Raw genomic sequence first — 57,671 nt, 5'->3', positions numbered from 1 at the left:
GAAAAAGAGATAGAAAAATCATATTCCTTTCCAGTTTTATCTGAAAAAGAACTTAAAGAAAATACTTATTTATCAATGAATTTTGTTACTGGAAATACAAAGAATTCTATAGATTTTTTAGGGTTAAATATTTTAGAATATATTTTAATGGAAACTGAAGCTTCCCCATTAAAAAAAGCTCTAATTGATGCTGAAATTGGAAAAGATGTTCTGGGACACTATGAAATTTTTATTCGACAACCATTTTTAAGTATTATAGTTAAAAAATCTGAAATAGACAAAAAAGAAAAATTTAAAAGCCTAATTTTTAAAACTTTAACTGATCTTGTAGAAAATAGAATAGAGGAAAAACTTATAAAATCTTCTATAAATCATTTTGAATTTCAATTACGTGAAGCTGATTATTCAGGTTTTCCAGCAGGTTTATATTACAATGTCTTAACTCTTTCGACATGGCTTTATGATGATGAACCATGGAAACCATTAGAATATGAAAAAGTTTTAAATTACATCAAAAACAATTATAAAAAAGGTTATTTCGAAAATTTAATTTCAAAATATCTTATAAACAATACACATAGATCGTTAATTATACTAAAACCAGAAACAGGCTTGCTTGAAAAGAAAAATAAAGAGGTTGAACAAAAAATAAATAATATAATTTCTAAACTTTCAAAAGATGAAATTGATAAAATTTTAGAAGAAAACAAGAAATTAAAATTAAGGCAAACAACACCTGATAAACTTGAAAACCTTGAAAAATTACCTTTATTAAATATAAAAGATATAAAAAAAGAACCTGAATTGATTCCACTTGAAATAGAAGAAAAAGAAAATATTAAATTGTTATATAATAACATTGAAACTAAGGGGATATCATATTTCACACTTTTATTTAATCTTAATTCTATTCCAGAAGATTTACTACAATATGTAAAATTATTTTCTTCTATTCTTGGGAAAATTGATACAAAAAAATATAATTACATGGATCTTTCTAATGAGATAAATATTATAACTGGAGATATTAACTTTCACATAAATAACTTTATAGATAAAAATAGTTTAGATAATTTTACTCCTGTTTTTGGAATAAAATCAAAAGTTTTAAAAGAGAACATCGAAAAATCAATTGATCTTGTAAACGAAATTTTAACAAATTCTATTTTTGAAGATGAAAAAAGGATTAAAACAATTATTTCAGAATTAAAATCAAGGATGGAAGTTTCAATTATGAATGCTGGACATTCATTTGCAAATACTAAAGTTTTATCTTATATATCTTCTGCTGGTAAATTTAATGAACTTGTTAATGGAATAGAATATTATAAATTTCTTAAACATTTAGATACTAATTTTGATTCCTTAAAAGATGAAATTATTGAAAAACTAAAAACTATAAAAAAGATTTTAATAAATAAAAACAATTTAAATATTGGATTTGCTGGAAGTATAGAAGATTTTAATTCATTTAAAGATAATTTAACTCATTTTACTTTTGATACTTCATCTTATCAAAAAGGTGAGTGGAATTTCTTAAAAAATGAAGAAAATGAAGGATTTATTATTCCTGGACAGGTTCAATATGTAGCAAAAGGATTTGATTTTGTTAAAGAGGGATATAAATACAATGGCCAACTATTGGTTTTAAAATTAATTATGGATATGGATTATTTATGGAATAAAGTAAGGGTAATTGGTGGAGCCTATGGTGCTTTTTCTATTTTGAAAAGATCAGGTGTCCTTATAATGTCTTCATACAGGGACCCTAATTTGAAAAAAACTTTAGATGCATACAATGAAGCATACAACTATTTAAAAGAATTAAATCTAAATGAAAGAGAATTTAGAAAATATGTTATAGGAACAATTGGTAAAATTGAGGGTGTTTTAACTCCATCAATGAAACAAGATGTTAGTATATCAAGATATTTTTCAAATATAAAAGATGAAGACCTTATAAAAGAAAAAGCAGAAATTTTAAATACTTCTTTTAACACTATAAAAAAAGAAATTGAATTCATTAAATCAATTAAAAATAAAGGGAAATATTGTACAGTTGGAACTAAAAAGAAAATAGAAGAAAATAAACTTTTGTTTAAAAATATTGAACAAATAATATAAAATAAATTTATACTTTAATTTTTAAAATAAATTTTTCTGAATTTCCTCATCTTATTTCTAAAATCTTATTTATAAATTTTATAATTTATGAATGAAATAATTATTTGTTGTTTTTCATCTAAAAGATTTATTTTTATCTGTTCTGGTACAATATAAATATTAATTTTTTTAAATAAAAAAAAGAGATTAATGTATTTTTGTCCATTGAAGTAAATATCTATTCCTTTTAATGTCTTATTTCCCTTATCTGTAAAAAATATTAATTCCTTGTTTTCTTCATCTTTAGATACTTTAAAAATATTACTGTTTTTAGAGGTAGTGTATTTAATTTCATAATTATTAAGTAATTCTTTAATTTTCGATTCGCTTAAAACAAAAAAAACAAGTGAATCATTTAAAAAACTAAAATAATTTTTTATAAAAGCTTTATAATCATCATAGACATTTTCTATAGTATAAAGAGGAGTTTTTCCCTTTTCATAATATAAAACAATTTTTGCTGGTTTATGTTTCCTATCTAAAAAAGCTTCATCAGGTAATTGATTTATGTAGTCATCAAATAATTTTGATTTTAATTCACAATTAAATCTTTGAGGTATTTTTTTTTCAAAGGAATTAACAAAATTTTTAAATTTATCTTTTCCATTAATATCAATAGAAAATAAATTAATTGTAAATAAAGCAGTTAATAGAATTAATAAAAATGGAAAATGAAAATAAAAAATTACTTTATTTTTTTTATTATTTTTCAACATTTTCGTTCTCCTTTAAAAGAGTTCTTGCATGAATAAGAGCTTCTTTTGATTCAGGATTTCCTGATAACATTCTTGCAATTTCTTTTATCTTATTTTCACCATCAACTATTGTAGCTTTAATATTTGTTTTATCCTTTACAAATTCTTTTTCAATATAAATATGGTGATCCGATAATGAAGCTATTTGTGGCAAATGGGTAATACATATTATTTGTTTTGTATATGATAGTTTTTTTATCATTTTACCTACTAAGTTAGCTGTATTTCCACCAATACCTGTGTCAATTTCATCAAAAATAAAAGTTTCTAATGAATCATATTTTGATAAAGCTAATTTTAAAGATAGCATTAACCTTGAAATTTCCCCACCTGAAGCTATTTTCCTTAATGGTTTTATAGTTTCACCTATATTGGGAGCAATACCAAATTCAACATAATCAATACCGTATTGGTAAAGTTTAAACTTTTTTCCATTTACTTCAAAAAAGGAATTTTCATCTTCCTGGTGAGAAATTTTGATTATAAATCTTGTCTTTTCCATCCCAATTTTTTTTAAATTTTCATGAAGCATATTTTCAAGTATTTTGGCATTTTTTGCTCTCTCTTTTGAAATCTCGATTGCAAGTTTAACCATATCTTTTTTTAAAGCATCAATCTTTTTCTCACTATCTTCAATCTTTTGATCATAATTTTCTAAGGTTTCAAGTTCAAATTGGGCATTTTTTTTAAATTCTAATATTTCATTTATTGTTTCACCATATTTTCTTTTTAGGTTTTCAATTAGCTCAATCCTCTGGTCAAGGTAATTAACTCTTTCTTCTGAATAATCAACATTTTCTACATAGTTAACACAAAAATCTGAAACTTCCTGTAGTTTTACATCAACCTCTTCAAGAATTTTTATTACTGGTAAAATTTTTTTATCAAATTCTTTTATAGATTCCAATCCATTAATAAAAGAATATATTGATTGTGATATACTATATTCATCTTCTGATATTCCATTATGAATGGATTGAAAAACCTGGACAATTTTTTCTAAATTTGAAATTAGTCTTCTTTCTTCAAATAAATTCTCATCTTCTTCATTAAGATTTGCATTTTCAATTTCCTCAATAGAATATTTTAAATAATCTTTTCTTCTATTTCTTTCCTGTTTCAATTCTTTAAGTTCTTTTAACTCTTTTTCAAGTTCTTTAAGTTTGTAAAATTTTTCCTTATATTCATTTACTTTATTCTCAATTTTAGAAAATTTATCCAGATATTTTATATGATTTTTTAAATCTAATAAACTTTGATGTTCATGTTGACCAATCAGGTCTATAAGACTGGAAAAAATGTTTTCTATAACTTTTTTTGAAACAATTGTATCATTTATATAAAATTTATTTTTTTGTGCTTTTGGTATATAAATTCTTCTTACAAAAAGCTCATTGTTTTCAATTTCAATTCCCAATTCATTTAAATATAAAATTATATCTTTATTTTCAATTAATACTACACCTTCAACCAAAACATTTTGATTAATATCTTTAATAAAAGTTTTATCAATATTATCACCTAAAAGAAGGGATACAGCATTAATTATAATTGATTTACCTGCTCCAGTTTCACCTGTTAATATATTTAACCCCATTTTAAATTCAATTGATAAATCATCTATTAAAGCATAATTTTTTATATGAATTTGCTCAAGCATAATCTACTGTCCCCATTTGAGTTTTTTTGAAATTATATTGAAAAAATCAAAATCTGGTTTTCTTACAAGGTAAGTTTTATATTTACTTTTTGTAATATTTAACTCATTTCCTGATTTCAAGTATTCTCCTCTTTGCCCATCCATTGTAATAATAGCCTTTTTTTTACTTAATAGCTTTATTCCTATTGTATGAGTATCTTTAATTATTATTGGTTTCATGGTAAATGAATGAGGACATATTGGAGTAACTATAATACCATTTATTAAAGGAGAAATTATTGGACCACCTGCTGATAAAGAATATCCTGTAGAACCTGTAGGAGTAGAAATAATTACTCCATCCCCTTTGATTCTGGAAAGAAGTTTTCCATCAATAAATAAACCTATATCAATAGGAGTTGATAAAACATATTTAGTAACTGCAATTTCATTAAAAGCACTCATATTTATTATTCTTCCATTTTTGTTTATATGCCCATCAAGCATCATTCTTGGCTCTGTAATATAATTGCCTTTAAAATACTCATCAAGGAATGAACATACATTATCACAATCAAACCATGTTAAAAAACCCAATTTACCCTTGTTTATACCTATTATTGGTATATCATGTTTTTTTATCTCATTTGCAACAAATAAAAATGTTCCATCTCCTCCCATACTTAATACTAAAGTGTATTCACTAAAATGTAAATGCTTATCCTCACTATTTAGATAATAAAACCCTTTATTATTTCTTTTTAACCCGATAGTATAAAAATCGATTTTTTTTGCTTTTAAATAATCTATAATAACTTTAACATGGGAAAAATTTGAATTATTTTGATAATAATAAATAAGAACTTTATTTTCTTTCATTTATATATTCTATTGCTTCTTGATCAGAATTTGTATAAATAAACTTATCATCTAAACCCACAAGTTTCAATACATTTAATACCTGTTCAGAAATCTCTGATAGAATAAGAATTCCGTCGTTTTCCTGTACATTTTTTAAATTAGCAACAAGTAACCTTATTCCTGAAGAAGATATATACTCTACTTCTCTGAGATTAAATATTATGTATTTAATATTGTTATGAAATCTTTCTTTTAGTTCGTTTTCAAATTCTATTGAATTTTCAATATTTAATCTTCCTGAACATTTAATATAGATTATATCATACTTTACATCAATATTATACCCCATCTTTACCCTCATCTTTTTTATATTTTACTATTGTTGTAATATTAATATTTCCTGCTCTTTCATATGTAAACTTATCACTAAATTTATTAATTAAATAAAGTCCAAGCCCACCTAATCTTGAATTCAAATCTTTCAAAGAATTAGGAAGTTTAAAATCTTTAAATTCAACCCCTTCATCAATGAATGTAATTTTACACATTTCAAAAGTAACTTCTATTTTTACATCAATCACTTTGTGAGAATTTTTTTGATATGCATGATTAATTATATTTGCAAAAGTTTCTTCAGCACATATAACAGTTTGATTAATAAAGTCTGAAGAATAAAATCTATTTCCAAGTTCAAAATATATAATTTCTCTTAATTTTGAAAAATGTGATCTAATACTTCTTAATTTGATTTCTTTTTTCATATTTTGTTTATAAACCTTTTATCAAAATTTTCTACAAGAATACTTATTTAAAAAGCTAATTTCAAATTTTTTTTTATATTTTATATGGAACAAATTTTTTTATTTTTTAAAATTAAATTTATATCTATTTTTAATATATTCTTATTTTAATAGTATAACAATATTTACTTAAAAATATTCTACTAGAATAATATAATTATAATAATATAACAATATTTTAACTTAAAATCTATAATAAGTCAATTTTATTAATTGTTTGTAGCTTTATTAATTATATTTGTAATAAGTTTTAATTGTTCCTCTTTTAATGTTGGATAAACCGGTATATTTAAACCATATTTAGCTATTTTATTAGAATTAATAAGATTATTATTGTTTTTTTCTAGAAACATAGAAATTGGTTTATTAATTATAGGTTTTACATCAATATGACTAGTTTCAAAAAGTTCTTTCAAATAATTTAAATTATTTTCAAAGATGATATAAAAATTATTAAAATTGGGTTTATTTCTTTTTAACTCGTCAAAATCAAGATCTCTATAATAAACAATTTCAATACTATCATCTATATTATCAAGATAATATTTAATAATTTCTTTTCTTGAATTAATTATTTTATTAATTTTTCTTAACTGAGATAATCCTAAAGCACAATTAAAATCACTTAATTTTAAATTATATTCATTAACCAGGTTTTCAAGTTCTTTATATATCTTATTATCCTTTATATATAAAATAGCACCATCACCAGTTGTAATTATATCATCATCTTTTAATGAAAAAAGTGTAAAGTCAAACCCTTTCCCAATATGTTTATTATTAAAAAAAGTATGAAACGACCCCGAAAAATCAGCGATCTGTAATGTATCTATAGAATTGGTATCAGAAAAATCAGCAGAAAATCCAGCTTGGTAACTCACAAATAATAGATCATCTAAACCTGGTTTTAAATAAATAATACTATCAAAATCTGGTAAAAAACCTTTGTTGATGTCTACAGGGAAAATATTTAGATCATAATTTTTAAAAAATTCATAATAAAAAGGATCACTATTATTTGTTATAATTATATTTTCAATGCTTTCATGTTGTTTATAAATATAATCAAAGATTAATTTTATTGCTACCCACTTTGATGGTAAAAGTAATATGTTATTTAAATTGGTGATTTTTTTAATTTCATCTCTAAAAATATCATAAATAATACCAGGATAAATTCGTTCATCAATCATTGCATCCAGAACTGAAATAAAATCATCCCTTTTTAAAGAAGGTCTTTTAAACAGTATTTTTTCACTTTTCAAGAGTTCCCCCATCAATTAGAATATTCATTTTTTTAAGATCAACATACTGAACATCACCTCGTATTACACAATTTTTACCTACTTTAAACCCTGATGGAATTATAACATCATTTCCAATAAGTGTAAAACCTTCTGGTAAAATTTTTTTATACTTTATATTCTTTAAAATTTTACCAAGTTGAAAGCCGATCTCACAATTATTTCCAATTGTTAAATTTTTTTCCACCCCTGTATTTAATCCAAGTAAAATATTTTTTATCTTACTTTTTTTTCCTATAACATTATTAGGTAATATTATAGAATTAATGATTTCACTATTTTCTTTTATACTAACATTTTTAAATATAATTGAATCATAAATCTGGCTAGCAATTTCAGAATCTTTACCTAAAATAGAATTTTTCACATATCCTTTCTTTGTAATCATAATTGGCTTTTCAAAAACTAAAAAAGAATTAAAAAGATTAATTAGTCTCTTTACAGAACTGTTTTTTTCAAGAAGTTTGAAATGAAGCATTATAAAATCTTTTATATTTTTAAATCCATAATATAAAGTTTTAATTTCTATTTCTTTTGAAGGGATATTTTTTAATATCTCTTCTATTTCAGTTACTGAATCTGTTAAACTTGATAAAGATTTTATTACATTTTTGTATAAAAATTTTTTACTTACCAGAAATAAAGTTTCATCATTTTCAATAGGTATTCTATATAAATTTTCAGTTAACTTAATATTTGCCAAAGATTCCTCTAAAAACATCAATGATGTTAGACTTGAGGGAACAAACAAAAAGTAATCATTTTTACCTAATTCATTATTAGTTTCTATATTTGAAAAAATATTAATAATATTTTTTTGATTACTTCCTTTAATGAAAAGTTTTTTTTCTACATTTCCAGTAAATCTAATTTCATTAAAATATTTGATATATTTTTTTTCTTCCTCTTCATAAATAAAACTAAAATTAAAATATTTATTAAAAAATAAATTTATTATTGTAAGCTGAAAAATATTAAAATCAACAAATATAGGTAATTCACTGTAATCAATATGATCTAATATACCAGGTAATTCAGTAGATCTATTTTTCAAATATAATATTGGATAGATGCTCTTAAAATTCATATCTAGGACAATTTTAATTTTTTTCTCTTATTTGTCAATTCTTTTAACTTAAGAGGATTATTTATTAAAAATATCTTAAAAATTATATAGATTTTTATTTTAATTATATTAAAATAATTGGGTAATAAGAAAGGCAGAGGTTATTTAATAGTCTATTTTATAAAAAAAAATATAGGAAAAATATTATGGAAAATTTAGAAAAATTGCTTGATCAAAATATCAGGAAAATACCTGACTTTCCTAAAAAAGGGATCCTTTTTTATGATATAACATCCCTTCTAATGAAACCAGAAGTTTTTAATACAATTATTGAAAAAATGTTTGAATATTATAAAGACAGAGAAATCGATGGAATTATCGCTGCAGAATCTAGAGGTTTTATATTTGCAAGTCCTTTATGTTTAAAATTAAATGTTCCACTTTTATTGGCCAGAAAAAAAGGGAAACTTCCTGGTAAAACAATTTCTGCTGAATACTCTTTAGAATATGGAACAGCTACTATTGAGATTCATGAACAGGATTTAAAGAAAGTTAAGAATGTTTTAATTGTTGATGACCTTATTGCTACTGGTGGTACATTAGAAGCAATTGCTAATATTGTTGAAAAAGCTGGATGTACTGTTAAAGGAGTATTTGGAGTTATCGGATTACCATTTTTAAATTACGAAGAAAGATTAAAAAAATATAATATAAAAACTTTTATAAATTATCATGGTGAATAATATTGACTTTTTTAATAAAAAATTAATATTTCATATAAATCGGACCGTAGCGCAGGTGGCTAGCGCACTACCTTGGGGTGGTAGGGGTCGCTGGTTCAAATCCAGTCGGTCCGATTTTTACTATAACAATTTAAAACAATTTGCAAAAATTTATTTTTAATATATATTTTTTTTGCATTTGAAACAATGGAAGGGTGTCCGAGTGGCTGAAGGAGCACGCTTGGAAAGCGTGTATACGGCTAATCCCCGTATCACGGGTTCAAATCCCGTCCCTTCCGATGCCACAGAGTAGCGAACCAATAGTAAGGGAACTTCAAATCCTGCCAGGTCCTGACGGAAGCAACAGTAGAAGTTTCCCTTATTGATTGGATCTCGTTATTCTGTGGCTTTTTTAATATAATTTACATATATTTTTTTTCAAAATATATTGCAAAATTATGAATTAGTTCTATCATTTAACCAATATATGATAATACATATAATGATTTTTAATTTGGAATAACTTCAAGTTAAAATTAATGGAGTTTTTAATGGAAATTAAAGAATTTTTAACACCAAATAATATAATACTAAAACAAAATTTACAAAATAAAGAAGAAGTTTTAAAAAAATTAGCAGATATTTTTAGTAACAATTTAAATCTGGACAAAAACCTATTATATAATCTTTTTAAAACTAGAGAAAACTATCTATCTACTGGCATTGGTGAAGGAATTGGTTTACCACATATTTTTGATGATAGGATAAAAGGGTTAAATATTATAATTCTTACATTATCTAAAGGTATAGATTTTAACTCATATGATAAAAAACCCACCAATATAATTATTTCGATAGCTGCAAATCATTCTTATAATGTTATCTATCTGGAAGTTGTTGCCCATTTTATGAAAATTTTACAATTTGATAATATAAGAAAATTTATTGCTACTACTGATAAACCTGAAGAGGTTTATAATATTATTACTCAAGGGAATAATAATCATTTAATTTAGTATTATTAAGTAATAAGAGACCACATAAAGAAGCCTTCTTTTTTTCCCCTACTTTGACAATTTATAAAGTTTTTTATTAACTTCAAAAATTCAAAAGTATTAATAAATAAAGGACTTAGAAATTTTATTCTTATATTTTGTATTTTTGTTAGGTTGGAAATAAAATAAGGAATGTTTTCTGTTTCTTAAAAGAAATAGATGTGGTTTTAAAAATCACCCCTTTTATTATATTCAACTTGCTATATCATATAGAGAAAAAACTTTCAAAAGTTAAACAAAAAATTATTTATCCTTTTTGTAAATAAGATTGGATAGTTAACAAAGATTACCTACAAACTCTTGCAATAAAGATAGTAATTAAGATACCATCTTTTATACTTTAAGCAAAATGTAGTGGAGTAATTTTTTTTATATACTTCAATGCCTTATTAAATAAGTATTTTAAAAATTTAATTGTCAAAGTCTGGAAGCAACTAAAAAACAGACATAAAAGATATTTGCTTTTTATCTTTTAGATTCCTATTTTTATTCTCTCTCTTTTTCAATCAAATTTAATGTGGATTCTAAAATAGTATCTTTTTCTTTTAATAAATCATCAATATTTTGATGAACTTCAATATCTGGTAATACTCCATGAAATATATTTTCCCTCTGAATTATAGAAAGAGCTAAATTATAAATTAACTTTGTTTCTGGAAGGATAAAATATGCAAAATTGCCTGTCCCCCTGATAATATCAGCTGACTCTTCCCCTATAATTTTTCCAAAATTATATTTTTTAAATAGACAACTGAAATATTTTGTAGAAGAAGCTATATTTGAATTTTGAATTAAATATACTTTTAAATCTTTATCTTGATCAACATTTTTAATTATATTTTTAAAAAACCACTCTTTTATATTATCACAAATTTTGTAATAAAATTTAGCTTTTATAAAATTTAATAAGTAGTTTATAAATGTATAACCCAAATTTTCATGAGCAAGTATTAAAACATTTTTATTAACATTTTTATTTATTTTAATTTCTTTTTTATTTTTATCTTTATTCTTGTTTATAATATGAAAGTTTTTATTATCTATATTTTTTATTTTAAACAAAATATCTATTAAAAAGTCAGAGCAAAAACTATTTCCTCCTGGATTATTTTTTATATCAATAAGAAGATATTTTATTTCTTTTTCTTTTATAGTCTTAAAAAAATCATTAAAATGTTTCATAATTCTATATGTTATAAATGGTTCTTCATTTAAATAACTATATTTTTCAAAATAATCTTTATTAAATCTATTTAAAATATATCTTTTTAATGTTTTATAATTTAATAAGAAATCAAAATTAAAAAAATCAAAATAATTTATTTTCAAATAAGCAATTTTTTTATCATAATTTATACTCATTAATAAATTTTCATTCTCATAATAAGATTCAAAACCTTTACTTTTTAAAAATAAATTAATTTTATAAAAATTATTGGATAATATAGAGCTTATCTTTTTATCTCTTTTTAAATTTTTTGATTTTATTTTTAGATTAAAAGATAAATCAAGATCTTCTACATATACTTTTGTATTGTAAATATCTATATCTCCAAAAAGATAATATAGTTTATTTATAAATTCAAAATAACTAAATAAATAATAATTTAATTTTTTTATTCTCATCTGTTTTTTATATAAATTTTCATAATCTGAAAGATAATCTAAAATATCACTAATTTTTATTTCATTTATTGAAACAATTTTTATTTTATAATTTTTTAAATTTACTTTATCTTTTTTTATATTTTGTTTTAATGCAATTTTTTCAATTAATATTTTTTTTTGCTCATCATCCACAAAATCTAATAAATAAACATTGTTATCATTATCAATAAATACTTTTGCTGGAAACAATTTTTTATAATTATAAAGATATTTAAAAAATATATTTTCCATTATAAATTGTGAAGAATGGACATCTCTTAAGGAACATATTGTTTTATTAACTATTTTGAAAAATGAAATGCTATCAATTTTTTCTGCCTTTTCTATCTCTTTTTCAGCTTGTTTAAAAATATTATCAAATTGTTCTTTTGAAATAAAAAAATAAGGATCTGGATGTATTTTTAATATTATTTTTTTTAAAAACCTAATATCATAAAGTGCATCATTTTTTGAAATATTTCTATTATTCAAAAAATATTCATAATAATTATCTTGTTTTATTTTTTTATTAAGTTCTTTGAAAAATATTATATTATATTTTTTAATAATATAAATATTGTGAAAATATATATAAGAGACAAAAATAATATAAATAATTATTAGAGATATTAAAGCTATAAATATTTCCATCTATATCACTTCTTATAAATAATTTATGATTCTACTTAAAAAAAGGTATAATTAAAACTTTAAAAATCAATAAAATGTTATTTTTTCCTGAAATAAATTAAATTATTGAGGTGAAAAAATATGTTCAAGGAAAATAAAACACTTAAAAAAAACTTTCAAAAGTTAAACAAAAAAATATTTTACATCAAAAAAAATATTCAATAGCAACTCCATAATATGGTTCATTTATACAATAATTGTGCCATCCATAAGGATATCTGTACCTTGCATGAAATTTTAAATTAAAATGATTTGAAATTTTAATCCCTATAGAAAGAAAAAATTCGTATACAAAGAAAAATTCTGATACATTAAAATTATAATCATCAGGAAGATTAATATAAAGATATAAAATACCTAGACTAATTCCAGTTTGTAAATTAAATATTCCATTGAATATTTTCATTGATTCAAATCCAAAAAGAAAACTTAGCTGGGGTTCATATAAATTGTTAGAATCCTTTAAAGGTAAATGAAAAGGTAAACTAAACTGAAATCCATAAATAAAAATTTTATTGTGTAATAAAAAGTATGTAGAAAAACTCTGATAATTTCCTATTTCATGAACACTCATATAATTATCATCTATAATTTGAAAGGTATAATGCTTTTGTATTTGAAATTGATCCCATGAAAACATAATTGAATAATTATTTTGTGCAAAAGCATAAGATGAAAACAAGAACATCATTAATAATACAAAAAATATATTTCTAATCATATAACCATCCTTATCTTAGTTTTAATATTTGAATCAAAACTTTTTAAAATTTTATAAATTAAAACTTAAAAATTTTATTAAATAGACTAAAATTATTAAAGCTAAACCTACAAATAATAACAAAACATTAAATAATACTGGATAGAATTAAAATTTGATAGATTTTTAGAGAAAAAATATATAAATTTTGTATTTATTCCAATATAAAAAGAAAAATCATTTGCTAATTTTATTCCTGCCATAATATCTGGTTCTGCATAAACAAAAACATCTTTTCTTATAACTGAATAATTTTCAGAATAATGAGAGCTAAACATTTTTAATAGATAAAAACCTGTTCCGAGATTAATAGAAGCTCTTATTTTTACAAAATTAAATAATGATAATTGCATCCCTGTCCCACTTTCAAAAAAATACATATATGTTTTTCCAGAAGAACTACCAATATCTGTAAGAAATGATTCAATAATGAAATTATAGAAAAAAAGTCCTGAATTTAAAATTACAAAAATGCCTGTAGGTATAAATGTAAAATAACTTGTTTCATATTCAGAAGTATTTACCAACCATTCATTAAAGAAATGGTCTTCTTCTATGTATCCATATGTAATTCCAAACTCAGTTCCATTTTCATCCGCAAATATTGTGCAACTATAAAAATAAATAAAAATTAAAACCAGAAAAATATATTTTATATATTCATATTTCACAAAAATTCCTCCAAATATATTTATTAGTATAATATTATAAAAACTTTTTTTACTATAATTTTTTCAAATATAGGACATATTAATTGTACACTTTCATTTATTATAATACCATGTAAAACCCTGCTAAAAGCATATAACCTATAAAGTTTATTACAATTGTTTTTTCAATGATAGCATATAATTAAAATTTTTTGCAAAGGTTGTAAGTAGTCAAAGACAAAAGAGAAAAAATTATTTTCTGTGGTTGGTGAAGTTAATAATAAAATTTGAAATTGTTATATTTGATAAAAATTATTAAAAACATATATATCATAATTGAAATTTTTTGAACGATTGTCAGTTGTCAAAGACTTACAAGATATAATATATAATAATTATGATCAATGCTTTTTTTGATTAAATTTCAAAAATACATAACTGACCCAGTGAGAAAAATTTCAATTATGATATAATACTTATTATTTTTTAAATATCTCAATAATTTCAATTTTATTATTAACAAAAAAAAGCTGAAATTGAATAAATTTTTAAAAATATTAACTTTCTAAATATTGAAGAACATCTATAGGTTCAAAATATTGAGATAAAGATTCACCAGTATTTGTTTTATAGACAATTTGAGCTGCTAAATGTGTTGTAGAAACTATTTCCATAAAGTCTAATTGCTTTTTTAATTCTTCTGATATCCATAAAGTATCTGTTACAATAAATTTATTAATCTTACCTTTATCATGTAAATCTTTAATCCTTTTAATTCCTGGCTCTGACAATACAGGATGGATAACAGCAATATTAACTTCTTTTACATTATGTTTATTTAATTCCAGTATTAGATTATAAATTGACCCTGCAGTATCAACCATATCATCCACAATCCAGATAATTTTGCCTTCTATAGATTTGTCAGTCAAAATTGATATCTTATTAACTCTATTTACAGTTGTATAATCTCTTTGTTTATGAGATACAACAAGCTGACAATTAAAAGCTGAAGCAAAATTTCTGGCTAAACTTTCACCTCCAATATCAACAGAACAAAAAGCCCAATTTTTATTTACTATCTTTTCAAAATAACTTTTTGTCTTAATATATTTTTTAACAATGTATTCTTTTAATAATGAATGGATAGGAATATTATCAATAAATGCTTCAGTTGGAGGTATCATTGATTTTGATTTCTCAGAATGTAGCTGAAAAGTTATTATATGAGTTACTCCCAGAGAAAGTAATGTTTTAAAATGAATCCATAAACCAACAGAACTCCTTCCTGAAGCTCTATCTGATCTGGAACTTGAAATAAAAGGTTCAAAAACTGTAATTGTTTCAGCATGGGCTCTTTTTAATGCATCAACTAAATGATAAAGTTCTATTTGATTTTCACAATTTTTTAAAGAGAATTCATTTCTTGATGCACAATTTTGAAATATATATATATCTTTTCGCCTCACTGAATTTAATATCTCGACTTCCATTTCCCCATCAGCAAATTTTTTAACATTCACCTGTCCAGCAAGATCAACAAATTTTTTTGTATATTCATTAATATTTTTTAACTCTTTTAAAACTTTAGAAGCATAACTTTGTACAGCTCTTCCTGCAAATACCTGGATTTTACCTCTACCACCCATTATATTTTCCTTTAATCTTTAATTTCAATTTAATTTAAATATATTAAAAAAATTAATCAATCAAATTTCAAGAAATATTTAAATTTTTACAGACTATTTATTATATCCTATTATCTCCAAAACCTCTTTTTTATGAATATCTTTTTCTATAAATTGTCCTCCTGCCATCTCATTGTGTCCACCAAAATAAGCAATTTTGCTGAAATTCTTTTTAAAATATTCAAAACAATTATATTTCGAGCTGATACTTCTAGTTGAAAGATAAATAGAATCACCAATAAAACCCACAATTAACACAAAATTTACTTCTATTATTCTTAATATTGTATCAGCTATAATTCCTAATAAAGATGGTGAAAAATTGCCTTCAATAAATGTTAATCCTTTATCATCAACTATTTTTAAATTTTTAATTGATTCATTTAAATAAGAAATATCCTTTTTTTCAAATGAATTACCTGTAAAAAAAGTAAAAATATCTTTATTCATGTTGAAATAAAATTTATTAAAAATAAACAAATCTTTTGAGGAAGTTTTTCTTGATAATCCTTTAGTATCAGTATAAACTCCTATATTTAAAAATGTAGAAAGTTTTTTTGAAATTGGAATTTTAAAATGTAAAATATAATGTGCAATGATTGTTGAAGTTGATCCAATTTTTGAATCTACTTCCTTAAAAATTATATCTTTATTAACATTGTTTTTTTTATCTGTTTTTTTATTTTCCTTTTGTATATGATGATCAAAATATGCTATAAATTTCCCTTTTGTATTAATAAAATTTACATTTTCTGGATGTCCATCCATAGCAATTTTGTTATCATACACTTTTCGCCTATCAATCTCTTCAACCTCTATTCCAAATACATCTATCAATTCTTTATTAAGAAGACTCAATTTAGGTCCAAAAAATATTATCTTTGAATCAATTTTATAGTAATCAAATATTTTTTTCAATCCATATGAAGATGCTAAAGCATCTGGATCAGGGAAATTATGAGGTTGAATATAAATGGTTTTATTTAGTTTTTTAATATATGTTAAAAATTTTTTAAATTTATTGTAGCGCATGTGTTTCTAATCTTTTATTTTTATCTGATTTTTCTTTACATACAATTAATTAAATTACATTTAACTTTCTATTTTTATTATTATTTATTGTTATTTACTTTATTCCTTATTATTTTTTCTTTATAATTATTTATTTTTTATTTTATTATTAAATTTTTATCTGATCTTTATTTTTTTATTTATATTTCAATAATTTCTATATTCTCTACAGCTTTTTCAATCATTCCCATTTTTAAATATTTATTTTCTTCCTCTATAACTTTGTGTATTTTTGGTTTTGTCTCAGGGTGTCTGGGAACAAAAACTGTACAGCAATCTTCATAAGGTTCAGTAGAAATATCAAATGTGCCAATTTTTTTTGAAATTTCCACTATCTCCTCTTTATCAAATCCTATTAAAGGTCTTAAAACAAGCTTATTTGTAGCATTTGCTGTTGAAACTATAGAATCAATTGCTTGGCTTGCTACCTGCCCTAAAGATTCACCAGTAATTAAACAGTTATATCTTTTACTATTCGCTACCTTTTCAGCTATTTTAACCATTGCTCTTCTCATAAGAAGAGTTAAATATCTAACATCAGAATTTTTTCTTATTGCTAATTGAATCTCTGTAAATGGGACAATATAAAGTCTTGCTTTATTCTCAAAATTTTTTAAAACTTTTGCAAGATCAATAACTTTCTGTTTAGCCATATCTGAGGTATAGGGTGGTGAGTGAAAATGTATAAAATCAACAGCCATTCCTCTTTTCATCATCATAAAAGAAGCAACTGGAGAATCTATTCCTCCAGATAATAAAGCTAACCCCTTACCACTAACACCTACTGGTAAGCCTCCAACACATTTAATTTTATCAAAAAAAAGATATGCTTTTTTTTCTCTTATCTCTGTAAAAAATACTATTTCTGGATGTTTAGCTTTAAATTCTAATCTTTTTATTTTTTCATTAATTTTTGAATCAACATACTTTCCAACCTCTATTGAAAAAATATCAGAATGGATTGGATAACTTTTGTCAGCTCTTTTTGTGCTAAATTTATATGTAATAGTCTTACCTGAAGTTAAGTTCAAAACATTCTTTAAATAATCTTCAATTATCTTAACCCATAATTCTTTTATATTGTCAATATCTGTATTGGTCTCTACAACTTCAGAAAAAGAATATATACCAGGAATCATTTTCAATTTTTCTAAATCCTGATTATCAAAATATTCTTTTTTTAAATATATCCTACCATATTCTTTTTCAATTTTTACATCTGGTAATTTTGCCTTAATATTGTTTAATAAAAGTTTTACAAAATAATTTCTATTACCTTTTTTTAAAGCTATCTCTCCATATCTAATAAGTATAGTTTTCAAATTTACCTCCTATAAAAACTATTAACATAATATTCTTTTTTTTCTATAAATTGTTTAATCCCCTTTAGTATTCTTTTTATTATTTTATTATTTTTGTTTTTTTTTATATAATTTTTTTTTATATTATTTTTATATTAATTAATGAAATTTAATTATTTATGCTTTAAATTTAAAATACAATAATTTATGCAATCATAGATATTAAAATTATTATATTAAATTATAAAACATCTGGAGTTAAAATGCAAAAACCTTTTTATTACATTAAAACCTTAAATACTTTATCAATTTCTACTACTGGAAATTTTTGTGCTCTTAATTGTAAACATTGTAATAAACATTATTTAAATCATATGAAAACTTTTGAAAATATTTTCAAAAACAGTGATTTTCAAACCAATGAAAACCTTAATGGTTATACTTCATATTTAGTTAGTGGAGGTAGCAATAAAGATGGTTATGTACCTTTTTTTAATCATATTAAAAATATAGAGAAACTTAAAAGTTTACATAAAAAAATAAACTTACATACTGGACTTTTATCAACAAAATACTTTCAATACCTGAGTATTGCTGATTCTGTTTCAATTGACATCATTGGAGATGATCATACAATTAATTTTGTTTATAATCTGGATAAAAAAGCAAAAGATTATTTTAAATATTTTGAAAAACTTGTAAATTATAAAATCAAAAATAATTTATCATTTAAAATTGTACCTCATATTACAATTGGTTTAAATGGGGGAAAAGCTTCTGGGGAAAAAAATGCTCTAAATTTTTTAAAACAATTTTCTACATATAAAAGCAAAATATTAGATACAATTGTATTTTTAATTTTAATTCCTACAAAAGGGACATATTTTGAAAAATTAACTCCACCTGATTATGCATTTGTTAAAGATATTTTTCAATATGGCTATGAAAACTTTAATAATTCTGAAACAAATCTTTTTCTGGGATGTATGAGGCCAAAAGGGAAGTATAGAAAAGAAATAGATAAAATAGCTACAAAAAGTGGAATAAATGGTATTGTAAACCCTACTTTTGATAAAGATTATATATCAAATAATTTTATAAAAAACAATGATAATAAAAATGACAATAAAAATGATTCTAATTCTATATATACAACTCAAAAAATTAGATTTTCTAAAATTGTATCTATTTATGAATGTTGCGCTTTAGTTTAAAATATATTTTAATTTTAGAAGGATTTTAATTTTTTTACTTATAACCTTAAATAAAAAAATAATAAAAAAAGCTGCCCCAAAATTAGAGGCAGCTATTTTTTTATACCTTATTTTACTAGGCAGCCATTTTGAAAAGAACATAAGCTTCATTCTTTTCTATTATCTTAATTCTACCTTCAACTTTTGGAGTGATTGTTCCACCAAGAGATTGTATGTACTGAATAAACACATCTCTTTGCATTATTGATGCATCATAAGAATCAACTGCTTTTAAGAAAACTTTATAACCATCACCACCTGCAGCCAAATAAGAATTAGTTGCAATTTTATAAATCTTTTCAGGATCAATTGGTTGTCCATTAATTAAAATATTTTCACATTTTCCTGTTGCATAATTAATAGTAAAACTAACTTCTTTTGATACCTGTGGAAATGCACCTTTTCCTCTTGGAATAGTTGCAATATAATCAAATAATTTTTGAACATCTGAGCCTTTTAATTGCATAATCATTACTGAATTATCAAAAGGTAAAATCTCATATATTTTTCCCATTTTTATATCACCAGCTGGTAAATCAGTTCTAATTCCACCACCATTTTGTAAAGCAAAATCTACATCTGTATTAAGTTGAGTTTTTGCATACCATGCCATTGAATCTGCAACCATATCACCAAGTGCAGTTTCTTCATATCTAACCTTTTTATTTAAGAAATCATCTGTAGCTTTTCCAATAACTTTATCTAAAATAGCTGATACTTTATCAACATATGGTTGTAAAATTTCTTTTAATTTTGGATCTTCTTTAATTTCAGCTGAAGGATCTTTTTCCCCTTTGGAATTTATAAAATAATATACACTTTTACCATCAACTTTTTCTCTAACTTTTAAATTCATTGGAACAGCTTCAAATTTAAAATTAACTATTTTTTTATTCTGTATCCAGAGATCCATTTTACCAACAACAAGTCCCCAACACCAAGCTTGAACTATTAAAGTATTATGGCCAGATGGGTTTTTAACAAAAATAGGAAAATCTATTTTTGTATGAGTATGTCCATCAACAATTAAATCAATCCCATCAACTTCACTTCCTAATCTTTTTGAACCTTTTCTTACAGAGTCATAAATACCCATATGAACAAGAGCAATAACTATATCTGCTTTCTTTCTCAATTCTGGCACAAGTTTTTTAGCAGTTTCAACTTCATCTTCAAAAATCAGATCTTTTGTTATAGAAGGGTTACCAATTGTTTCAGTTTCTTTTGTTGTTAAACCAAAAATAGCAACCTTAAACCCTTTAAACTCTTTGATAATATATGGTTTTGCAACATATGAACCATCTTTGTATTTTACATTAGCTGATAAAAATGGAAATTTTGCCATTTCCATTTGTTTTTTTAATACAGAAAGTGGATTATCAAATTCATGATTACCTAATGCCATAGCATCATAACCAATATAGTTGTATCCAATAATATCAGGTTCAGCTTTAAAAAAGTTAGATTCTGGTCTACCAGTATTGAGATCACCTGCATCAAGAACCAGCACATTTTCATTTTCATCTCTAACTTTTTGAACAAAAGTTGCTCTTGCTGGTAATCCACCAACATTTGGAGCTGGATAATTAAAAAATGCTACTGGATGACCATGATGATCATTAGTATGTAGTACAACTAAATGATAAATAGGTGCATTTTCATCTGTTTGAACAGATGTAGTTGTACATGAAAAAGAAATAAATAATAACAATCCTAACAAAATTACTAGTAACTTTTTCATAACAGTACTCCTTACTTTACAAATTTTTATTAATTTATCAGGTAAAAAAAAGAATAAAACAACTTTTAATAATTTCAATAGTTTTTTATAAGAAATTGACAATTTTAAAACTTTTCTTTTTTTCACTAACAGTATAAGATTTGTTTTTCATTTTTATAACAAAAATTCAATAGTATTAAGACTAATTGCTATTTAAATTTTATTAAAGAATAAATTAAAAACCATAAAAGTCATTTAAATTTTAAAAGGATTTTTTGATAATTATAAATAAAACATAAAGACAAACCTTAAAAAATAGAGAAAAGAAGTAGTAGTTAAGAAATAGTTTTAATAGTTTGTATTTTTTTATATTTAAAACTTTAGTTTATATTTTTTTATTTTATTTTATTAATAATATTGATAGAAATTCTTTTAAAATATATTAAATTTAAAATGTTTTTAGAGTATATTTTGAATAAATTTTAAAACTATATATTAAAAAATCTTTTATCATACACAATTAGTTTAAATTTATTTTTATGTTATTATTTAAATAAAAAAATAAACAATAGATTACACTTAAAAAAGAATAATTCTTATATTACAATTATTATAGAATATTTTAATAATATAAAAATATAAAACAGGAGTTTTTTATGAAAACTTTTTTAAATGGGAAAGTTGTTGTATATGTTGGTGATATTACTAAAGAAGATGCTGATGCCATTGTAAATGCAGCAAATTCCTCTCTTATGGGTGGAGGAGGTGTTGATGGTGCTATCCATAAAGCAGGTGGACCTCAAATTCTTGAAGAATGTAAAATTATAAGAAAAACTAAATACCCTGAAGGATTACCTACTGGAAAGGCAATAGAAACAAAAGCTGGTAATTTAAAAACCAAATTTGTTATCCATACTGTTGGTCCTGTCTGGTATGGTGGAAAAAAGAATGAAGAATCTTTATTAAAAAATGCATATCTCAATTCACTTAAAGTTGCAGAAAAGCTTGGATTAAAATCTATTGCATTTCCAGCAATTTCGACTGGAGTTTATGGTTTTCCTAAAGAAAAAGCTGCAGTAATTGTTTCTAGAACTTTAAAAGAATATTTTAGTAAACCAGATTCTAAAAAACTTTCTCTTATCAAATTAGTATTCTATTCTGAAAAGGATTACAATATTTTTATCTCTAACCAGGAATTTTAACCTTTTTCATGATTTGCCAATTTATATTGATAAATTAAAAAAATACTATAAATATTTAGTTATGTATATATACTTATGCTATTTTACCATTATAATTGAAGAAGCAAAATCATTGAAAGATAAAAGAAAAATTTTAAAATCTATAATTGATTCAATAAAGTCAAAATATAAAATTTCAATATCTGAGGTAAAATATCAAAATAATTTTAAAAAAGGTGGTATTGCAATATCAGCTGTTTCTTCTAATAATAATATTTTATATAACTTAAATCGTAATCTTGAAAATTATATTATTTCCAACTATCCTGGAAGATTGCTAAAATTTAATTATACAATAGAACAGTTTGACGAAGATTCTTTTTAATTTAATTTAATTAGCTTAAATAAAATTTAAAAATTTTAAATATAGTTTTAAAAAAATTGAAAAAAATATTAATAAATAAATAAGATTTATTAATAAATAAAGTTTAAATTATGAAAATTCCAAAAAAGTTAGGTTTATATTTAATCAAATCATTTTTTGGCCCATTTCTTATTATGAGCTTATTAATAATTATTATATATATAGTTCAGGATTTTATACAGCATATAAATTCATTTTTAGGAAGTGGAAAATCATTTAATTTAGTTATTATGTACTATCTTTATTGGGCTCCTAAAATGTTTTTCCAGACTTTTCCATTACCAGTTTTATTTGCTTCAGTTTATATAATATCTAACCTAAATTTTCATAATGAACTAATTGCTATTCATTCTAGTGGTATTTCAACTTTGCAATTATCAATCCCTTTGTTAATTTTTATCTTTTTATTTACAGGGGTGTTAATTGCAACTCAGGATTATTATGTTACCAATACATATAAAAAGAAATTAGAAATTGAAAAGATTTTGTTTAATAGAAAAATTATTAAAGATAATTACAATATTTCCAAAAAAGGATTTGATAATACATTTTTTTTTATTAGAAAATACACTGCAAAAAATCAACGACTTGATTCTATCCATATAATAAAATTCTCCAAAGATGGAGAAATCATACAGGATATTAAAGCAGGTTATGGCATATATGATTCTAAAACTAATAAATGGATATTTTATAATGTTTATGAAACTTTTTACTCTCATAAACTTCTTGTTAGATATTATACAAATAAAGGATATGATTTAAAAGAAAAACCTTTATTTTTTGCAAGAACTTCTGACAATGTTGAAACAATGACAATAAAAGAAGCAATGGAATACATTAACATGTTAAAAACATCAGGAAATACAAATTTTTATGATGAATTATATTTCTGGGAAAAATTTTCATTACCAATTGGAGCATTTATTATTGCAATTTTTGGAATAGCTGCTGGAACTTATTTTAGACATAATGTTTTAATTAACTCTTTAATCTTATGTCTTGTAGTTTTTGCTATATATTACTGGGTATTAAACACATTTTTCCTTTTTGGACGAAAAGGGTTTGGTACTCCATTTTTAGCAGCCTGGATTGGGGATTTTATTTTTGTTATCCTAGGTATAATTAGTCTAACTAAAACTAAATAGAAAAAAAAACAAAAATAAAATTAAAAACAAATATAAAAATTAAAATTAAACAAATAATTAAACAAATAAATAAAAATAAAATAGATAAAAACAATAAAATAAATTGAATAACAAAAAATTAACTAAACTATTTAATAATTGTTTAATAATTTTATAAGAAATTAAATATGCTGTTATTGGAAATGAACTATGAAAAATTACATTAAATCTGTTGAATTTGTTGCATCAGTTTTTACTAAAAATGATTTCCCAAAACCTTTAAAATATAATTTTATAGTAATAGGTAAATCAAATGTTGGAAAATCTTCTTTTATTAATTCTATAACCAACAAAAAACGATTAGCATTTACTTCTTCCACCCCAGGAAAAACACAATCATTAAATTTTTACCTCATTAATAAAAAATTTTATCTCATTGATTTACCTGGTTATGGATACGGAAAGGTTTCTATCTTAACAAAAAAGAAATGGACAGATATTTTAAACCATTATTTTAATACTATAAATTCTTTAAAGTACTGCTTTTTATTAATTGATGTGAGAAGAGAAGAACCTGATGAACTCGATAAACAGATTATCGATTTTATGCATAACAATATGATACCGATTTATTATGTATTAACAAAAATTGATAAACTTGGAAAAAGTAAGATAGAAGGAGCTATTCAGAAATTTTGTTCTAAACTTAATATTGAGAGAGACTATGTTATCCCTTTTTCTTCCCTAAAAAAAATTGGAATTGATAAAATTTATAACATTTTTAAAATAGTTATTGAATAAATTATATTTAAAAGATATGGAGAACTATTGATGACTAAAAAAATTATCAAATATTTAGTTTTTACTTTTTTAATTTTATCTTTAATCACTTATTTTTATTCATGTCAAATTGAAGATACCTCTATGAAAAGAGTTAAAATTGTGAGTATACCAAATCAAGTTGAAGAACAACAATTAAAAATATTCGAGCACTATAAATTTAGTTATATTTTTTATAGAAAAAATTTTATCTATTTTTTTGATACAAATTCAAGAACCCTATACAAGTTTACAAAAACTGGAGATACTCTATTAAAGATTACTTATAAAAATATTAATACATACAAAGATTTAGCATATCTTAAACCATTAAACAAAGAAAATATTAAAACTAAGATTACAAGAAACTTCCCTTTTCCAGAAGTATTTGGAATTTATATTGATTATGAAGATAATATCTTTCTAAAAGTAAATTTTGATGATCTAACACAACTTTTTGAAAAATATATAGGGAAAAATCAAAAAATAAATTATGTTATCATTAATAAAAATAATATGGAAAATTCGAAGAATTCTTTGAATAATTCTACAAATTCTGAACAAAATAATAATAATGATAACAACCTTAATAATAATACATCTAAAAATAATCAGAATTATAGGTCCAACAATTTAAATGAAAATAAAGAAACTTCTAATGGTAAAAAAGAATATAATATTGTATTTTTAAAGTTTGATAAATATGGAGATTTACAAAATATTATTTGTAAATCTTTATCAGATCCTTTTTTTAACTATTTTACTAAAATCCATTTTTTTAAAGATGACTCTTTTGTTATTTCCGAGGAAGAATTTACTGGAGATGAGGAAGGGACAAATGAAATTGCTCCTGAAAAACATGATTCTATCAATTTTTATCTTGTAGATAAAGATTTTAAACTTTTAAATAAAACAAATTTTTCAATTGTTGATATTCCTAAAACTGAAACTGAAAAAAAAGACCTTTATAATCTTTTTATAATTAACTACCTTGTAACTGAAGATAAAAGTATATTATTTGATGTATTTTATTACAAAAACAACATACCAGAATATTATAAAATAATAAAACTTGATAAAATGAATTTAAATAAGATTTATACAATTTACCAGAAACAACTTTTAGTTAACAAAATGATTAATGGGGAAAAGAAAAAAGTTCTTCTTTTTGGAGAATATTTGCTGAATGTTACTCCTGATAATTTTTATTTTTTTATAAAATACATAGATGAAAACAAAGCTAATTTAATAATTAAAGATAAATACTTTAAAACATTGGTATCAAAAATTATTGATGTTAGTGATATTTATAGTGAAAATCAATTTTTTGTAGGTGAAGATGGCAGTTTATATGCATATTCTGATATTTCAAATAATTTTAATATTTTATACTGGGCATCTGATGTTATTTTAAGAAAAATAGCTTTAACTCAATAAAATAAAGGGGAAAGCTTATGATTTTAATGAGTCTTGAACAAATAAAAAAATATGAAAAATATCTTATTGACTATGCAGGATTTAATTCTCTAGTTCTAATGGAAAATGCTGCCACCTCAATTTTTAATTTTATTAAAAACAATTTTTTAAATAAAATTATCAAAAATGAAGATTGTATAACACAAAAATATACTATAACTGTTTTAGCAGGCAATTCAAATAATGGTGGTGATGCTATTGCGGTTTCAAGAAAAATATTCCTTTTTTTAAAGAAAAATAATTTTATTAATTTTAAAATAAACATTTTAATTCTTGATAAAAATTTTAGTGAGGAAAATTTATATCAACAAAAAATAATAAAAACCTTTATTTATAAAAATGATGACAATAATAATAATGATAATAATTCAACTAACTACAGTTCTGATAACAATTATTTAGAATTAATCAAATTCTCACCTGATAATATAGAAAGTTTAGAAAAATATTTTAACTGCAATTTATTAATTGATGGAATATTCGGAATCGGGTTAAAAGGAAAATTAAGAGAACAGTTTGCTAATTTTTTTAAAAAAATAAATTTTTTAAAAGTTAAAAATAATTTTAAAACAATTGCTATTGATCTACCTTCTGGTTTAACTGAAGATTATTTTAATACTACTATTTTTGCAGATTATGTATTAACACTTTCTTACCCTAAATTATCATTATTTTTACCAGAAAATAGAAAAAATTTTGATAAATTAGAAATTTTAGATATTGAATTTCCAGCTCCTGAAGATCTCAATTTTTTTGATAATATTTATAAATTGGATAATATTTATCAATCTAACAATATTAAAGATACCAACGAAAATAATAAAAATCATAAAACTAACAATAATTATAAATCTGAAGTAAATAAAAATAATAATTTTTTCAATTTAACACTAATAGACAAACAATATATTAAATCTATATATAAACCAAGAAATGACTTATCAAATAAAGGGGGTTTTGGAAGAGTTTGTATTGTAGGTGGTAATTTTAATACAATAGGAGCTGCAATAGTAGCTGCCAGGTCTTCTCTTTCTTCTGGTGCTGGACTTGTTTACCTTTTTTCTGACAATGAAACAATTCAAAATATCAAAAGCTCTATTCCGCAAATTATAACTTTGAATGTAAAAATAAAAAATTACAAAGATAAAAATAAATATGATTTTATTTTAGATAATAATGTTAAAAAATTACTCCATAAAATTAATACTTTTATAATTGGACCTGGTTTTGGTAATAATGAAAATTTACTTTATAATTATTTAAAAATAATTATTGAGACCTTAAATGAAAAGAATTCTTTTAATAATTTAAGCAATAATTTAGAAAATACTTCTTTAAAAAAACCTTCAATTATTGTTGATGCTGATGCATTAAACCTATATTCAAAGTCATTAAAAATCAAAGATTTAATAAACAATAATGTTAAAAAAATTAATTTTATATTTACTCCTCATATGCTTGAATTTTCACGATTAATTGATTTACCTATTGAGAATATAAAAGCTAAAAGAATAGAAATTGGGTCAAGCTTTTCAAAAAAAATGAAAATTTATCTTTATCTTAAAGATGCAATAACCTTTTCATTTTCTCCAGACAATCAAATAGCATGCAATTATGGTTTAAATAGTGGATTTTCCAAAGGGGGGACAGGGGATTTTATTAGTGGAATTATAGGTTCTTTTATTGCTCAAGGATATTCTCCATTTGAATCAATGAACTTTGCATCACATTTACTTGATAAATTGACTATATATTTTAATAAAAAAAATATATCTAAATATTCATATACACCCCAACTTTTAATAGATGCTCTAAAATATGTTATTAATTTTAAGTTATAATACCAGAATTATAACCAATCTACACATTTTTATTGACATAATCCTTGACATAATCCTCTATTATTAACATAACTAAATTTTTTGAATAATTTTTATAATTAGAATGACTAATATCTTTGAATAACTTGTGTAAATTGTATAAAAAAAGATCCAATATAACATAGTTAATACTAAATACTTTGATTTTTTTAAAAAATTAGTTTAAATATTGCTATGAGTGATAATAATGGTGTTCATTATTTTCTAAAAAAAGAGGAAAGAAAATCTCTACAACCTAAAAAACCAAGAAAGAGGATGACCTCTTTTTTAATTATTCTTGGAGATATTTTATTTATCCTCCTTGTTTATACTCTTGTTTTTAAACCAGCAATGGAAAAATTTGATAAACAACAGGAAAAAGAGTTAAAACAATTTACCATAAATAATGTTTTATTCAGTTATTCAGTATTTGAGAGGAAAAATGATATTCTTATTGATGTTTTAGCAAAAAACAAAAGTAAAAATATTTTTGAAATTAATAAAGATCAATTTTATATTGAAATTGTTAGTACTGAAAACCCCTTTATTGTAAAACCACTTTTTGATAAGTTTACATTAAATCCTGATGACAATAAACATATCCCATTTTTTATAGATAAAACTAAACTTGAAAAACAGTTTTATTTTAAAGTGATATACAAATCTAAAATAATAAAAGAAAGTGAAACTATTATTATAAAAAAATACTAGAAAATTAGATATAAAAAAAATTATGAATATAGAAAAATCAAAACAAACCAAACATTCAATTATTCACATTAGTTTATCATCTCTGGGAGTTTTTATTTCCCGATTTTTTGGACTTTTAAGAACTGCTATAAATACCCATTTTTTTGATGCTAATCAAATGGATATATATATTACAAGTTTTAGGATTCCTAATACTTTTAGATCAATTTTAGCTGAAGGTGCATTACAAAATTCATTTATCCCTATATATATGGAAGTTAAAGGGACTAAGAATGAAAAACTTTTTCTAGATTCATTTTTTACCCTATTTTTACTCATATTGTTTTTTGTTACCTCAATTTTAATTCTTTTTGTCCCTTTATTCATGCCTATTTTAACTCCTGGATTTAAAACATATTCTATTGAAAAAATAAATTCTACTATTTTTTTGTCACAATTAATTTTTCCATATCTTATACTTATCTCTTTAACATCATTTTTTAGTTCTATATTAAATAGTTTTTATAAATTTTTTGCACCAAACCTTAATCAAGCTTTTTTCAACATAACTTTTATTTTTATTATTATTATTTTTGCTTTGCTTAAAAAACTTTCAATATCTACATTTATATATGCAATCCTGATAAGTGGATTTGCTCAATTATTTTCATTAATCCCCCATCTTAACAGATTAGGTATAAGTTTTAAGCCTTCATTTAAGTTTAATAACCCATATATAAAAAAAGTATTTAAACTATTTATACCATCATTATTTTCATCTTCTGCTTATCAATTAAATATATTTATATCCCTATACTTCCTTTCCCTTTTTCCAGGTTCTATAACTTACTCATACATTGCTCAGAGGATATATCAACTACCTATAGGGATTTTTTCAGTTGCTATGGGACAGGTTTTTCTAACAACATTTTCTGATAATTTTGCAAAAAATGAAATGGATAAATTAAATAAAAATTTTAACTATTCACTCAAAGTCTCATTTTTAATTGCTGTTCCAATTATAGGTTATCTTGTTAGTGCTGGATTACCAGTTTTAAAACTAATATTTTATCATGGGAAATATACTTTAAATGATATTATTTATTCATATAAATTTTTATTGATATATTTACCAGGACTATTATTTATATCAAATAATAGAATTTTAACTTCTTTTTATTATTCGAGAAAATCATTTAAACAACCTGTTCTTTCAACCCTTTTATCATTAGTAATCTTTTATATTACTGTAATTTTTACATATAAAACTATTGAAATGTATTCTGTAGCTTTAGGTACACTTATTTCTTTAATTTTTCAATTTCTTTTTCTTTATGTTTTAAGTACAAAATATATCAAAATTAAGGATCAAAATATTTTTTTCTATTTTAAAGTACTTTTTTCTACAACAATTTCCTTTCTACCTGTTTTTTATATTGTAAAAATATATAAATGGTTGAATCCTGTTCAAATTAATCTATCTTCTTTATACCATATCTTATTTACTATAGGTATAAGTTTATTATATTTTCTATTATTTGTTTTAATATCTCTTTTATTGAAAATTGATGAAATTAATAAAATATTAAAATTAAAACAAAATTTAAAAAAGGATTGATGTAAACATGGTTTATCTTGATAATGCTGCAACTACTAAGCCATTTGATTATATTCAAGATCTTTACAATGATTATTCTAAATATTATTGGTTTAATCCCTCTTCTATATATAAAAATGGATTTAAAGTTAAAAAATTAATTTTAGAATCAAAAACTTTTATAAAAAATGCCTTTAACCTTAATGAATTTGAACTTTTTTATACTTTTTCAGGAACTTTTTCAAACAATGTAATTTTATCAAATGGTACTTTGAAAAATATACACAAGAATATTGAAAATAAAATAAAAAGGAAAATTGAAAACCCTGAAATAGTTGTAGGAATATGGGAACATTCTTCAATCATAAATCCTGTAAAAAATTTAAATAGATTTAAAATTAAATATATTAACTTAAAAGAATATTATAAACTATTTTTGAAAGAAATTAATCTAAAAAATTATAATAAAAACAAAGAAGATGATATTTATTCTAAATTTAAAAAATATATTATTGAAAAATTCAGTAATGCAATTTCTGATTCCACTATATTGGTTACCTGTATGTGGGTTCATAATGAAAATGGAATTATATTTCCCATAACTGATATTTCTAAAAAAATTAAGAAGAAAAATCCCTATATTTTCTTTCATGTTGATGCAACTCAAGGATTTATGAAACTTCCATTTTTTAATTCTAAATATGTGGATTCAATAACTGCTGCTTCACATAAATTTCACAGTATTAGAGGACTTGGATTTCTATTTTTGAAAGATTCATCTTTAATTAAACCTTTAATTTTTGGAGGCGGACAGGAAAAAGGGATTGTTCCTTCAACTGAAAATATTTTCCCTATATTTTCAACTTTTGAAGTAATAAAAAGAGAATATTCAAACATTGGAAAATATCTGGAAAAATCTCTACTTTTAAAAAATTATCTTGAAGAAAAAGTATTTTCTTTTGAAAATAAATTAAATCATAAATTTTTGTTTTTTAATAATTTTGATTTTTATAATTTAACAAAAAATACAAATGATATTAAAGATACTAAAAATAAAATTAATAAAAGCAAGTTAAATTACAATTTATTAATTTCTCCATATATTAACAGAATTTATATTAATAATGCTAAAGCGGAAGTTATTGTTAATGCTCTATCAGAAAAAAATATTTTTATTTCTCCAGGTTCAGCATGCTCTTCAAATGCAAAAAAGAAAATTAATAACATAGCCTTAGATGATAATTCAATTTTTGGTATTCCTTCAAATTTTACAGATGGGGCAATAAGAATATCCTTTGGATATTTTTCAAAAAAGGAAGACGTTGATATATTTGTTAATGAGCTTTTTAAAATACTGGAAATTTATTTTTAAAATTTTTATGTATAAATAATTTTGGTAAATTTAATCCATTTTAAGATATTAAAAATAATTTATAACAATTCATAAAAATAAAATTTAAAATAATAAAACCTATAATAAAAAGATTTTATAATAATATATTTAAATCTAATAAAATAGATATGAAATAATTAATTTTTTATTTATAGCAAAAAGAATTTTAAAAGATATAAGGAAATATTTAATTAATGAGACTTGATCTATTTCTTTTTAAGTTTGGATATTTTACATCACGGAGTAAAGCATCCCAGGAGATTAAAAATAAAAGTATTAAAATAAATGGAAAAATTATTACAAAACCATCTTTTGAAATAAATGACAATTCTGTATTAACAATTGAGATTAATAAAAAAACAAAATGGGTATCTCGAGCAGGTTTAAAACTTGAACATGCATTTAAAACATTTAAAATTAATCCTGAAAATAAGATTTTTTTAGATATTGGTTCTTCAACAGGTGGTTTTACACAGGTATTATTGCACTATGGGGCTAATTTTATATATGCTATTGATGTTGGAACATCTCAGCTTGACAATTCATTAAGAAATAATCCATGTATTATTATAATGGAAAATTACAATGCTAAAAATATTAACTTAGATGATTTAAAAGTTTCTTTTAATAAACATATTGAATTTATAAAAACAAATATATTAAATAATTATAATCAAGTAAAAAATAATAAATCTTTTGAAGAAAATAAATTTTTTAATGAGAATAAAACTTTCTGCAAATACAAAATTATTAACGATGTTAAGTTTTCAAAAATTGATATTAATGATGATTATTTTATACCTGATTCTTTTGTTATGGATGTTTCATTTATTTCTACAAAAAAAATATTACTAAAATTATTTAATATTATCAAAGAAGATTGGGGAATAATACTTTTTAAACCACAATTTGAATCAGAAGGAAGGTATTTAAAAAATGGAATAATTAAAGATGATAAATTTAGAAAAAAAATTATTAATGATTATAAAATATTTTTAAATTATAACGGCTATTCTATAGAAAAAATAACTGAATCTCCTATCAAAGGGAAAAAAGGGAACATTGAGTATTTGATGTTAATAAAAAGAATAAAACAATAATTTTTCTTTACTCTTATCAAATATTTTTTTATTTTTATAATGAAATATTAATCATTATTTTTTTGTTTACTTCATTAAATTTAGTTTATCAATTTACAAATTGAATTTTATTTATTTAAATAAGCATTTTTAGATTTTATTGTTTTATACTTTAGTTAATAGATATTTTAATTACTTTATATGCAAATTACTAAATATTTTATATATTAAATACTTTAATTATTTAATATTTTAATTTATATTTTTAAATAATTTTTATTTTCAGGAGGATTAATAATGTCAGAAAGACATGAATACAAATTTAAAACTGAAACTCAACAACTTTTGGATTTAATGATCCATTCAATCTATACTCATAAAGAAATCTTTTTAAGAGAACTTATTTCAAATGCTTCTGATGCACTTGATAAAATAAAATTTGAATCTCTTACTAAACCTGAAATTTTAAAAGGGATAGATGACCTATACATTGAGATTAAACCAGATAAAAAAGCCAGAACCCTTTTAATTAGAGATAATGGTATAGGAATGACTTTTGATGAACTAAGAAATAATATTGGGGTAATTGCAAGTTCTGGAACTAGAAAATTTATAGAAAGTCTAAAAAATGCTAATAAAAACAATCAACAAAGTGAAAATAATACTAATGACCTAAATAATACAATTGATTTAATTGGTAAATTTGGTGTTGGATTTTATTCAGCATTCATGGTTTCAAATAAAGTTGTAATCCTTACTAAATCACCTCTCTCTGATAAAGGATATAGATGGGAATCTAAAGGTGATGGCAAATATACTATTGAGGAATATGATAAATATTCTAATGGAACTGATGTTATACTTTTTCTCAAAGAAAATGATGATGAAGAAAATTATGACAGATTCCTAGAAGAATTTGAGATTGAACAACTTGTTAAAAAATATTCTGATTTCATCCCATACCCTATTAAAATTGAAGATAAAGCTGAAGAAGAAGGTGAAAAAGAAGATCCTAAAGTAATTAAGAAAAAAAAATATAAAATATTAAATTCTCAAAAACCTCTTTGGCAAAAATCTCCAGACGAGATAAAAGAAGAAAGTTATAATGTTTTTTATAAACAAACTTTTCATGATTTTGATGACCCATTTATTACTATTCATACAAAAGGGGAAGGGCTTGTAGATTTTAAAGCTTTAATTTTTATCCCTAAACAAACTGGAATTGAAATTTTCTCTCCACAATATAAAAAGGGGTTAAAACTATATTCTAAAAATGTCTTTATAATGGAACAATGTGAAGAACTTGTTCCTGATTATTTAAAATTTATAAAAGGCGTTGTAGACTCACCAGATTTCTCTTTAAATATTTCTAGAGAGATATTACAACATACTAAGATATTAAAAACAATTCAAAAACATATTGAAAAGAAAGTTATTAATTCTTTAGCAGAAAAACTTAAAAACAAAAGGGAAGAATATGAAAAATGGTGGAAATATTTTGGGAAATTAATTAAAACTGGCGTTTACACAGATTTTGCTAAAGAAAATACTAAATTACACCAGCTTTTAATTTTTCCTTCTTCATTCAATAATTCTGCAAATAAATCAAATTATACAACTTTAGATGAATATATTTCTAGAATGAAAGAAGGACAGGAATTTATCTATTATTTATCAGGTGAAGATATTGTAACTTTGCAAAACGCACCACAAATGGAATTTGCCAAAGAAAAAGGATATGAAGTTCTTTTTCTAATTGATGAGGTAGATGAATTAATGATTCAATCATTATTAGAATATAAAGGGAAAAAATTTAAATCATTAGCTAAATCGGAAGGTAATAAAATTAGCGATGAAATAAAAAAAGCCACATCAGAAAACAAAAAATATCTTGATAAAATTAAAGAAATTTTAACAGGAAAAGTAAAAGATGTAGTATTAACTGATAAATTAAAACAATATCCTGCTTGCATTTCTACTTCAGAAAATAGTTTATCAATACATATGGAAAAAATCTTATCTAATTTTGAAGCAATGCCTGGTATAAAAGCTGAAAAAGTACTTGAAATTAATCCAGAGCATACAATTTTTAAAAAATTTAAAGTAATTTATGATTCCAATAACAATGCTGAAGAACTGAAAGAGATTTCCAATCTTTTATATGATTATTCATTGTTATCTGAAGGGATTATGCCTGAAAACATTTCAGAATTTACTAAAATAATGAACAAAATCATGGAAAAAGCTTTTTAATATTATTAATAAAAAATATTTATAGTTTTTTAAGGTTATCCTGAAAAATTTGGGGATAACCTTTTTTTGTTAATAATAAAATTGAAATTATTGAGATATTTAAAAAATAAGTATTATAATATCCTAATTAAAATTTCTCTCCTTAGTACAGTTATGTAATTATTAAATTTAATCTTTTACAACATTAAACTAATATATTTTATTTTTTTCTCTTGAGCCTTTGGCAACTGTAATCCAGTCAAGAAATTTTAATTATGATATATATATTGTTTATATTTAATAAATAAACACTAATAATTTCAAATTTTATCATTAACTGCATCTACCACGAAGTCATTATATTTCTTTAACCTTTGACAACTGAAATCCAGTCGAAAAATTTCAATTCAGATATATATAGTTTTAATCTTATTTAATTAAATAAAATAATTTCAATTTATTATTAACTGTACTAGCCACGAAAGATATTTTATCATTTTTAATCAATTCTAACAATTTTATATTTGCTTATTTAATAGGGATACACCATACTATTGTATAAACTTTTCTTTTAACTAATACTTTAAGCTTTACTTTTGTATATGTATAAACTAAATTATAAATTAAATCATGCATTATCATATAATTTCCCATTTTAAATAACCTCATTTAATTAATTTTTTTCAAATTTAAAGTCAATCTAATAAATTATTTCTATAAGGAACTTATAATCATAAATTAAATTATTGACAATATATATTTTTCTTATAAAAATATTATTATAATATCTTTACAGGAGATTTCATATGAAAAGTAATTTTTTTATATTTATATTTATATTTATATTTATTCTTATTCTAATCTCTATTTCTTTTTCTAGCTGTCAAAATCCAGCGTCTACTAAAATTGAATATAAAACTTTAAATGTTGATAATAATGGACATTTCAAAGAAGATGCAATTTATTATTATTATGATGTAGGATATTCTAAAGATAAATTTTTATCTGATGGAACATATATACATGAAGAATATTATTATGAAGATACTACTGATGATTTTGATGGTGATAATAAATTTGGTGAAGGATGGGTACAAACGAGTGGATATAAGGGAACATATGTCTATGATTCCAAAACCTATTTATTAACTTTAAATTATACACAAACTTTTGGAGATGATCCTTCAACCACAGATGATACAACCTATGTTTGGTATGATATTATAACTGATGATTCAGATTCTAATTTTGACTCATCACTTAAAGTAAAAGAAAGTTTTACAAAAATCTTTTATGAAAATTCTTTTTATAATGCATTTGAATTAATAGACAATTATTTTCAACATAAACAGATAATATATTATGCTGGGGGAAGTAAAGATATTCTTACAATTATTTTTGATTTTAGTACTAGTGATTCAATTCAATTTTCTTTTATTACTCAATCCGAAGACAAAAATTCAAAAATTACAAGTGGTACAAAAACTGTTGAAACTCTTTCAATTTCATATTCTTTACCTGCTGACACCAACTTTGAAAATGGAACAATGATAACATTTTATATAGATTCAACAAATACTAAAACTTATCCCTGGGATACAAATATTAATGACTGGGCAATTCACCCTAATGGAAGCGATTCTGGAACTTATTCTTATGAATATGACAGTTTTACCTTCTATAAATCAACAGATGGAAATAATATTATATGGTTTTCAGATATCGAACTTCACAGAAATAGATAAAATAACCTCTTTTTAATCTTTGGTAACTGACAAACACTCGTCAAAATTTTAATTAAAAAAAGAGCTGCCTTATTAATTTTTAGGCAGCACTTTTTTGATTTTTTTAATATACATTTTTTTAAGATATTATTAATTTTTTAATAAAATTTCTATAAATAAATATTTTAATATAAACTTTTACTTTTTACCATTTTTTTCCATTAAATATTGATCAATTGCTTTTGCAGCATTATGACCATCAGCAATACCATGAATTATATCTGGCCCATGGACAATATCACCTCCTGCAAACAACCATTCAATTGCAGTTCTTCCATTTTCATCAGTTTTTATTCTACCTCTAATAAATTCAAGTTTTTCTTGATATTTCTCTGGTATATAGTTGTAATTTGGTGCCTGTCCAATAGCTTCAACAATCATATCAGCTTCAAAGAAATTTTTCTGATTTTCATCAAATTTTGGATTAAATCTTTTATTTTCATCAAATACAGATAAGCATTTTACAACATGAAGTCCTTTAATTTTCCCATCTTCACCAATTTCTATCTCTTTTGGTCCCCATGCTGGATAAATTTTTACTCCTTCTTCTCTACTTTCATCTATTTCTTCTCTATCAGCTGGCATTATATCTTCACTCTCAAGACATGTTAATATAACATTAGATTTACCAAATTTTTCATTTTGTAATCTTACAAGTGATCTGGCTATATCCATTGCAACATTACCACCACCAATAACAACTACATTTTCAGTAAAATATGGCATTGGACCGTCACCTCTTACATAATCCCTTATTTTTGCAAGAAGTGGTAATGCTTGATATACATCTTTATGATCTGTACCTGGAACTCTTGTAGATCTTCCCAATGTAAAACCTGTTCCAATAAATACAGCATCATAATCTTTTTCCAGATCTTCAAATTTAATATCTTTTCCTACTTCAGTATTTGTTTTAATTTTAACTCCAATGCTTTCAATAAACTTAATATCTCTATCAAGTGCTGAATCAGGTAACCTATATGCAGGAATACCATATCTCATTACACCACCTGCTCTTGCATCTTTTTCAAAAACAGTTACTTCATATCCTAATGTTCTTAAATAATATGCAGCAGCTAAACCTGCTGGTCCTGCACCAATAATTGCAATTTTTCCTTCTCCCTGTTTTGACACTTTTGCCATTACAACCTTTTCATATGTATCATCAGGAGTATTATCAACTATATATCTTTTTAACCATCTAATTGCAATAGCTTCTCCTCTGTTTGTTAAAGCACAAACTGTTTCACATTTATGGGTACAAACCCTACCACATACCCCTGGTAATGGGTTTGTATTATATAACCAATCAGTTGCTTCTTCAAGGTTATCTTCCCAGACAGATTTGATATATTGTGGTATATCCATATGAGCAGGGCATGTTTTTGTACAAATTCCACATTCAACACATCTTGAAGATTCAATTATAGCTTGTTCTTTTGAAAAACCTTTCATAAATTCTATAAAAGAACCTTTTCTCCCTTCTGGTTCCATAGCTTCAAGATTGTTTCTTTCAAGATCCAATAAATCAGAATCATCAGTTCTTTTATACCCCTCTGGAAATTCAACTTTATGGATTCCATCTTCATAAGGTATATATAAAAAGTCATTTGCATCTGGAGAAATATGTGTATATTCTCTGGTCATTTTTAATGAACCAGTTGTACATATATCAACACACAATCCACAAAAACTGCATCTTCCATAATCTATAACAGGTCGTTCTGGTTTTGAACCCTCTACATCAGGAAGTTCTTTAACTTCAGTCATAATAATTGCATTTGTAGGACAAATTTCTGAACAAGTACCACATCCTATACATACATCCCAATCATTAGTATGAAAACCTCTATATCTTTCTGCAGCTTCCCTATAAACTTTTGGTACTTTAATTGTTTCAGGTTTTTTAAAAAGATATTTTAAACCAATTAAAGGAGAGAAATAATTTTTTTTAAAACCCATGAATTCCCCCAGTTTTTTAATCTAAATCAATTTATTTTTCACTTTTATTATTTTCAATATTTATTATTTATTATTATAATTTTATGATCACTTTCTTATTATTTTTAATATTTTTATTATTATAATCTTATTTTTTTATTTTTATTATTTCCTAAAATTTTTATTATTTTTATTTTCTATTTTATCTATCAATTTCTGGTGCACAAACTCCCATTGTATCCAACCAGATAGCTACATCTTCCAATCTTGTTCCTGGCATCCCTTTTTCAATACCATAAAGTCCTTGTGGATAAGATGCTCCTCTAACAGCTACTCTATAAGGTCTTTCTTCTCCATTTGAAACCATATAGTAACCGTATTCACCTCTTGAACTTTCAACTCTAGCATAGTATTCACCTTTAGGTATTCTCCATCTAAGAGCATTACCTTTAGGTTTAACATTAACAGGCCCTTCAGGCATCTTTTCAATAGCCTGTCGAATAATTCTAATTGATTGAAACATCTCTTTATATTTAATACTCATTCTTGCATATGCATCCCCATCTGTCTCTGTTGGAATGTCAAATTCAACCTTATCATATGCAAAATATGGTTCATATTTTCTTACATCATAATCAACACCTGTAGCTCTTATTCCAGGTCCTGTAACTCCCCATGAAATAGCCTGGTCTCTTGTTAAAGGTGCAATTCCTTTTAATCTTTTATATATAATAGGATGTTCTAAGACAAGTTTTTTATATTCAGGTAAATGTTTTTCGAAATAATCCATCATTCTAAGAATATGATCAATTATATCCTGATTTATATCATTTCTAACCCCACCTGGAATTATATACATATGATAAACTCTAGCACCAGTAATTTTTTCAAATATATCCAGTATTTTATCCCTATCAGTTAGTCCCCAGTTTGGTGCAGTATATAAACCAGTTGGTCCACCTATTCCACCTAAAGCCATCATATGAACTGTAATTCTTGCAAGTTCAAGAACTATCATTCTAATAAATTGTGCTCTTTCAGGTACTTCAAGACCAGCTATATTTTCTGCAGCCATTGAATAAACTGCCTCATTTATGTCAGGTTCAGGTACACAAATTCTAGGTATTAAGGCAAGATTTGAAATCCAGAATCTTCTTTCCATTAATTTTTCAAACCCTCTATGTAACATTCCTGGATTTGGTATAGCTTTAACAACAGTGTCACCATCTACAGTTAAATGAACTGAAAAATTACCATGCATACCAGGATGGTTAGGTCCATGAAAAAGATTTACCTCTTTAAGCATATGTTAAACCCCTAATTTTATTTTTTTATTCAATTACTTTTTTTGGATGAATTTCAAATTTGTATTCTCTCTCACCAAATTTTTTATCAGAATAAGCTTGCGGATCAAAATCCTTTCTCATTGGTGGAATATCATCCCAATCTTCAAGGTATAAAGGTTTTAACTCATTATTACCTTTAAAATTAACACCAAAAAATTCCCAGATATCTCTTTCATAATATATAGCAGCTGGAAAAATTGTATGAATTGTATTAATTTCAGGGTTATTTCTATCAATAAATGTCTTTAAAGTTATATCAAGTCTTAATTCCCATGAAACTAAATTATATACAATTTCAAATTTATTATCTTTTAACCAATCAACACAAGTTATTAAAGATAATTGTAAAAAACCTAACCCCTTTAAATATGAAAGCACTGATTGTACTGAATTTTTATCAATCACAAAAGCAAGCTTTTGTTTATTAATAATTTTAAAAGAATCTTCATCAATGTGTTGTTCGTTCATAATCTTTTCTTTTAATTCTTCAACAGTCACATTTTCCTCCTATACCAGATTTATCTGGTTAAATGGATTTTTTAATTTTAAATATTAAATACATAATTTACCTTGCAGTATATAATTTATCACCGAAAACTCTCTTCTGGTTAGCTCTATACCAATCTAAATTATCTTTATACCTTTTCCAGCCATTTGCTTCACCATTTTTAATCATTTTCATCAATGTTCTAAACCCCTCTATAATAGCTTCTGGTCTTGGCATGCAACCTGCAATATAAAGATCAACTGGTATATAATCTTCCAATTTGGATATAACAGCATAAGAATCATAATAGATACCGCCGTTTAAAGTACAGGAACCAAATCCAACAACATATTTTGGATCCTGCATCTGTTCATAAGTGTAAATTACTCTTTTTAATGTCTTTAAAGAAAGATAACCTGTTACCAACAAAATATCGGCCTGTCTTGGTGTTGCCATAGGTGCAATTCCAAATCTTTCCATATCGAACCTGGAAGTCATTGTAGGAGGTAGCTCAATAGCACCACATCCAGTACAATAATGCAACATCCATAATGAATGCCCCTGAATTATATCTTTTATCTTATCAATCAAGGTTCTGCTGTCCATAATCACCTCTTTGAATTTAATTTTTTTCATAAATAACTTATAAAAATCAACTTTATCTTTTATATCAATATCTCTATTTTAATTTTTTTTTAATATTATTTTTATATATTTTTTATTAAATATATATTTTATTATCCCATAATTATTACTAATTACTAATAACAAAACTTTAACTTAACAATATCTTGAATTTATTAATATTATTAAGCATTAACATTATAAATAACTAAATCTTAAAACAAATATATTTTTAAAATATATGTATACAACGCCTGTATAAACGCTAGAGAAACTCCAACTTTCCAGTAGAATTTTACAGCCTGCTCAATTCTAAATCTTGGCATAACTGCACTAACCATAACTGCAGAAGACCATACAATAAAATATTTTATTATAAAATCTATAATATTTACACTTCCTCCAAGAAAGAAATAGATAAACATAGTTATCTCAACGAAAGTCGCAAATTCATGTTGTACCATTAATGAACCTAAATTTTTCCCTGAATATTCAACCAATGGACCTGATGCAATTTCAGCAGGTGCTATTGGTGAATCAAATGGTTTTTTACCTAACATACCAAGTAATGACAAATATCCTACCAATGCTCCTATAGGATATCTAACAATATTCCATCCATTTTTAATTTGGTCCTGTGCAATATTTAATAGGTTACTTGATTTTGTATGTTGTATTATTATTATTGCTATAACAACAAATGGTAATTCATATCCCAACATCTGTGTTAATGCCCTCGAGATACCAATTGAGGCATTTGGATTGGCAGATGCAACTGAACTCATTGCCATACCTAGCGAACCAACTGCTAAAAGATAAATTATAGCAATAAAATTAGCAGTACCAGGTACAACTGTCCAATTAACAACAGGAACTAAAAGAGCAGTTGCTAAAGTACCTCCTAATGCCATCCATATACCAAACTCAAAAAGTAATCCATGTGATATTGATGATCTTTTAGCAAATAATTTAAAAATATCCCAAAAATTTTGTGTAACAGGTGGTCCATATCTTTTTTGCAATCTTGCTGTTAATTTTCTAGCATAACCTGATAAAGTTACCTGAAAAACAAATATTGCTAATAAGTACAAAAGACCTTGCCAGATATATTGAATTATCATAAAATAACTCCCTTATAAAAATAAACTTAAAATAGTTTAATAAAATAAACAATTACAATTGTTAATATAGACAACATTGAAAGCCATATTAAAACAGTTGTATTTGATTCAAAAAGAATTCCTTTAATATATTCAAAAAATCTTTTTATATTAAATACTGAATCATAAAACCATCTTTCAAGAGAAGGAACTTTTCTAAACATTCTTTCAAATGGTCTATAATAATTTTTTGCATAATGATAAATTTCTGGTGTTGTTTGCAATTCTGGAACGATTTCACCTGCAGTATAATTCTCCCATTGCTCAACCTTTGTAGTTTTAGTATGTAGAAAATAAAGGATAAAAGCAATAACAAAACCACCAGCAAAAAGTAAATTAATTGTAGTTGGACTCAAACTAGTTAATGAAGTATAAATTGAAGTCATAGAAGTTTTGATTGGTTTAATACCAACATATTTTTGAATTTGTGCAATAACCTGCAATATATAATGTGGAAAAACTCCAAAAAATATTGTTGCAACCATTATTATATACATAGGAATTTGCATCCAGACAGATACTTCTTTTGCATCTTTGTACTTGGCTGGAAGTTGTCCTAAGAATATCGTAGCTAAAGGTCTAAATACATACATAAATGAACCTATACTACCAAAAAAAGCAGCAAACCCAAGAATCACATCTCCTTTTGAAATCAATTCCTGATAGATAAGCCATTTAGAAATAAAACCAGCCATTGGTGGAATACCTGCAACTGATATAATGGAAATTAAGTAGGTTAAAAAAGTAATAGGCATCTTTTTAACCAATCCACCCATTTCACTCATTTTTGTCGTATGAGTAACAGAATAAACAGCTGCTATAGATAAAAACATACCTAGTGCAGTTAACATATGTACCATAATATGCATTAATCCACCAGCAGTTGCAAATGTCCCTCCATATGCTAAACCCAGCAAAATATACCCTGCATGTGATACAGATGAAAAAGCAATTAGATATTTAACATCATCTTGCATAATTGCAGCTAGTGTTCCTGCAATAATTGAAAATCCACCAAGTAAAGCAAGTGTGTAATTAAATGCTGTTAAATTATTAAAAAACTTATAATGTTTTAAAACATTTGTCGTTGGAAAAAGCAGCAAAACTATAAATAAAATATATGACCCATATTTAATAAGAAAACCAGAAAGAATTGATGAAAAAATATTAGGAGCATTTCCATGAGTAGGTCTTAACCATATATGTAATGGGTAAATACCACCTTTTATAAATGCAGCAATAATGAAATAGATCATTGCCCATAAATAGCCTTTTTCAGTTTTTAAACCTTTTTCAATCATAAATATTCCACTAAGCATAAAATATGCAGCTATCATTGATAGAAAAAGATAAATTAAAGCAGCTTTTTTGGCATCTTTTTTACCCATTGATACAATGAAAAATGAAGTCCAAGTCATTAATTCCCAGAATATATATAATGTGATAAAATTCCCTGCTAAAAATACACCTATTATTGAAATAACAATATATGTTAAAAAGAAATTAAATGATGGACCATATTTTATATCAGTATTACCTGAAATTGCAAATATGGAAGCTAAGGCAACAGCAGATAAACCAATAATAACAAAGTACCATTTATACATAGCTAAAGTAAAACTAAAAAATTGAAACCCAAATAGAGTAAATAATGACCCATATTTAATATTTAAATCACTAGCAACTTGAGGATAAAGTCTGGCAAAATAGTATAATACACCAAGAATTATTACTGCTAAAGTTGCTGTTCCAATTTTTAAATCAACTTTTGATAATAGATATATAAAAAATGAAGCGACAAATAAAGCAACTATTATATTAGAAATCATTAAATACCCCCTTTCAATAGGAGATTAAACATTTGATTAATAAATTGTGGATAAATACCCAATGCAAGAACAATTAAAGATAAAATCAATGGAATCAAAGATAAAGCTTTGAATTTATATTTTAAGTTTACTTCTTCACCAACATTTTTAAAGTATAATCTTTGTAATATTTTAAAAATATAAAAAACTTCAAAAAGACTTGAAAGTAAAATAATAGAAAATACTATATAATGATTATCATAAAAAATTGCTTTTAACATCCCAATTTTTGTCCAGAAACCAGCTAATAAAGGCATACCTGCTAATGATAAGCCACCTACTGCTAAAGTTAAACTTGAAATAAGATCTTTTTTGTATTTTCCATTTAAATTATCAATTTTATATTCTCCAATATTAAAAATTGAGAAAAATATTATTGATTTTGAAAGCATAATTATAAAAAATTGTGGTATTACATATTTTGCAACATTTCCACCAAGGATAAATGCAGCAAACAAAACACCTGATTGAGCCATAGATGAAAATCCAAAAGTAACTCTTATATCTTTTGATAAGTATGCAGAAATCTCACCAATAAATAAAGTTGTTAAAGCAAATACTAAAAATAAAGTTTGACTTGAAACCAAGTGCTGTGCAATGAATATTTTAAATGAAACATAAAGTGAAGAAGTAGCTAAAATAACAGAAAATAGCATTGCTGAAACAGATGTAGAACCTCCATATACATGAGGTATCCAACCAGTGAATGGGAATAATTTAGCTTCAACCCCCAATGCAATAAAAAATAGTAATCCTATAACAAGAACAAAATTTTTAGAAGCTGTTGCTAAGCTAACAGAATCAAATAGATAAAGTGTACCATTGTGCGAATATACACTTAAAATAGCAATTAAAAGGAAAACAGAGCCAATTGCTGTATAAATAAGATAATTAAAAGAACCAAGATATCCTTTTTTTCTATCAGAAGTAGCAATTATTAATGCACTTATGGTTGCTATTTCAAAAAACACAAAAATATTAAATAAATCATTGGACATAATAAGTGCATTTGAAGATGCAATTGCTCCTAAAAATCCAATTGCATAACCATAGTTGTCTTTAACTGTAAAATTTTTGTCCCAGATATAATAAAAGCCAAGGAGAAAAATAATAGAGTTTATTAAAAGTAAAAACATACTTGAAACAAAAGTAACCTGGAATTCAATACCAAATGGAGGAATAAAATTACCTATTTGATATTTTATAATATTTAATCCATTATTTTTAAAAGCTAAAGCCATATAAATTGCAATTGAAGCATTAAATAACGCAATTAATAAAACAATAAATTTAGGCAATTTTTTAGACATTAACTTAAATAATGGAATTAAAAATGCAAATGCAAGAGGAATTGCAACAAGTAATATAGGTATTTGATTTAAAAAACCTCTCATACATCATCCTCATTATTATTATTGCTAAAAGTATTTTCTTTGTCATAAATACTGGAAATATCCAGTGAGTTGTATCTTTCATACAGTTTAATAACCAGAAATAAAGAAAATGCAGTTACTGCAAGAGAAATAACAATTGCAGTAAGAACCAAAGCTTGTGGTAAAGGATCCACAAAAATATTATTTGAAGTCATCCCTTTTGTAAGTATTGGAGCAATTCCATTTTTAACATAACCAACACCAACAATATAGAGATTAACCCCAAGATCCATGACATCAATGGAAATTAATATTTTCAAAAGATTTTTTTGGGTTAGGATTCCATATAAACCAATAAAAACTATTGTTAAAGGACCCCAAAAAACCATCCAATTTGCAACAATATATTCCAAACTCATAATATTTACTCCTTATCAAGAAAGTAGAGCAATGTTGATGAAAGCTCTGCTGATACCTTTAATCCAATAAAGAAATACAATATTGGAATTATACCTGCACTAATAATATTTCCAATTGTACCTGTTTTAAGAAAGTTACCCAGAAAGAATCCCATAAAAATAATTGATAAAAGACCAATAAATATATAAGAAAAACCTGAAAGTGTTTCAATAAATGTATATTTTAGAGGATTTTCTTTAAAAGATACAAAGGAAAGATAAAACATCAAAACTCCAGTAGCAATTACAGAACCACCCTGAAAACCTCCACCCGGACTCAAGTGACCATGAATAATGATATATAAACCAAACAATATTATTAAAGGTAATAAAAATTTTGAAGCATTTCTTAATACAAAATTTGGTTCAATTTCTTCAGATATCTCAAACTCCTTTTTAGAAAGACCAAAAAGAGCAGCAACTCCAGCTATCGCAATAAACAAAACTGTAATTTCACCCATTGTATCAAATGCTCTAAACCCAACTACAATAGATGTAACAATATTTGCTGAACCTTCAACATAACCAGAAGTTCCATAACTAACTGTTTGTTTTTGTACATCTGGCCATTTATCAACATTTTTATAAATATACCCTGCAGAAACCTTATTATCTACATTATTCTTATCATAAAGAAGCAAACCCGGGTTAGAAATATTACTATTTTTTACAAAATAATTTTGTAAATCTGAAAGGTTTATTATAAGAAATATCAAAATTGTTAATAAAACTAAAATTGTTACTAACTTTTTCAATTTGTTGCTCCTTTATTTTTTAATTTAAAATAAGTTGCAATAAATAAAAATGTAGTTAATCCTACTCCAATTGCACCTTCAGTCATTGCAACATCAGGAGATTTTAAAATAACAAAAACCACTGTTGTAAACAATGAAGCAACTGACATAAAAGCAATTGCATTCAAAATGCTTTTGTTTTCAATTGCTAAAATTGAAAAAATAGCTATTAACAGTATAAACAAACCACCTAAATATATCATTTAGTTTCTCCTGTAGTATAATTTTTACAATTTTCTTCATCTTTGTTAATCATAACCCTATAAGCAGACTTTGCTAAAACTGAGCTCCCAACAGGGTTAGAAAATGCAATAAAAATAATTAAAACAATTGATTTAACTAAAAATGCAGGATAAAAGATTCCTACACCTAATGCAAAACTCATTGTGCCTAAAGTAGTTGCTTTTGTACCAGCTTGAAGCCTGTTAAAAACATCAGGCATTCTAAAAATTCCAAGACCACCTAAAAAGAAAAACACTGAACCTATTGTCATAAGTATAGCACCAATTATTTCATTAATTGACATTATGTCCTCCCATTCTTTCAAGGAATCTAGCAAAAACTATGGTTTCAACAAAAGATAAACCCGCATAAATTAAAGCAACATCTAGATAGAACCCTTTTTTGAATATTAATGATAAAAAAATCAATATACCGACTATTATTACATTTAAAGAATCTAATGCTGCAATTCTATCATACAATTTAGGACCAAGAATTATCCTTAATGTAGCTAGAATTGCTCCTAAACCTATAAAAAACCAAAAAATATAAAATAGTATTTGCATTGCTTGATACCTCACTTTACTTTAATAAATTATCAAAAGTTGAAACAATATCTCTTGTTTTTTTGTATTTGCTTTTAAATACAGTATGGATCAAATAACAATCATCAACTACATCAACTGTTAAAGTTCCAGGTGTTAAAGTTATTGAAGATGCAACTATTAATTTTTCAAGATCTTCATCTTTAGCTAAAATAGTCTGTTTCTTTACAAAACCTGGATCAATAGGTAATTTGGGATCAAGAACAACTTTAGCTATTTCAAAATTTGCTTTAATCATTTCCCAAACCAGATTTGGAATATAAATAAAAATAAATTTAACCCATCTAACAACAAAGTTTTTCTTAAAAATGTTAAATTTAAAAACTTTACTAAAAAAGATTGAAACGAAAATAGAAACAACAAGACCAATTAATAAAGATTCTGTTGTAAATTTCCATGTAAATCCCAGCCAGAAAAGGCAAGAAAGGACGAAAACTGACAAAAATGTTGCCACAATTAACTCCCTAAAAGATTTTTTTGAAATCGTTAAAAATTTATAAAATAATTTTATTTTGTCAATAACTAATTTTAATATTATCAAAATTTTATACTAACAAATAAAATTAAATTTAAAAAATTTATAAAATAAATAAATTTTAATTAAAATAAAAACAATACTTTTTACATTTAGTAGCAAAATACATATAAAATTCTATAATTTTATAATTATAAAATTCTCAATTAGATTTAAAATATTTTAGTTTATAGAATTCATTTGTCAATAATTTTTTATTTTTGGTTATATCAATAATATCTTAATTTTTGATATAAGTTAAAAACTTATACTAAAAAATTTATTGTATTTTTTATTTTATATTTTACCTTCAACTAAAACAAAGTATTTTTCAAAATCTTAAAGAAAATATAATCAATAAAAATCATTGTAAATCATTATAAATATTAAATTATTATAAGTTAATATAAATAAAAATAAAAATTATATAGATAAAAAAATTTAAGAAAAATCTATAAAATTAAAAATCCTAATTAAGGAAATAAAATGATTGATACTATTTTAAATAATATTTTCTTTAATTTCATTTTATTAATAATTTCATTTATTATTTTAACAAAAAGTGCTGACATATTTGTTGAATCTTCAGTTGGTATTGCAGCCTATTTCAATTTACCCAAAATGCTTGTTGGAATTGTAATTGTTGCATTTGCAACAACTGCTCCAGAAATTGCTGTTTCTGCACAATCAGCTTATCTTGGACATCCAGAAATTGCATTTGGGAATGCTTTAGGTTCTGTAATGGCTGATGATGGACTTGCTCTTGCTTTAGCAGCAGTTTTTGCACCAGTTGCAATTTCAATAAATAAAAATCTTTTAAATATTTCAGGGATATTTTTAATATTCATAGATGTTCTTGCTTTTTTACTTGCATTAAATGGACATATTTCCCGTTTTGAAGGGATTATTTTAGTTTTTATTATGATTGTTTATCTTATAACACTTTATATTATTGAAAAAAAAAGAAGACTTAATCTTGTTGAAATTGATGAAAAATTATTGGAAAAAGAAAAAAAAGAACACAATATTTTAAAAATCTCACTTCTATTTATTTTAGGTTTAGCAGGAGTTTTAATTTCAAGTAGGCTTATAATTCATTCATCTATTGTTATTGCAAACTTTTTCAAAATATCTGAAACAATTATTGGTTTAACAGTTATTGCAATTGGAACTTCATTACCTGAAATTTTTACAGCAATTATTGCTGCAAGAAAAGGACATGGGGAAATTGCTGTTGGTGATATAATTGGAGCTGATATTTTAAATATTTTATGGATAATTGGAGTTTCTGCAGCTATTACACCTATTGAACTATCAAAACAAACAGTAATTTTTGCATTTATTTCAATGTTTATAATTGTATTTACAATGCTTGCATTTATGAGATATAAATACAATTTAAATAAATTTAATGGTATAGTTCTTGTTATTCTTTATCTTATTTATCTGATCATTGTAATGTTTTTCTTACCTGAAATGGCAGCATTAATTGGATAATTTTGATATGTAATAAAATAAAAAAATAGCTGCCTCTTTTTTGAGGCAGCAAACTTTTTTAAAAAAATTCGATTTACAATTTCTTCCTGCATAATTTTAATCATATTTAAATACGATTTTAATTATAATTAATAATAAAAAAAATTATCAAAAATAAAATCTAAAACCAGCAGAAATCACAAATCCATTTGAAATAAGAGGTGAGTATAACAATTTATCTGCTATTGCTTTTATACCACAACCACCTATTTCAATAAAATAAGAGGTTTTTACCTCTTTATTATTAAAAAAGAATTCAAAACCGAAACCTCCAATACCTCCAATTTTATAATCTAAAGTAGTAATATCTTTATTGCCTATAAGAAAATAGATACCCCCAAAACCATATAATCTAATAAAAGGATTAATAAAACCTCCACCTATCACTTCTAAACTTCCACTAAAATAAGGAAACCAGTTATATTTTGTTTCTATCCCATTTTGATATAGTGCATTTAACCAGTTAACATTTGCATCAAGTTTTATTTGAACACTATTTTCAAAAAATGCTGGTGATAAAAAATTAAGATTCAATCCAAAAGCATCTGTATACTCTGTAATTGAATATCCAGCACCCCAGGAAAGATTGCTATCACTACTTTCTGCAAAACCTGTAACAGCAAAAATTAAAAGTAATCCCATAAATACAAATAAGCCTGATAAAACTCTTTGTTTTGTTTTCATAAATATATCCTCCTAAAAAAATTATTATTTTTATAACCATTAATTTTATAAACTTTAGATACATATCCAATTTTTAATTAATTTTTTGTATCTACACAAAGCTGTTCATCCTTATCAAGTTCTTTATATATTAATTTACTTTATATTTTAAAGTTTATAAATAAAAAAATATAATATAAGTTTTTATAATTGGAATATTGGTGTATCTTCTTTTTTAAAAAACTTACATTTATAATACTACCCTTAATAAAATCTTATTTTTTAATAAAATTTTCTAAATTTTTAATATAGTTTTCAAAAGCATCTCTTCCTTTTTGGGTTAAACTACAAAATGTATGTGGTTTTCTATCTATAAATCTTTTATCAATTTTTATATATTCAACTTCTTCTAATTTTCTCAAATGAACTGAAAGATTTCCATCTGTAGTTTTTAATTGCTCTTTTATAAAATTGAATTCTACTTCTTCATACTCTAAAAGTAATGCCATAATAGCTAATCTGATTCTTGAATGTATTACAGGATCAATTTTTTTGAAGTCAAAACTATGATCTTTCATCCTTTTTCCTTTTATTTCTATTTTTTATCATCTAAACTCTTAATCCATTTTCTATTTTCTATAATTCCAGGGACTATAAGTAATAAAATTACAAATAACATAAAAAAGAGTGGTGAATAAAAACTTGAAATATATTTTTCCCATATATACAATACAAATGCTACTATAAACCATCCAAATGAAATGAATTTATATAATTTAGAATCTGTTGAAATTGATGTTATAAAATAAGCTATTGCTAAAAATATTGATAAATTCGCTAATGCAACAGAAACTGACATAGTATGAAAAATTATTGCTGAAAAAAACATTATTATAATAGCACAATATATTGAAATCCATATAGAATTAATTATCTTAGCATATATAGAATAAACCTTTCCTTTTTTTCTTCTTTTCATCATATAATAGAAAGTAATAGAAAAAAACAATATACTATAGATAATCCAGAAAGGAGCAATTATATTTTCAAAGTGCAAATAAGCTAAAATATAAGAAACAATTGTACCAATAACAGAGTATATTCCTCCTGCAATCATTCCATACCCATTTGAAATAGAAACCTGTCTTGACTGCTCAATAACTTTTTTAATAAATTTTAAATCTTCTTCTGCATTTTTAAAATCACTCATCTTTTACCCCCTTTATAACCAAACTAATGATTTTATCAATTTATTTTAGTTTTAAAATAATTCCTTTAAAAAGTTTATAACTGCTATTTTTACAATCCTCTTTAAAAGAGAATTTTATTTTTATAAAAACATTAACTTAATCATGCTTTAAAATATAAAGTACTTTGTATTATTGTCAAGTATTTTTTTGATTTTTTATTTTTTTAGTTTGAATATTTTAAATTTATTGCTATCTTTTCTATTAGTTATGTTTTATATTAAAAAGATTTCAGATTTTAAAATAAAAAAAGCAAAAGGTATATTCTTATATAATTTTACTCAAAATAAAATTAAATACCTATCAAATTTTGAATCTATTTTTACTTTTTCTTCTAAAAGAATCAAAACTCATTTTAAAAATTATCTTTCAAAAGGATGGGGATTACCTTTCTATAATATTATTAAAGAAAAAGAAAATTTATTGAAAATACTTTTTTTTAATAAGTCTCTTTTCAAATTCTATGGCCCTATTGAAATTTATGAAAATAAAAAGTTATTAGACTCTAATTTAAAAAAAAGTTTAAATCATTCATCCAGAAACATATTTTTTGATTTTCAAAAAAACAATCTTCTTTTATCTTTTGTTAATAAAATATCTTCTAACAAATTTATATCCATAAATGAATCTCAAAAAATTGTAACAACTTTATTTTATCAAGACTATAAAAATAATGATACAAATATCATTGAAAATTCTATAATTCATATCGATGGATTTCCATATTATTTTGATGATTTCAATCTAAAAAAAATTAAACTACTAATTTTAAGGCAGGGAAACCAAAATAAGTTCAATGAATTCTTTTCTAAAGTTTTAAAACAATATTTCTATTTCTCTATAAATTTTAATTTAACTCTTTTTGACCAAAACCTTGAAAATGATAAAATTGATAAAACACTTACAATTTATTTTGAAAACGATTTTTATAAATATAAAAAATATTTGATTGAAAATAGAATAAAACAATTTTACTTTCAACCGTTTTTTATTAACTACTTAATTGTCATGTACCATTATATGGAACTGGTAAAATTTTTAAAATCAAAGAAAAACATTATAATTTTAGATGAAAGTAAAACTGGATTTAGATTTTTCCCTTTTTCTTTGTTTTTTAATTTTAACAATATCTATAAAAATATAAGTGAAGGGAACAACATATTTAAAACTAATGACTATTTTGATATTTATATTGCTGGTAACAACTTATCTACAGGTTTATATTTTAATTTTTATATAATTACTGATTCATTTTTTAATAATAATATAATTAAAAACAGTGATGATACCTTTTTTACCCCTGAAAATTATAACCCTTTTGCAATTGAAACTTTTAAATATAGTTATTTGTATCTAAAGCAAACTTTAATTTTCAAAGAATTTTATAAAAATTTAGAAACATTGGAGTATGATTTTAGCTTTATAAATAATCCTTTAGATAACCAATTTGATTTTTTTAGCATTGTTGGTCCATATATCAAGATTTATCCTGATTTAAAAATCAAAAATTTAGATACTAAATTTTCTAAACTAAAAAATTTAGTTCCTTTTAAAACAGATGATTTAAAAATATTATTCCTGAATGTGTTTAAAATTTTTTGTAATTATAATTATGGTGTATTACCAGTTGATATGGGTCAGCCTGAAATTTTATCATTAAAATCTGTTTTTAAAAAATATAAAGAGATTTTTAAAATATAAAGAAATTTTTGATGAACAATAGTTTAAATATTTACTAATTAGTTAACTTTTATTTTTCAAATAATTTTTATGGTTTTTATATCCTTGTATAATATATTAAAAATAAAAGTACTTTATTAAATTTGATGGCAATTATATATATTGCAATATTAAAATTTTTTAAGTTTTTATATTCATTTTTACTTTAATTAAACAAAATTTATTTATGAAATCCCAAACTCTTATTATAATTTATCCAATAATTTTTAATTTTGTTATATCAAATTTATTTTTACAAATTTGATTTTTACCGATTTATATAATATAATATTAAGGGATATTTTAATAATTGATTTGAAACCTGTATTTCATTAATATAGGTTATAAAAAATAACAATAAAACAAAACAGATTAAAATAAATAAAATAAAACAGGTACAGAAAATGTGGTTTACAACTTCAATTGATATGATTCTTGGAATTTCATTAGCTTTTGCTGCTATCTATTTCTGGGATAAAAACAAAGAAAACAATTCACTATTTTTAATCGTATTAGCAGCATTATTCAATTACCTTTATTCATTTTTCAGGGTTTTAGAAAATGCTCACATTGTTTCTGATGATTGGAACTTTGCAATTGGTAGCTTCCCAATTATCAAATTTTTAATAATATCTCTATCAATGTTTTTCCTCCTATTAGGTATTATTAAACTTGCAACCGAAAAAAAAGACAAAACCATATAATAAAAAACTTAATTTTAACGAAAATTATACTGATGAAACTTAAATTTTACCTTTATAAATCATAATAATAAACATTAAAGTAAAATTAACTAACAAAATTTTTATTAACAATATTACATTAGAAAATTTATTATTATACAATATTATTTTCAAATTATTTTATGGAAAAATTTGCATCTTCCTTTTGTTTCATATATTCATTATATAATTGTGAATACATTCCCTTATTTGAAATTAATTCTGAATGGGTTCCTTTTTCAATAATTGAACCTTCATTAAGAACATAAATTTCATCACATAGTTTGGAAATAATATTTAATTTATGCGAAATAACTATTCCTGAACAATTTTGTAAATTATCATATAAAATAGATAAACATTTATTTTCAGTAATAGGATCTAAACTGGTAAAAGGTTCATCAATAATTACTTTTTTAATTTTTTCATTTAGCAAAAATCGTGCTAAACAAATTAAATTTTTTTCTCCTCCTGAAATAAATTCTCCTCTTTGTCCAAAATTCCGTCCTTCAAGTTTATACAAATCTAATAAATTTAATAAATAGTCATATCTTTCTTTATTATAATATAAATTTGATAAATAAGCATCCTTTAAAATTTCAATTAAATTATCATTATTAATTTTTGAAATAATAGAATTTACAATCTCAATAGCAAGTATTGATATATCTTTTTTATTCCTTTTAAATGGAAAAATATTAAACAAAAATTCATTATTTTTATTCATAATTAGATTGATTACTTTTCTTCTGTCATAATTACCATTTTTAATTAATTTATTTAATTCATTTAAAAATTTTTGAATATCTTTTTCTATTTTTTTTGAAATTGAAAAATATTCATCTTTCATTAAAGGTTTTTTACCGAGAGTAATATTGAATTCCAGATTTTTATTGAATATGATAGCATTTTGTTCATAAATTTTCAATTGTGAAAATAATATTTGAGAAGGTATATTTGCCACATTTGCATTTCCTAATGTGCAATTTCCCTTTTCAGGGATTATTTCACCTGATAAGATTTTTATTAATGTAGATTTTCCTTCACCAGATAACCCAACAATTCCAATCATTTTCTTATTTAAATCCAATGAAATATTTTCAATTATACTATTTTTTTTCTTATTTTTATATGAAAAATAACAATTATTCAAATTGAATTCACTATTTTCAGGTAAATCTATAACCTGTTTTATTTTTATTGAATTTTTAATCCTGTTTAATAAAATTTTAAATTTGTGATTTTCATTTATTAATGTTTGAAAAGAATTTAAAGGGATAAAAGCCTGGAGAAAATATGAAAATAATGCAATAAATGATGAAACTTCAAGCTTTCCAGATAATAATTCAGAATATGATAAAATAATAAATAATACTAAAGAAAAGCTTTTAATTGCTTCTATTGAAGATTTCCCAAATGCATTTGCTGCAAATGCAAAAGTAAAAAACTTATCCCGTTTATGCATATCCTTAATAATTGTATTTTCAAATTGAAATATATTTGAATATTTTTCAATTGTTTTTCTATTTTCAATAAATTCCAGAATTTTAGGATTAAGTTTAACTACTTCCTCTCTTGCAGCTGCATATTTTTTTTTATATAAATTTCCTGTAAGTTTCATAATTACTATTATAACAATATATGAAGGAACTAAAACCAAAATAAATTTATTAGTCCACTTTAATGAAATAATTATGATTACAATAAGACTAATTAAAGAAAATATTACCAGAAAATAATTTGTATTTACCAGCATTGAAATTTGTTCCGAATCACCCTATATTGAAACTAAAAAAGCTCCAGACCCTTTTTTTTCTATTAATTTATTTTTTGATCTTGTAACTGATTCTAAAAGTTCAATTTGTATTATTCTTTTAAATTCCATAAATATTTTATTAGAAAGAATTGCAATAACAATAGAAATTATAGAATATAAAACACCTACAAATAAAAATTTTATTATTACTTGATTATTTAGTTGTTTTAATGCAATATTATTAAAAATTTGTTTTTGAATTAGAGGTATAATAATTGAGATCGCTCTTGAAACAAATACAAATAATCCAGAAAATAAGAAATAATAATAACATTTTTTGTTAAATCTTGAAAAGATAAATTTAAAAAATGATAACATATGCATTCCTTTTATAATCATCAAAATAAAATATTTAAAATTTTTTCTTATTTTTACTTTTGCTTATATATATAAAAATAAAAGAATATATAATCTATTTCATTAATTTTAAATAAAAATAGATTTTATTACGAAAATTTTTGTATGAATTTCTATCTTTAAAAATATTAAAATCTAAATTGTTCAATAACATAACATTGTGAACAATTTTAGCAGAAAAATAATAAAAATAAAGATTTATACCTCTTTTATTAGCAAGATTATTTTTATGATTTAAAATTTTTTTTACAATTATTTTATCCATTTTTTTTTCGTTTTTTTTAAATTGATTATACTCTCTTTCTGATAAAGGAAGTGCGTCTTTTAAAGAATTTCCACAACTTTTCTTTGAATATAAAACTGCACTACCTTCTATTATTAATAAATCAATTATGTCTAACATTTTTGGTTTATATTGGATATAATGAAAATACTCATGAATAATAAAATTTTTTATTGAATTCAAATCTTTTTTATTAATAAAATTTATTGAAATAAAGTTTTCTAAAAAAAGAAAAATATTACATATTCCATTTATATCATAATATTTAGCAAGAATTTGTTTATAGAAACCAAAAAATGGATAAACAACGATCTCATTTTCAATATAACCAATAATTGATAATGCCTTATTAATTTCTTCATTTATTAATGATTTCATTGAATTAATATAATAAATTTCTTTTCTATTTTTTTTCATTTCTGATGAGAAAAATAATTTATAATATTTCTTCCTTTTATTTGGATACAAAAATGAAAATAATAAAAAATATATTGATTCATCAAAATATGTAAAATCTTTTTTAGATGAGATAAAATAATCAAAATAAAACCAATTTATTGACTTCATAACTTAATAATTTCATCAAAATAGTTGTCAAAAGCTAAATCATGAGAATTAATTATAACAATTTTATCTTTTAATATTTCTTTAATTGTAATTATTAATTGTCTAATATTTTTTTCATCTAAACCTGAAAATGGTTCATCAAATAAATAAATTTTAGCATCAGGGTTTATTAATAACAATCTACAAATACATAATCTTCTTAATTGCCCCCCTGATAATTTTTTATCTTTAATATTAATTATCTCATTAAGAAAAGCTGGTAATTTTTTAAAATCCTCAAGTAGATTCAATTTTTGTAAATATTTAATAATTTCTTCTTCTTTGTATTTATCATCAAATAAAGTTATATTCGATTTTATTGAAGAATTAAAAATAATATTATCCTGTGGTAAATAACAAATATAATTATATATATCTTTTATTAATTTAATATCAATATTATTAATTAATATTTCTCCATCATAATCATTTTCAATTAAAGTAATCAATTTAAAAAGTGTAGTTTTACCCTTTCCACTTTGAGCCTGGATTTTATAAATTTTACCTGAATTAAATGAATAAGA

54 protein-coding genes, 2 tRNA genes and 1 other RNA gene (2 of these 57 only partly in view) are annotated in these 57,671 nt (G+C 23.4%); 22 read left to right on the top strand and 35 right to left on the bottom strand.

Annotated features, from left to right (window positions below; all coding sequences use genetic code 11):
• Window positions 1-2,124, top strand: the 3' portion of a protein-coding gene (locus ACZ5EC_RS11500) for an insulinase family protein (RefSeq protein ID WP_464302623.1). Its footprint begins 789 nt before the window's first position; only the last 2,124 of its 2,913 coding nucleotides appear in the window; the start codon falls outside the window, past its left edge; the stop codon is at window positions 2,122-2,124.
• A gap of 65 nt (window positions 2,125-2,189) precedes the next feature.
• Here ACZ5EC_RS11500 and ACZ5EC_RS11495 read toward each other — a convergent pair whose 3' ends face one another.
• The 7 genes from ACZ5EC_RS11495 to ACZ5EC_RS11465 form a co-directional block, all read right to left on the bottom strand.
• Window positions 2,190-2,879 carry a hypothetical protein gene (locus tag ACZ5EC_RS11495; RefSeq protein ID WP_464302622.1) on the bottom strand — a complete coding sequence of 230 codons (690 nt, stop codon included), beginning with the start codon at window positions 2,877-2,879 and terminating at the stop codon, window positions 2,190-2,192.
• A complete protein-coding gene (recN, locus tag ACZ5EC_RS11490; protein WP_464302621.1) occupies window positions 2,866-4,578 on the bottom strand; it encodes a DNA repair protein RecN in 1,713 nt (570 codons plus the stop codon). Before recN ends, ACZ5EC_RS11495 begins: the two co-directional genes overlap by 14 nt.
• 3 nt (window positions 4,579-4,581) lie before the next feature.
• Window positions 4,582-5,436, bottom strand: coding sequence for an NAD(+)/NADH kinase (locus tag ACZ5EC_RS11485; protein ID WP_464302620.1), 855 nt, complete (start codon window positions 5,434-5,436; stop codon window positions 4,582-4,584).
• Entirely contained in the window at window positions 5,423-5,767 is a 345-nt protein-coding gene (locus ACZ5EC_RS11480) for an STAS domain-containing protein (protein ID WP_464302619.1), read from the bottom strand. Before ACZ5EC_RS11480 ends, ACZ5EC_RS11485 begins: the two co-directional genes overlap by 14 nt.
• On the bottom strand, window positions 5,757-6,179 hold the full coding sequence (locus ACZ5EC_RS11475) for an ATP-binding protein (RefSeq protein WP_464302618.1): 423 nt from the start codon (window positions 6,177-6,179) through the stop codon (window positions 5,757-5,759). The genes ACZ5EC_RS11480 and ACZ5EC_RS11475 overlap by 11 nt, the downstream gene beginning before the upstream one ends.
• 248 nt (window positions 6,180-6,427) lie before the next feature.
• Entirely contained in the window at window positions 6,428-7,483 is a 1,056-nt protein-coding gene (locus ACZ5EC_RS11470; RefSeq protein ID WP_464302617.1) for a DegT/DnrJ/EryC1/StrS family aminotransferase, read from the bottom strand.
• Window positions 7,473-8,609 (bottom strand): GlgC family sugar phosphate nucleotidyltransferase, encoded by a 1,137-nt coding sequence (locus tag ACZ5EC_RS11465; protein ID WP_464302616.1) that lies wholly within the window; start codon window positions 8,607-8,609, stop codon window positions 7,473-7,475. The genes ACZ5EC_RS11470 and ACZ5EC_RS11465 overlap by 11 nt, the downstream gene beginning before the upstream one ends.
• Before the next feature lie 185 nt (window positions 8,610-8,794).
• Here ACZ5EC_RS11465 and ACZ5EC_RS11460 point away from each other — a divergent pair, with 185 nt between their 5' ends.
• The 5 genes from ACZ5EC_RS11460 (at window position 8,795) to ACZ5EC_RS11440 (ending at window position 10,326) form a co-directional block, all read left to right on the top strand.
• Window positions 8,795-9,331 carry an adenine phosphoribosyltransferase gene (locus ACZ5EC_RS11460; RefSeq protein WP_464302615.1) on the top strand — a complete coding sequence of 179 codons (537 nt, stop codon included), beginning with the start codon at window positions 8,795-8,797 and terminating at the stop codon, window positions 9,329-9,331.
• A gap of 40 nt (window positions 9,332-9,371) precedes the next feature.
• A tRNA-Pro gene (locus ACZ5EC_RS11455) sits at window positions 9,372-9,445 on the top strand.
• A 74-nt stretch (window positions 9,446-9,519) separates the two neighbouring features.
• A tRNA-Ser gene (locus ACZ5EC_RS11450) sits at window positions 9,520-9,609 on the top strand.
• A 9-nt stretch (window positions 9,610-9,618) separates the two neighbouring features.
• Window positions 9,619-9,714: signal recognition particle sRNA small type (ffs, locus tag ACZ5EC_RS11445), an RNA gene on the top strand.
• 147 nt (window positions 9,715-9,861) lie between these two features.
• Entirely contained in the window at window positions 9,862-10,326 is a 465-nt protein-coding gene (locus ACZ5EC_RS11440; RefSeq protein WP_464302614.1) for a PTS sugar transporter subunit IIA, read from the top strand.
• 525 nt (window positions 10,327-10,851) lie between these two features.
• Here the strand turns inward: ACZ5EC_RS11440 and ACZ5EC_RS11435 are convergent.
• The 6 genes from ACZ5EC_RS11435 to thiI all read right to left on the bottom strand — a co-directional run bounded on the left by ACZ5EC_RS11435 (window position 10,852) and on the right by thiI (window position 18,193).
• Window positions 10,852-12,504, bottom strand: coding sequence for a S41 family peptidase (locus tag ACZ5EC_RS11435; RefSeq protein ID WP_464302613.1), 1,653 nt, complete (start codon window positions 12,502-12,504; stop codon window positions 10,852-10,854).
• A 343-nt stretch (window positions 12,505-12,847) separates the two neighbouring features.
• Window positions 12,848-13,423, bottom strand: a complete 576-nt coding sequence (locus tag ACZ5EC_RS11430) for a hypothetical protein (protein ID WP_464302612.1) — start codon at window positions 13,421-13,423, stop codon at window positions 12,848-12,850.
• A gap of 107 nt (window positions 13,424-13,530) precedes the next feature.
• Entirely contained in the window at window positions 13,531-14,133 is a 603-nt protein-coding gene (locus tag ACZ5EC_RS11425) for a hypothetical protein (RefSeq protein WP_464302611.1), read from the bottom strand.
• A 536-nt stretch (window positions 14,134-14,669) separates the two neighbouring features.
• On the bottom strand, window positions 14,670-15,761 hold the full coding sequence (locus tag ACZ5EC_RS11420) for a ribose-phosphate diphosphokinase (RefSeq protein WP_464302610.1): 1,092 nt from the start codon (window positions 15,759-15,761) through the stop codon (window positions 14,670-14,672).
• Window positions 15,762-15,854: 93 nt separating this feature from the next.
• Window positions 15,855-16,832 (bottom strand): DHH family phosphoesterase, encoded by a 978-nt coding sequence (locus tag ACZ5EC_RS11415; RefSeq protein WP_464302609.1) that lies wholly within the window; start codon window positions 16,830-16,832, stop codon window positions 15,855-15,857.
• A 179-nt stretch (window positions 16,833-17,011) separates the two neighbouring features.
• Window positions 17,012-18,193: a tRNA uracil 4-sulfurtransferase ThiI gene (gene thiI / locus ACZ5EC_RS11410; protein WP_464302608.1), complete on the bottom strand. Its 1,182-nt coding sequence runs from the start codon at window positions 18,191-18,193 to the stop codon at window positions 17,012-17,014.
• Between the two features lie 242 nt (window positions 18,194-18,435).
• Here thiI and ACZ5EC_RS11405 point away from each other — a divergent pair, with 242 nt between their 5' ends.
• On the top strand, window positions 18,436-19,386 hold the full coding sequence (locus tag ACZ5EC_RS11405; protein ID WP_464302607.1) for a hypothetical protein: 951 nt from the start codon (window positions 18,436-18,438) through the stop codon (window positions 19,384-19,386).
• Window positions 19,387-19,501: 115 nt separating this feature from the next.
• Here ACZ5EC_RS11405 and ACZ5EC_RS11400 read toward each other — a convergent pair whose 3' ends face one another.
• Window positions 19,502-21,166 (bottom strand): bifunctional metallophosphatase/5'-nucleotidase, encoded by a 1,665-nt coding sequence (locus tag ACZ5EC_RS11400; RefSeq protein ID WP_464302606.1) that lies wholly within the window; start codon window positions 21,164-21,166, stop codon window positions 19,502-19,504.
• Between the two features lie 635 nt (window positions 21,167-21,801).
• On the opposite strand from ACZ5EC_RS11400, the gene ACZ5EC_RS11395 reads away from it, so the two are divergent.
• From ACZ5EC_RS11395 to htpG, 11 genes are all read left to right on the top strand, one after another.
• Window positions 21,802-22,347, top strand: coding sequence for an O-acetyl-ADP-ribose deacetylase (locus ACZ5EC_RS11395; protein WP_464302605.1), 546 nt, complete (start codon window positions 21,802-21,804; stop codon window positions 22,345-22,347).
• Between the two features lie 61 nt (window positions 22,348-22,408).
• Window positions 22,409-22,711: a DUF503 domain-containing protein gene (locus ACZ5EC_RS11390; protein ID WP_464302604.1), complete on the top strand. Its 303-nt coding sequence runs from the start codon at window positions 22,409-22,411 to the stop codon at window positions 22,709-22,711.
• A 110-nt stretch (window positions 22,712-22,821) separates the two neighbouring features.
• Window positions 22,822-23,898: an LptF/LptG family permease gene (locus tag ACZ5EC_RS11385; protein ID WP_464302603.1), complete on the top strand. Its 1,077-nt coding sequence runs from the start codon at window positions 22,822-22,824 to the stop codon at window positions 23,896-23,898.
• 189 nt (window positions 23,899-24,087) lie between these two features.
• A complete protein-coding gene (yihA, locus tag ACZ5EC_RS11380) occupies window positions 24,088-24,678 on the top strand; it encodes a ribosome biogenesis GTP-binding protein YihA/YsxC (protein ID WP_464302602.1) in 591 nt (196 codons plus the stop codon).
• Window positions 24,679-24,708: 30 nt separating this feature from the next.
• Window positions 24,709-26,133: a hypothetical protein gene (locus ACZ5EC_RS11375; protein ID WP_464302601.1), complete on the top strand. Its 1,425-nt coding sequence runs from the start codon at window positions 24,709-24,711 to the stop codon at window positions 26,131-26,133.
• Between the two features lie 17 nt (window positions 26,134-26,150).
• Window positions 26,151-28,013: an NAD(P)H-hydrate dehydratase gene (locus ACZ5EC_RS11370; RefSeq protein WP_464302600.1), complete on the top strand. Its 1,863-nt coding sequence runs from the start codon at window positions 26,151-26,153 to the stop codon at window positions 28,011-28,013.
• Window positions 28,014-28,226: 213 nt separating this feature from the next.
• Window positions 28,227-28,742: a hypothetical protein gene (locus ACZ5EC_RS11365; RefSeq protein WP_464302599.1), complete on the top strand. Its 516-nt coding sequence runs from the start codon at window positions 28,227-28,229 to the stop codon at window positions 28,740-28,742.
• Window positions 28,743-28,764: 22 nt separating this feature from the next.
• Entirely contained in the window at window positions 28,765-30,339 is a 1,575-nt protein-coding gene (gene murJ, locus ACZ5EC_RS11360; protein WP_464302598.1) for a murein biosynthesis integral membrane protein MurJ, read from the top strand.
• Window positions 30,340-30,346: 7 nt separating this feature from the next.
• On the top strand, window positions 30,347-31,690 hold the full coding sequence (locus ACZ5EC_RS11355) for a cysteine desulfurase family protein (protein WP_464302597.1): 1,344 nt from the start codon (window positions 30,347-30,349) through the stop codon (window positions 31,688-31,690).
• 215 nt (window positions 31,691-31,905) lie between these two features.
• Window positions 31,906-32,811 carry a TlyA family RNA methyltransferase gene (locus ACZ5EC_RS11350; protein WP_464302596.1) on the top strand — a complete coding sequence of 302 codons (906 nt, stop codon included), beginning with the start codon at window positions 31,906-31,908 and terminating at the stop codon, window positions 32,809-32,811.
• A gap of 276 nt (window positions 32,812-33,087) precedes the next feature.
• Window positions 33,088-35,043: a molecular chaperone HtpG gene (gene htpG / locus ACZ5EC_RS11345; protein WP_464302595.1), complete on the top strand. Its 1,956-nt coding sequence runs from the start codon at window positions 33,088-33,090 to the stop codon at window positions 35,041-35,043.
• A 507-nt stretch (window positions 35,044-35,550) separates the two neighbouring features.
• On the opposite strand, the gene ACZ5EC_RS11340 is transcribed toward htpG, so the two are convergent.
• On the bottom strand, window positions 35,551-35,676 hold the full coding sequence (locus ACZ5EC_RS11340; protein ID WP_464302594.1) for a hypothetical protein: 126 nt from the start codon (window positions 35,674-35,676) through the stop codon (window positions 35,551-35,553).
• A gap of 152 nt (window positions 35,677-35,828) precedes the next feature.
• Here ACZ5EC_RS11340 and ACZ5EC_RS11335 point away from each other — a divergent pair, with 152 nt between their 5' ends.
• Window positions 35,829-36,767 carry a hypothetical protein gene (locus ACZ5EC_RS11335; protein WP_464302593.1) on the top strand — a complete coding sequence of 313 codons (939 nt, stop codon included), beginning with the start codon at window positions 35,829-35,831 and terminating at the stop codon, window positions 36,765-36,767.
• A gap of 177 nt (window positions 36,768-36,944) precedes the next feature.
• Here ACZ5EC_RS11335 and ACZ5EC_RS11330 read toward each other — a convergent pair whose 3' ends face one another.
• The 13 genes from ACZ5EC_RS11330 to ACZ5EC_RS11270 all read right to left on the bottom strand — a co-directional run bounded on the left by ACZ5EC_RS11330 (window position 36,945) and on the right by ACZ5EC_RS11270 (window position 48,138).
• Window positions 36,945-38,768, bottom strand: coding sequence for an FAD-dependent oxidoreductase (locus ACZ5EC_RS11330; RefSeq protein ID WP_464302592.1), 1,824 nt, complete (start codon window positions 38,766-38,768; stop codon window positions 36,945-36,947).
• 181 nt (window positions 38,769-38,949) lie between these two features.
• Window positions 38,950-40,053, bottom strand: coding sequence for an NADH-quinone oxidoreductase subunit D (locus ACZ5EC_RS11325; RefSeq protein WP_464302591.1), 1,104 nt, complete (start codon window positions 40,051-40,053; stop codon window positions 38,950-38,952).
• 25 nt (window positions 40,054-40,078) lie between these two features.
• A complete protein-coding gene (locus ACZ5EC_RS11320; protein ID WP_464302590.1) occupies window positions 40,079-40,591 on the bottom strand; it encodes an NADH-quinone oxidoreductase subunit C in 513 nt (170 codons plus the stop codon).
• 67 nt (window positions 40,592-40,658) lie between these two features.
• Window positions 40,659-41,186 carry a NuoB/complex I 20 kDa subunit family protein gene (locus ACZ5EC_RS11315; RefSeq protein ID WP_464302589.1) on the bottom strand — a complete coding sequence of 176 codons (528 nt, stop codon included), beginning with the start codon at window positions 41,184-41,186 and terminating at the stop codon, window positions 40,659-40,661.
• A 233-nt stretch (window positions 41,187-41,419) separates the two neighbouring features.
• Window positions 41,420-42,325 carry a respiratory chain complex I subunit 1 family protein gene (locus tag ACZ5EC_RS11310; protein ID WP_464302588.1) on the bottom strand — a complete coding sequence of 302 codons (906 nt, stop codon included), beginning with the start codon at window positions 42,323-42,325 and terminating at the stop codon, window positions 41,420-41,422.
• A gap of 26 nt (window positions 42,326-42,351) precedes the next feature.
• Window positions 42,352-44,193, bottom strand: a complete 1,842-nt coding sequence (locus tag ACZ5EC_RS11305; protein ID WP_464302587.1) for a proton-conducting transporter transmembrane domain-containing protein — start codon at window positions 44,191-44,193, stop codon at window positions 42,352-42,354.
• Window positions 44,193-45,626, bottom strand: a complete 1,434-nt coding sequence (locus ACZ5EC_RS11300; RefSeq protein WP_464302586.1) for a complex I subunit 5 family protein — start codon at window positions 45,624-45,626, stop codon at window positions 44,193-44,195. The genes ACZ5EC_RS11305 and ACZ5EC_RS11300 overlap by 1 nt, the downstream gene beginning before the upstream one ends.
• Entirely contained in the window at window positions 45,623-46,024 is a 402-nt protein-coding gene (locus tag ACZ5EC_RS11295; protein ID WP_464302585.1) for a sodium:proton antiporter, read from the bottom strand. Before ACZ5EC_RS11295 ends, ACZ5EC_RS11300 begins: the two co-directional genes overlap by 4 nt.
• A gap of 5 nt (window positions 46,025-46,029) precedes the next feature.
• Window positions 46,030-46,818: a hydrogen gas-evolving membrane-bound hydrogenase subunit E gene (mbhE, locus tag ACZ5EC_RS11290; RefSeq protein ID WP_464302584.1), complete on the bottom strand. Its 789-nt coding sequence runs from the start codon at window positions 46,816-46,818 to the stop codon at window positions 46,030-46,032.
• Window positions 46,815-47,060 (bottom strand): Na(+)/H(+) antiporter subunit B, encoded by a 246-nt coding sequence (locus tag ACZ5EC_RS11285; protein WP_464302583.1) that lies wholly within the window; start codon window positions 47,058-47,060, stop codon window positions 46,815-46,817. The genes mbhE and ACZ5EC_RS11285 overlap by 4 nt, the downstream gene beginning before the upstream one ends.
• Window positions 47,057-47,383, bottom strand: coding sequence for a monovalent cation/H(+) antiporter subunit G (gene mnhG / locus ACZ5EC_RS11280; RefSeq protein WP_464302582.1), 327 nt, complete (start codon window positions 47,381-47,383; stop codon window positions 47,057-47,059). Before mnhG ends, ACZ5EC_RS11285 begins: the two co-directional genes overlap by 4 nt.
• Window positions 47,373-47,645 carry a cation:proton antiporter gene (locus ACZ5EC_RS11275; RefSeq protein WP_464302581.1) on the bottom strand — a complete coding sequence of 91 codons (273 nt, stop codon included), beginning with the start codon at window positions 47,643-47,645 and terminating at the stop codon, window positions 47,373-47,375. The genes mnhG and ACZ5EC_RS11275 overlap by 11 nt, the downstream gene beginning before the upstream one ends.
• A 16-nt stretch (window positions 47,646-47,661) precedes the next feature.
• On the bottom strand, window positions 47,662-48,138 hold the full coding sequence (locus ACZ5EC_RS11270) for a Na+/H+ antiporter subunit E (RefSeq protein ID WP_464302580.1): 477 nt from the start codon (window positions 48,136-48,138) through the stop codon (window positions 47,662-47,664).
• 546 nt (window positions 48,139-48,684) lie between these two features.
• Here ACZ5EC_RS11270 and ACZ5EC_RS11265 point away from each other — a divergent pair.
• Entirely contained in the window at window positions 48,685-49,695 is a 1,011-nt protein-coding gene (locus tag ACZ5EC_RS11265) for a calcium/sodium antiporter (RefSeq protein ID WP_464302579.1), read from the top strand.
• 147 nt (window positions 49,696-49,842) lie between these two features.
• On the opposite strand, the gene ACZ5EC_RS11260 is transcribed toward ACZ5EC_RS11265, so the two are convergent.
• The 3 genes from ACZ5EC_RS11260 to ACZ5EC_RS11250 all read right to left on the bottom strand — a co-directional run bounded on the left by ACZ5EC_RS11260 (window position 49,843) and on the right by ACZ5EC_RS11250 (window position 51,607).
• The gene (locus ACZ5EC_RS11260) at window positions 49,843-50,418 is read right to left on the bottom strand and encodes a hypothetical protein (protein WP_464302578.1); all 576 of its coding nucleotides are present in this window, start codon (window positions 50,416-50,418) and stop codon (window positions 49,843-49,845) included.
• Window positions 50,419-50,672: 254 nt separating this feature from the next.
• The gene (locus ACZ5EC_RS11255) at window positions 50,673-50,975 is read right to left on the bottom strand and encodes a winged helix-turn-helix domain-containing protein (protein WP_464302577.1); all 303 of its coding nucleotides are present in this window, start codon (window positions 50,973-50,975) and stop codon (window positions 50,673-50,675) included.
• Between the two features lie 17 nt (window positions 50,976-50,992).
• Window positions 50,993-51,607, bottom strand: a complete 615-nt coding sequence (locus ACZ5EC_RS11250) for a hypothetical protein (protein WP_464302576.1) — start codon at window positions 51,605-51,607, stop codon at window positions 50,993-50,995.
• Between the two features lie 247 nt (window positions 51,608-51,854).
• Between ACZ5EC_RS11250 and ACZ5EC_RS11245 the strand changes: the two genes are divergently transcribed.
• Window positions 51,855-53,345 (top strand): hypothetical protein, encoded by a 1,491-nt coding sequence (locus tag ACZ5EC_RS11245; protein WP_464302575.1) that lies wholly within the window; start codon window positions 51,855-51,857, stop codon window positions 53,343-53,345.
• Between the two features lie 422 nt (window positions 53,346-53,767).
• The gene (locus ACZ5EC_RS11240) at window positions 53,768-54,067 is read left to right on the top strand and encodes a hypothetical protein (RefSeq protein ID WP_464302574.1); all 300 of its coding nucleotides are present in this window, start codon (window positions 53,768-53,770) and stop codon (window positions 54,065-54,067) included.
• Window positions 54,068-54,221: 154 nt separating this feature from the next.
• Here ACZ5EC_RS11240 and ACZ5EC_RS11235 read toward each other — a convergent pair whose 3' ends face one another.
• The 4 genes from ACZ5EC_RS11235 to ACZ5EC_RS11220 all read right to left on the bottom strand — a co-directional run.
• The gene (locus ACZ5EC_RS11235) at window positions 54,222-55,847 is read right to left on the bottom strand and encodes an ATP-binding cassette domain-containing protein (RefSeq protein ID WP_464304164.1); all 1,626 of its coding nucleotides are present in this window, start codon (window positions 55,845-55,847) and stop codon (window positions 54,222-54,224) included.
• A 15-nt stretch (window positions 55,848-55,862) separates the two neighbouring features.
• Entirely contained in the window at window positions 55,863-56,219 is a 357-nt protein-coding gene (locus ACZ5EC_RS11230; RefSeq protein ID WP_464302573.1) for a hypothetical protein, read from the bottom strand.
• 94 nt (window positions 56,220-56,313) lie between these two features.
• On the bottom strand, window positions 56,314-57,108 hold the full coding sequence (locus ACZ5EC_RS11225; RefSeq protein ID WP_464302572.1) for a hypothetical protein: 795 nt from the start codon (window positions 57,106-57,108) through the stop codon (window positions 56,314-56,316).
• Window positions 57,105-57,671: the final stretch of an ABC transporter transmembrane domain-containing protein gene (locus ACZ5EC_RS11220; RefSeq protein ID WP_464302571.1), read on the bottom strand. It continues 1,065 nt past the right edge of the window; 567 of the gene's 1,632 nt are visible here — the last part of the coding sequence; the start codon falls outside the window, past its right edge; its stop codon occupies window positions 57,105-57,107. Before ACZ5EC_RS11220 ends, ACZ5EC_RS11225 begins: the two co-directional genes overlap by 4 nt.

It is taken from the genome of Exilispira thermophila (genome assembly GCF_055389015.1).
Note: the sequence above shows the minus strand (reverse complement) of the source record. Positions and strands in the feature narration are given on the sequence as shown.

What these genes read in the sequence shown, in the direction of transcription:
- ACZ5EC_RS11480 (WP_464302619.1), bottom strand. Translation starts at nt 5,767, where the DNA reads ATGGGGTATAATATTGATGTAAAGTATGATATAATCTATATTAAATGT.
- ACZ5EC_RS11315 (WP_464302589.1), bottom strand. Translation starts at nt 41,186, where the DNA reads ATGGACAGCAGAACCTTGATTGATAAGATAAAAGATATAATTCAGGGG.
- ACZ5EC_RS11240 (WP_464302574.1), top strand. Translation starts at nt 53,768, where the DNA reads ATGTGGTTTACAACTTCAATTGATATGATTCTTGGAATTTCATTAGCT.
- ACZ5EC_RS11350 (WP_464302596.1), top strand. Translation starts at nt 31,906, where the DNA reads ATGAGACTTGATCTATTTCTTTTTAAGTTTGGATATTTTACATCACGG.
- ACZ5EC_RS11385 (WP_464302603.1), top strand. Translation starts at nt 22,822, where the DNA reads ATGAAAATTCCAAAAAAGTTAGGTTTATATTTAATCAAATCATTTTTT.
- ACZ5EC_RS11250 (WP_464302576.1), bottom strand. Translation starts at nt 51,607, where the DNA reads ATGAGTGATTTTAAAAATGCAGAAGAAGATTTAAAATTTATTAAAAAA.
- ACZ5EC_RS11275 (WP_464302581.1), bottom strand. Translation starts at nt 47,645, where the DNA reads ATGCAAATACTATTTTATATTTTTTGGTTTTTTATAGGTTTAGGAGCA.
- ACZ5EC_RS11365 (WP_464302599.1), top strand. Translation starts at nt 28,227, where the DNA reads ATGAGTGATAATAATGGTGTTCATTATTTTCTAAAAAAAGAGGAAAGA.
- yihA (WP_464302602.1), top strand. Translation starts at nt 24,088, where the DNA reads ATGAAAAATTACATTAAATCTGTTGAATTTGTTGCATCAGTTTTTACT.
- ACZ5EC_RS11300 (WP_464302586.1), bottom strand. Translation starts at nt 45,626, where the DNA reads ATGAGAGGTTTTTTAAATCAAATACCTATATTACTTGTTGCAATTCCT.
- mnhG (WP_464302582.1), bottom strand. Translation starts at nt 47,383, where the DNA reads ATGTCAATTAATGAAATAATTGGTGCTATACTTATGACAATAGGTTCA.
- ACZ5EC_RS11465 (WP_464302616.1), bottom strand. Translation starts at nt 8,609, where the DNA reads ATGAATTTTAAGAGCATCTATCCAATATTATATTTGAAAAATAGATCT.
- ACZ5EC_RS11440 (WP_464302614.1), top strand. Translation starts at nt 9,862, where the DNA reads ATGGAAATTAAAGAATTTTTAACACCAAATAATATAATACTAAAACAA.
- ACZ5EC_RS11325 (WP_464302591.1), bottom strand. Translation starts at nt 40,053, where the DNA reads ATGCTTAAAGAGGTAAATCTTTTTCATGGACCTAACCATCCTGGTATG.
- ACZ5EC_RS11335 (WP_464302593.1), top strand. Translation starts at nt 35,829, where the DNA reads ATGAAAAGTAATTTTTTTATATTTATATTTATATTTATATTTATTCTT.
- htpG (WP_464302595.1), top strand. Translation starts at nt 33,088, where the DNA reads ATGTCAGAAAGACATGAATACAAATTTAAAACTGAAACTCAACAACTT.
- ACZ5EC_RS11390 (WP_464302604.1), top strand. Translation starts at nt 22,409, where the DNA reads ATGTATATATACTTATGCTATTTTACCATTATAATTGAAGAAGCAAAA.
- ACZ5EC_RS11295 (WP_464302585.1), bottom strand. Translation starts at nt 46,024, where the DNA reads ATGAGTTTGGAATATATTGTTGCAAATTGGATGGTTTTTTGGGGTCCT.
- ACZ5EC_RS11420 (WP_464302610.1), bottom strand. Translation starts at nt 15,761, where the DNA reads ATGGGTGGTAGAGGTAAAATCCAGGTATTTGCAGGAAGAGCTGTACAA.
- ACZ5EC_RS11310 (WP_464302588.1), bottom strand. Translation starts at nt 42,325, where the DNA reads ATGATAATTCAATATATCTGGCAAGGTCTTTTGTACTTATTAGCAATA.
- ACZ5EC_RS11395 (WP_464302605.1), top strand. Translation starts at nt 21,802, where the DNA reads ATGAAAACTTTTTTAAATGGGAAAGTTGTTGTATATGTTGGTGATATT.
- ACZ5EC_RS11225 (WP_464302572.1), bottom strand. Translation starts at nt 57,108, where the DNA reads ATGAAGTCAATAAATTGGTTTTATTTTGATTATTTTATCTCATCTAAA.
- ACZ5EC_RS11400 (WP_464302606.1), bottom strand. Translation starts at nt 21,166, where the DNA reads ATGAAAAAGTTACTAGTAATTTTGTTAGGATTGTTATTATTTATTTCT.
- ACZ5EC_RS11230 (WP_464302573.1), bottom strand. Translation starts at nt 56,219, where the DNA reads ATGTTATCATTTTTTAAATTTATCTTTTCAAGATTTAACAAAAAATGT.
- ACZ5EC_RS11430 (WP_464302612.1), bottom strand. Translation starts at nt 13,423, where the DNA reads ATGATTAGAAATATATTTTTTGTATTATTAATGATGTTCTTGTTTTCA.
- ACZ5EC_RS11330 (WP_464302592.1), bottom strand. Translation starts at nt 38,768, where the DNA reads ATGGGTTTTAAAAAAAATTATTTCTCTCCTTTAATTGGTTTAAAATAT.
- ACZ5EC_RS11375 (WP_464302601.1), top strand. Translation starts at nt 24,709, where the DNA reads ATGACTAAAAAAATTATCAAATATTTAGTTTTTACTTTTTTAATTTTA.
- ACZ5EC_RS11370 (WP_464302600.1), top strand. Translation starts at nt 26,151, where the DNA reads ATGATTTTAATGAGTCTTGAACAAATAAAAAAATATGAAAAATATCTT.
- ACZ5EC_RS11405 (WP_464302607.1), top strand. Translation starts at nt 18,436, where the DNA reads ATGCAAAAACCTTTTTATTACATTAAAACCTTAAATACTTTATCAATT.
- ACZ5EC_RS11475 (WP_464302618.1), bottom strand. Translation starts at nt 6,179, where the DNA reads ATGAAAAAAGAAATCAAATTAAGAAGTATTAGATCACATTTTTCAAAA.
- ACZ5EC_RS11305 (WP_464302587.1), bottom strand. Translation starts at nt 44,193, where the DNA reads ATGATTTCTAATATAATAGTTGCTTTATTTGTCGCTTCATTTTTTATA.
- ACZ5EC_RS11355 (WP_464302597.1), top strand. Translation starts at nt 30,347, where the DNA reads ATGGTTTATCTTGATAATGCTGCAACTACTAAGCCATTTGATTATATT.
- recN (WP_464302621.1), bottom strand. Translation starts at nt 4,578, where the DNA reads ATGCTTGAGCAAATTCATATAAAAAATTATGCTTTAATAGATGATTTA.
- ACZ5EC_RS11495 (WP_464302622.1), bottom strand. Translation starts at nt 2,879, where the DNA reads ATGTTGAAAAATAATAAAAAAAATAAAGTAATTTTTTATTTTCATTTT.
- ACZ5EC_RS11485 (WP_464302620.1), bottom strand. Translation starts at nt 5,436, where the DNA reads ATGAAAGAAAATAAAGTTCTTATTTATTATTATCAAAATAATTCAAAT.
- ACZ5EC_RS11285 (WP_464302583.1), bottom strand. Translation starts at nt 47,060, where the DNA reads ATGATATATTTAGGTGGTTTGTTTATACTGTTAATAGCTATTTTTTCA.
- ACZ5EC_RS11415 (WP_464302609.1), bottom strand. Translation starts at nt 16,832, where the DNA reads ATGCGCTACAATAAATTTAAAAAATTTTTAACATATATTAAAAAACTA.
- murJ (WP_464302598.1), top strand. Translation starts at nt 28,765, where the DNA reads ATGAATATAGAAAAATCAAAACAAACCAAACATTCAATTATTCACATT.
- ACZ5EC_RS11245 (WP_464302575.1), top strand. Translation starts at nt 51,855, where the DNA reads ATGTTTTATATTAAAAAGATTTCAGATTTTAAAATAAAAAAAGCAAAA.
- ACZ5EC_RS11255 (WP_464302577.1), bottom strand. Translation starts at nt 50,975, where the DNA reads ATGAAAGATCATAGTTTTGACTTCAAAAAAATTGATCCTGTAATACAT.
- ACZ5EC_RS11460 (WP_464302615.1), top strand. Translation starts at nt 8,795, where the DNA reads ATGGAAAATTTAGAAAAATTGCTTGATCAAAATATCAGGAAAATACCT.
- ACZ5EC_RS11265 (WP_464302579.1), top strand. Translation starts at nt 48,685, where the DNA reads ATGATTGATACTATTTTAAATAATATTTTCTTTAATTTCATTTTATTA.
- ACZ5EC_RS11260 (WP_464302578.1), bottom strand. Translation starts at nt 50,418, where the DNA reads ATGAAAACAAAACAAAGAGTTTTATCAGGCTTATTTGTATTTATGGGA.
- ACZ5EC_RS11340 (WP_464302594.1), bottom strand. Translation starts at nt 35,676, where the DNA reads ATGGGAAATTATATGATAATGCATGATTTAATTTATAATTTAGTTTAT.